This window comes from Flavobacterium gelatinilyticum (genome assembly GCF_027111295.1).
Taxonomy (GTDB): domain Bacteria; phylum Bacteroidota; class Bacteroidia; order Flavobacteriales; family Flavobacteriaceae; genus Flavobacterium; species Flavobacterium gelatinilyticum.
The window spans coordinates 4,439,743-4,497,149 of sequence record NZ_CP114287.1; the positions used below are offsets into that span (position 1 = coordinate 4,439,743).

The 57,407-nt window shown below is 35.5% G+C and carries 55 protein-coding genes, 5 tRNA genes, 1 pseudogene and 1 riboswitch (2 of these 62 only partly in view); of the genes and pseudogenes, 22 read left to right on the top strand and 39 right to left on the bottom strand.

Features of this window, described 5'->3' with window-relative positions:
• The 4 genes from OZP11_RS19085 to OZP11_RS19100 all read left to right on the top strand — a co-directional run.
• Nucleotides 1-2,058, top strand: partial view of a phage tail-like protein gene (locus OZP11_RS19085; RefSeq protein WP_281232098.1) — the 3' portion only. It extends 1,146 nt beyond the left edge of the window; only the last 2,058 of its 3,204 coding nucleotides appear in the window; its start codon lies beyond the left edge, outside the window; it ends in the stop codon at nt 2,056-2,058.
• 150 nt (nt 2,059-2,208) lie between these two features.
• Nucleotides 2,209-3,504: a peroxiredoxin family protein gene (locus OZP11_RS19090; protein ID WP_281232099.1), complete on the top strand. Its 1,296-nt coding sequence runs from the start codon at nt 2,209-2,211 to the stop codon at nt 3,502-3,504.
• Nucleotides 3,505-4,381: 877 nt separating this feature from the next.
• Nucleotides 4,382-5,293 carry a hypothetical protein gene (locus tag OZP11_RS19095; RefSeq protein WP_281232100.1) on the top strand — a complete coding sequence of 304 codons (912 nt, stop codon included), beginning with the start codon at nt 4,382-4,384 and terminating at the stop codon, nt 5,291-5,293.
• 474 nt (nt 5,294-5,767) lie between these two features.
• The gene (locus tag OZP11_RS19100) at nt 5,768-6,676 is read left to right on the top strand and encodes a hypothetical protein (protein ID WP_281232101.1); all 909 of its coding nucleotides are present in this window, start codon (nt 5,768-5,770) and stop codon (nt 6,674-6,676) included.
• 477 nt (nt 6,677-7,153) lie between these two features.
• Here OZP11_RS19100 and OZP11_RS19105 read toward each other — a convergent pair whose 3' ends face one another.
• Nucleotides 7,154-7,669 carry a DUF2892 domain-containing protein gene (locus tag OZP11_RS19105; RefSeq protein WP_281232102.1) on the bottom strand — a complete coding sequence of 172 codons (516 nt, stop codon included), beginning with the start codon at nt 7,667-7,669 and terminating at the stop codon, nt 7,154-7,156.
• 168 nt (nt 7,670-7,837) lie between these two features.
• Between OZP11_RS19105 and rpmH the strand changes: the two genes are divergently transcribed.
• Nucleotides 7,838-7,999, top strand: a complete 162-nt coding sequence (gene rpmH, locus OZP11_RS19110) for a 50S ribosomal protein L34 (protein ID WP_008464848.1) — start codon at nt 7,838-7,840, stop codon at nt 7,997-7,999.
• A 146-nt stretch (nt 8,000-8,145) separates the two neighbouring features.
• Nucleotides 8,146-11,001 carry a carbamoyl-phosphate synthase large subunit gene (gene carB, locus OZP11_RS19115; RefSeq protein ID WP_281232103.1) on the top strand — a complete coding sequence of 952 codons (2,856 nt, stop codon included), beginning with the start codon at nt 8,146-8,148 and terminating at the stop codon, nt 10,999-11,001.
• A gap of 65 nt (nt 11,002-11,066) precedes the next feature.
• Here the strand turns inward: carB and OZP11_RS19120 are convergent, their stop codons facing one another.
• The gene (locus OZP11_RS19120; protein WP_281232104.1) at nt 11,067-11,612 is read right to left on the bottom strand and encodes a Riean_0653 family protein; all 546 of its coding nucleotides are present in this window, start codon (nt 11,610-11,612) and stop codon (nt 11,067-11,069) included.
• A gap of 171 nt (nt 11,613-11,783) precedes the next feature.
• Nucleotides 11,784-12,395 (bottom strand): hypothetical protein, encoded by a 612-nt coding sequence (locus OZP11_RS19125; protein ID WP_281232105.1) that lies wholly within the window; start codon nt 12,393-12,395, stop codon nt 11,784-11,786.
• A 267-nt stretch (nt 12,396-12,662) separates the two neighbouring features.
• Here OZP11_RS19125 and OZP11_RS19130 point away from each other — a divergent pair, with 267 nt between their 5' ends.
• The gene (locus OZP11_RS19130) at nt 12,663-13,049 is read left to right on the top strand and encodes a helix-turn-helix domain-containing protein (RefSeq protein WP_281232106.1); all 387 of its coding nucleotides are present in this window, start codon (nt 12,663-12,665) and stop codon (nt 13,047-13,049) included.
• A 93-nt stretch (nt 13,050-13,142) separates the two neighbouring features.
• Here OZP11_RS19130 and yiaA read toward each other — a convergent pair whose 3' ends face one another.
• The 5 genes from yiaA to OZP11_RS19155 form a co-directional block, all read right to left on the bottom strand.
• Nucleotides 13,143-13,541 (bottom strand): inner membrane protein YiaA, encoded by a 399-nt coding sequence (gene yiaA, locus OZP11_RS19135; RefSeq protein WP_281232107.1) that lies wholly within the window; start codon nt 13,539-13,541, stop codon nt 13,143-13,145.
• Nucleotides 13,542-13,699: 158 nt separating this feature from the next.
• On the bottom strand, nt 13,700-14,239 hold the full coding sequence (locus tag OZP11_RS19140; protein ID WP_281232108.1) for a GFO_1091 family lipoprotein: 540 nt from the start codon (nt 14,237-14,239) through the stop codon (nt 13,700-13,702).
• Nucleotide 14,240: 1 nt separating this feature from the next.
• Nucleotides 14,241-14,768 carry a DUF4252 domain-containing protein gene (locus tag OZP11_RS19145; protein WP_281232109.1) on the bottom strand — a complete coding sequence of 176 codons (528 nt, stop codon included), beginning with the start codon at nt 14,766-14,768 and terminating at the stop codon, nt 14,241-14,243.
• 16 nt (nt 14,769-14,784) lie between these two features.
• On the bottom strand, nt 14,785-15,243 hold the full coding sequence (locus OZP11_RS19150; RefSeq protein WP_281232110.1) for a PG0215 family putative anti-sigma factor: 459 nt from the start codon (nt 15,241-15,243) through the stop codon (nt 14,785-14,787).
• A complete protein-coding gene (locus OZP11_RS19155; RefSeq protein ID WP_281232111.1) occupies nt 15,230-15,739 on the bottom strand; it encodes an RNA polymerase sigma factor in 510 nt (169 codons plus the stop codon). The genes OZP11_RS19150 and OZP11_RS19155 overlap by 14 nt, the downstream gene beginning before the upstream one ends.
• A 169-nt stretch (nt 15,740-15,908) precedes the next feature.
• Between OZP11_RS19155 and OZP11_RS19160 the strand changes: the two genes are divergently transcribed.
• Entirely contained in the window at nt 15,909-17,369 is a 1,461-nt protein-coding gene (locus OZP11_RS19160; RefSeq protein WP_281232112.1) for a GFO_1087 family putative carboxy terminal peptidase, read from the top strand.
• Between the two features lie 72 nt (nt 17,370-17,441).
• Here OZP11_RS19160 and OZP11_RS19165 read toward each other — a convergent pair whose 3' ends face one another.
• From OZP11_RS19165 to OZP11_RS19200, 8 genes and pseudogenes are all read right to left on the bottom strand, one after another.
• Nucleotides 17,442-18,527 (bottom strand): YncE family protein, encoded by a 1,086-nt coding sequence (locus tag OZP11_RS19165; RefSeq protein ID WP_281232113.1) that lies wholly within the window; start codon nt 18,525-18,527, stop codon nt 17,442-17,444.
• 5 nt (nt 18,528-18,532) lie between these two features.
• Complete coding sequence (locus OZP11_RS19170) at nt 18,533-20,386, bottom strand: TonB-dependent receptor plug domain-containing protein (protein ID WP_281232114.1); 1,854 nt, start codon at nt 20,384-20,386, stop codon at nt 18,533-18,535.
• A 28-nt stretch (nt 20,387-20,414) separates the two neighbouring features.
• A riboswitch (cobalamin riboswitch) is annotated at nt 20,415-20,616 on the bottom strand.
• A gap of 70 nt (nt 20,617-20,686) precedes the next feature.
• Entirely contained in the window at nt 20,687-21,220 is a 534-nt protein-coding gene (locus tag OZP11_RS19175) for a histidine phosphatase family protein (protein ID WP_281232115.1), read from the bottom strand.
• Nucleotides 21,205-21,993, bottom strand: coding sequence for an adenosylcobinamide-GDP ribazoletransferase (locus OZP11_RS19180; RefSeq protein WP_281232116.1), 789 nt, complete (start codon nt 21,991-21,993; stop codon nt 21,205-21,207). The genes OZP11_RS19175 and OZP11_RS19180 overlap by 16 nt, the downstream gene beginning before the upstream one ends.
• A 49-nt stretch (nt 21,994-22,042) precedes the next feature.
• On the bottom strand, nt 22,043-23,722 hold the full coding sequence (gene cobT / locus OZP11_RS19185) for a nicotinate-nucleotide--dimethylbenzimidazole phosphoribosyltransferase (protein ID WP_281232117.1): 1,680 nt from the start codon (nt 23,720-23,722) through the stop codon (nt 22,043-22,045).
• Between the two features lie 130 nt (nt 23,723-23,852).
• The gene (gene cobU / locus OZP11_RS19190; RefSeq protein ID WP_281232118.1) at nt 23,853-24,377 is read right to left on the bottom strand and encodes a bifunctional adenosylcobinamide kinase/adenosylcobinamide-phosphate guanylyltransferase; all 525 of its coding nucleotides are present in this window, start codon (nt 24,375-24,377) and stop codon (nt 23,853-23,855) included.
• A gap of 28 nt (nt 24,378-24,405) precedes the next feature.
• Nucleotides 24,406-24,592, bottom strand: a pseudogene (locus OZP11_RS24890) (four helix bundle protein).
• A gap of 65 nt (nt 24,593-24,657) precedes the next feature.
• Complete coding sequence (locus tag OZP11_RS19200; RefSeq protein WP_281232119.1) at nt 24,658-25,020, bottom strand: C1orf53 family protein; 363 nt, start codon at nt 25,018-25,020, stop codon at nt 24,658-24,660.
• Nucleotides 25,021-25,116: 96 nt separating this feature from the next.
• Between OZP11_RS19200 and OZP11_RS19205 the strand changes: the two genes are divergently transcribed.
• From OZP11_RS19205 to OZP11_RS19220, 4 genes are all read left to right on the top strand, one after another.
• On the top strand, nt 25,117-26,259 hold the full coding sequence (locus tag OZP11_RS19205) for an ABC transporter substrate-binding protein (protein ID WP_281232120.1): 1,143 nt from the start codon (nt 25,117-25,119) through the stop codon (nt 26,257-26,259).
• A gap of 1 nt (nt 26,260) precedes the next feature.
• Nucleotides 26,261-27,289: an iron ABC transporter permease gene (locus OZP11_RS19210; protein WP_281232121.1), complete on the top strand. Its 1,029-nt coding sequence runs from the start codon at nt 26,261-26,263 to the stop codon at nt 27,287-27,289.
• A 136-nt stretch (nt 27,290-27,425) separates the two neighbouring features.
• Nucleotides 27,426-27,839 (top strand): GxxExxY protein, encoded by a 414-nt coding sequence (locus OZP11_RS19215; protein WP_281232122.1) that lies wholly within the window; start codon nt 27,426-27,428, stop codon nt 27,837-27,839.
• 139 nt (nt 27,840-27,978) lie between these two features.
• Entirely contained in the window at nt 27,979-28,755 is a 777-nt protein-coding gene (locus OZP11_RS19220) for an ABC transporter ATP-binding protein (protein WP_281232123.1), read from the top strand.
• Nucleotides 28,756-28,861: 106 nt separating this feature from the next.
• On the opposite strand, the gene OZP11_RS19225 is transcribed toward OZP11_RS19220, so the two are convergent.
• Together OZP11_RS19225 and OZP11_RS19230 are read right to left on the bottom strand one after the other, a co-directional pair.
• The gene (locus OZP11_RS19225) at nt 28,862-29,317 is read right to left on the bottom strand and encodes a tRNA (cytidine(34)-2'-O)-methyltransferase (protein WP_281232124.1); all 456 of its coding nucleotides are present in this window, start codon (nt 29,315-29,317) and stop codon (nt 28,862-28,864) included.
• Between the two features lie 83 nt (nt 29,318-29,400).
• The gene (locus OZP11_RS19230) at nt 29,401-29,973 is read right to left on the bottom strand and encodes a pseudouridine synthase (RefSeq protein ID WP_281232125.1); all 573 of its coding nucleotides are present in this window, start codon (nt 29,971-29,973) and stop codon (nt 29,401-29,403) included.
• A 371-nt stretch (nt 29,974-30,344) separates the two neighbouring features.
• On the opposite strand from OZP11_RS19230, the gene OZP11_RS19235 reads away from it, so the two are divergent.
• The 3 genes from OZP11_RS19235 (at nt 30,345) to OZP11_RS19245 (ending at nt 35,275) form a co-directional block, all read left to right on the top strand.
• Entirely contained in the window at nt 30,345-30,719 is a 375-nt protein-coding gene (locus OZP11_RS19235; protein WP_281232126.1) for a hypothetical protein, read from the top strand.
• Between the two features lie 154 nt (nt 30,720-30,873).
• Nucleotides 30,874-31,626: an SDR family NAD(P)-dependent oxidoreductase gene (locus OZP11_RS19240; RefSeq protein ID WP_281232127.1), complete on the top strand. Its 753-nt coding sequence runs from the start codon at nt 30,874-30,876 to the stop codon at nt 31,624-31,626.
• 223 nt (nt 31,627-31,849) lie between these two features.
• Nucleotides 31,850-35,275: a T9SS-dependent choice-of-anchor J family protein gene (locus OZP11_RS19245; RefSeq protein WP_281232128.1), complete on the top strand. Its 3,426-nt coding sequence runs from the start codon at nt 31,850-31,852 to the stop codon at nt 35,273-35,275.
• A 57-nt stretch (nt 35,276-35,332) separates the two neighbouring features.
• Here OZP11_RS19245 and OZP11_RS19250 read toward each other — a convergent pair whose 3' ends face one another.
• The 4 genes from OZP11_RS19250 to OZP11_RS19265 all read right to left on the bottom strand — a co-directional run bounded on the left by OZP11_RS19250 (nt 35,333) and on the right by OZP11_RS19265 (nt 39,199).
• Nucleotides 35,333-35,866 (bottom strand): MepB family protein, encoded by a 534-nt coding sequence (locus OZP11_RS19250; RefSeq protein ID WP_281232129.1) that lies wholly within the window; start codon nt 35,864-35,866, stop codon nt 35,333-35,335.
• Between the two features lie 39 nt (nt 35,867-35,905).
• On the bottom strand, nt 35,906-37,627 hold the full coding sequence (locus OZP11_RS19255) for a hypothetical protein (protein ID WP_281232130.1): 1,722 nt from the start codon (nt 37,625-37,627) through the stop codon (nt 35,906-35,908).
• Nucleotides 37,624-38,175 carry an RNA polymerase sigma factor gene (locus OZP11_RS19260; protein ID WP_281232131.1) on the bottom strand — a complete coding sequence of 184 codons (552 nt, stop codon included), beginning with the start codon at nt 38,173-38,175 and terminating at the stop codon, nt 37,624-37,626. The genes OZP11_RS19255 and OZP11_RS19260 overlap by 4 nt, the downstream gene beginning before the upstream one ends.
• Nucleotides 38,176-38,338: 163 nt before the next feature.
• The gene (locus OZP11_RS19265; RefSeq protein WP_281232132.1) at nt 38,339-39,199 is read right to left on the bottom strand and encodes a protease complex subunit PrcB family protein; all 861 of its coding nucleotides are present in this window, start codon (nt 39,197-39,199) and stop codon (nt 38,339-38,341) included.
• Nucleotides 39,200-39,378: 179 nt separating this feature from the next.
• On the opposite strand from OZP11_RS19265, the gene OZP11_RS19270 reads away from it, so the two are divergent.
• From OZP11_RS19270 to OZP11_RS19285, 4 genes are all read left to right on the top strand, one after another.
• Nucleotides 39,379-40,770: a DNA recombination protein RmuC gene (locus OZP11_RS19270; protein ID WP_281232133.1), complete on the top strand. Its 1,392-nt coding sequence runs from the start codon at nt 39,379-39,381 to the stop codon at nt 40,768-40,770.
• A gap of 32 nt (nt 40,771-40,802) precedes the next feature.
• Entirely contained in the window at nt 40,803-41,351 is a 549-nt protein-coding gene (locus OZP11_RS19275) for an acyl-CoA thioesterase (RefSeq protein WP_281232134.1), read from the top strand.
• Nucleotides 41,352-41,392: 41 nt separating this feature from the next.
• A complete protein-coding gene (locus OZP11_RS19280; protein WP_281232135.1) occupies nt 41,393-41,788 on the top strand; it encodes a VOC family protein in 396 nt (131 codons plus the stop codon).
• A 532-nt stretch (nt 41,789-42,320) separates the two neighbouring features.
• Entirely contained in the window at nt 42,321-42,860 is a 540-nt protein-coding gene (locus OZP11_RS19285; RefSeq protein ID WP_281232136.1) for a YceI family protein, read from the top strand.
• Between the two features lie 2 nt (nt 42,861-42,862).
• Here the strand turns inward: OZP11_RS19285 and OZP11_RS19290 are convergent, their stop codons facing one another.
• Nucleotides 42,863-43,771 carry a TIGR01777 family oxidoreductase gene (locus OZP11_RS19290; protein WP_281232137.1) on the bottom strand — a complete coding sequence of 303 codons (909 nt, stop codon included), beginning with the start codon at nt 43,769-43,771 and terminating at the stop codon, nt 42,863-42,865.
• Between the two features lie 98 nt (nt 43,772-43,869).
• On the opposite strand from OZP11_RS19290, the gene OZP11_RS19295 reads away from it, so the two are divergent.
• Nucleotides 43,870-44,532 carry a TetR family transcriptional regulator C-terminal domain-containing protein gene (locus OZP11_RS19295; RefSeq protein ID WP_281232138.1) on the top strand — a complete coding sequence of 221 codons (663 nt, stop codon included), beginning with the start codon at nt 43,870-43,872 and terminating at the stop codon, nt 44,530-44,532.
• Nucleotides 44,529-45,833 (top strand): ABC1 kinase family protein, encoded by a 1,305-nt coding sequence (locus OZP11_RS19300; RefSeq protein WP_281232139.1) that lies wholly within the window; start codon nt 44,529-44,531, stop codon nt 45,831-45,833. The genes OZP11_RS19295 and OZP11_RS19300 overlap by 4 nt, the downstream gene beginning before the upstream one ends.
• Nucleotides 45,834-46,092: 259 nt before the next feature.
• Here the strand turns inward: OZP11_RS19300 and OZP11_RS19305 are convergent, their stop codons facing one another.
• The 14 genes from OZP11_RS19305 to OZP11_RS19370 all read right to left on the bottom strand — a co-directional run bounded on the left by OZP11_RS19305 (nt 46,093) and on the right by OZP11_RS19370 (nt 55,835).
• A complete protein-coding gene (locus OZP11_RS19305) occupies nt 46,093-47,388 on the bottom strand; it encodes a cryptochrome/photolyase family protein (protein ID WP_281232140.1) in 1,296 nt (431 codons plus the stop codon).
• Nucleotides 47,389-47,519: 131 nt separating this feature from the next.
• On the bottom strand, nt 47,520-47,987 hold the full coding sequence (locus OZP11_RS19310; RefSeq protein ID WP_281232141.1) for an SRPBCC family protein: 468 nt from the start codon (nt 47,985-47,987) through the stop codon (nt 47,520-47,522).
• 135 nt (nt 47,988-48,122) lie between these two features.
• Nucleotides 48,123-48,563 carry a sterol desaturase family protein gene (locus OZP11_RS19315; RefSeq protein ID WP_281232142.1) on the bottom strand — a complete coding sequence of 147 codons (441 nt, stop codon included), beginning with the start codon at nt 48,561-48,563 and terminating at the stop codon, nt 48,123-48,125.
• A 174-nt stretch (nt 48,564-48,737) separates the two neighbouring features.
• The gene (locus tag OZP11_RS19320) at nt 48,738-49,577 is read right to left on the bottom strand and encodes a phytoene/squalene synthase family protein (RefSeq protein ID WP_281232143.1); all 840 of its coding nucleotides are present in this window, start codon (nt 49,575-49,577) and stop codon (nt 48,738-48,740) included.
• A 3-nt stretch (nt 49,578-49,580) separates the two neighbouring features.
• The gene (locus OZP11_RS19325) at nt 49,581-51,047 is read right to left on the bottom strand and encodes a phytoene desaturase family protein (RefSeq protein WP_281232144.1); all 1,467 of its coding nucleotides are present in this window, start codon (nt 51,045-51,047) and stop codon (nt 49,581-49,583) included.
• A gap of 38 nt (nt 51,048-51,085) precedes the next feature.
• Nucleotides 51,086-51,985 (bottom strand): MerR family transcriptional regulator, encoded by a 900-nt coding sequence (locus OZP11_RS19330; RefSeq protein ID WP_281232145.1) that lies wholly within the window; start codon nt 51,983-51,985, stop codon nt 51,086-51,088.
• A gap of 148 nt (nt 51,986-52,133) precedes the next feature.
• Nucleotides 52,134-52,634, bottom strand: coding sequence for a tetratricopeptide repeat protein (locus tag OZP11_RS19335; protein ID WP_281232146.1), 501 nt, complete (start codon nt 52,632-52,634; stop codon nt 52,134-52,136).
• 338 nt (nt 52,635-52,972) lie between these two features.
• The gene (locus OZP11_RS19340; RefSeq protein ID WP_281232147.1) at nt 52,973-53,374 is read right to left on the bottom strand and encodes an XRE family transcriptional regulator; all 402 of its coding nucleotides are present in this window, start codon (nt 53,372-53,374) and stop codon (nt 52,973-52,975) included.
• A 347-nt stretch (nt 53,375-53,721) separates the two neighbouring features.
• Nucleotides 53,722-54,972, bottom strand: coding sequence for an outer membrane beta-barrel protein (locus OZP11_RS19345; RefSeq protein ID WP_281232148.1), 1,251 nt, complete (start codon nt 54,970-54,972; stop codon nt 53,722-53,724).
• Between the two features lie 215 nt (nt 54,973-55,187).
• A tRNA-Leu gene (locus OZP11_RS19350) sits at nt 55,188-55,270 on the bottom strand.
• 41 nt (nt 55,271-55,311) lie between these two features.
• A tRNA-Lys gene (locus tag OZP11_RS19355) sits at nt 55,312-55,384 on the bottom strand.
• 140 nt (nt 55,385-55,524) lie between these two features.
• Nucleotides 55,525-55,607, bottom strand: a tRNA-Leu gene (locus OZP11_RS19360).
• A gap of 42 nt (nt 55,608-55,649) precedes the next feature.
• Nucleotides 55,650-55,722, bottom strand: a tRNA-Lys gene (locus tag OZP11_RS19365).
• Between the two features lie 40 nt (nt 55,723-55,762).
• Nucleotides 55,763-55,835 (bottom strand) — tRNA-Lys (locus OZP11_RS19370).
• A 125-nt stretch (nt 55,836-55,960) separates the two neighbouring features.
• Here OZP11_RS19370 and OZP11_RS19375 point away from each other — a divergent pair.
• Nucleotides 55,961-56,479 (top strand): shikimate kinase, encoded by a 519-nt coding sequence (locus OZP11_RS19375; RefSeq protein ID WP_281232149.1) that lies wholly within the window; start codon nt 55,961-55,963, stop codon nt 56,477-56,479.
• Here the strand turns inward: OZP11_RS19375 and OZP11_RS19380 are convergent.
• Both OZP11_RS19380 and OZP11_RS19385 read right to left on the bottom strand, forming a co-directional pair.
• Complete coding sequence (locus OZP11_RS19380) at nt 56,471-56,971, bottom strand: phosphoribosyltransferase family protein (protein WP_281232150.1); 501 nt, start codon at nt 56,969-56,971, stop codon at nt 56,471-56,473. The two genes, OZP11_RS19375 and OZP11_RS19380, sit on opposite strands and share 9 nt — an antisense overlap.
• A gap of 148 nt (nt 56,972-57,119) precedes the next feature.
• Nucleotides 57,120-57,407 carry the 3' portion of an RNA-binding S4 domain-containing protein gene (locus tag OZP11_RS19385; protein WP_281232151.1) on the bottom strand. 108 nt of this gene lie beyond the right edge of the window, so only the last 288 of its 396 coding nucleotides appear in the window; its start codon lies off the right edge, out of view; the stop codon is at nt 57,120-57,122.

Consider the following 57,407-nt stretch of genomic DNA (forward strand, 5'->3'; position numbering starts at 1 on the left):
AACAGTTTTACAGCATTCTGTGCGGGCGGTACTTTAGATTTAAGTGTAGCCAACCCAAAGGAAAATGTGAAATATACGTGGTACAATGGCAATGAGGCAATTACGTCTAACCCGTTTACGGTGCCGGCTAACCAGGAAAAAATGACGCTTCGTCTGGTAGCAACAGACAATACAGGAGCTAGCTGTCCTGCTGAGGCAAGCGCAGTTGAAAAAGAAATTACAAGCGGCAGCACTCCGGGGCAGCCTAATATTACAGGAAACGCAACACTTTGTGACGGAACAACAGATTTAACACTGGTTCCTGCAGCAGCGGGAACTTATACCTATACGTGGTATAAAGACAATGTTAAAATGACCGAAACCACAGCAACGATAACTGTTACAACACCGGGTGTAGTATACAGCGGAACGGTTACCAATGCAACAGGATGTACCAGTACACTGGCTAAAAAAACAATCTCGGCAGATGTTTCAAGTCTTCCGGTACTTAAATGGACAGTTAATCCTGCTGAGGCTAATTTTGGAGCAAAAGTAACCTTACAGACCGAGATGACATTTGGTCCGGCAAGTTCGTATACCTGGACCGCTGACGGCGGTGCGACCGTAACAGGATCAGGGGCTTCTGTCAGCATACAGCTTCCGGCATCCGGTACAGATGGTGATGTGTCAAAAATTACAGTATTTGCAGAGAACAGCTGTGGTAAATCAGAAAAAATTGAGCACAGTATTGTAATGAAGAGCGACTGTCCTACGCCGGTAGTTTCTGCCCAGTCAGAAACAGATGTAAATGTAACGGCAGGATCAGGCACCGTATTAAAAGTAGCCCTGGCAACAGGTACAGGAGTAGGTACAAGTTACCAATGGTACACCAATACAACAAGTGCAACAACAGGAGGAACCGCAGTAAGCGGGGCAACAACAGCTTCATACACGTATAAGCCTTTATCTGCAGGAACTTATTACTTGTATTGTATTGCAACAAACTCATGCAGCGGGAAACCAACGGGGACATCGCCTTCATTTAAGGTTACGGCTGCAGCAAACCCTGATTCAATGCCAACAGGAGTCGGTACATTTAGCGGTAAAACCTGTTTTGATATTGCAGAAAGTAATTTTAATACAACCTGCGGACTTGAGCCTGCACGTACAGCAACAAAAGCCGATTTTAATTTAGCAGCTACCAATACGCAGACTTATACCTTTACACCTTCAGGTACAGTAAGTAAAGTCCGTTTTGTGTATGTAGAATCTTTAAGCGGTGCCCTTGTTAAAAGTATTACCAATAATGGAAACCCAACGGCATTAAATATAACTAAAGCAGTTACAGCGACGGTGGTGTATCAGACTACATTAAGTACAAGCGGCGGTGTACAAGGAACGGCTTACGGAAAAACAACTGCTGAGGCATTAACTGTAGATATCTATGCGATATTCAGCCCGTCGGCAAACGGAAGTGCTGCAGATGTAAAAGTAAAATTAACAGCGCAGATAAAAGACTGTGTTTGCTGCGGAGCATATGTGTCACCGGGAGTTTGGAAAACTTTCTTGTGTCATGATCTTGGAGCAGACACGTCTTTAGACCCTTTTACTCCTGCAATGGGATTGATAGGTGATTATTACCAATATGGAGAGAATAAACCACATACCTATGGCATGGTTTCTCCGCCTCCAGCTAATGCGTGGTATAATAACGGAAAAACAGCAAAAGACCCTTGTCCTGCAGGTTACCGCGTTCCTAGTGAAGATGAGTGGAATGGTGTAAGAGCTAATAATCAAATGAAAGCGGTTGGTGAGGTTGTGGATATTACGTCACGCGGAAAAGGAGGCTGGAGTTTTGGTCCAAATTTAATGCTGCCGGTAAATGGAAGGAGGGCAATTGATAGTGAAACGATTGAAGTAGGGTCAACTCAGTTAACCATGGCTTATAGGACCTCATTTTGTGACGGTGAAAGAACGTCCTGCTTTTTTTCTATAGGTGCTAATGAGCCTAGGCTTGTTTATCGATCTATTTCGGATCAGTCATATGGATATGCTATTCGTTGTATTTCAGAGAATTAATATAAAAATCTACAGGGCTTTAATACAGGCTTGTAGTAATCATATATAAAGGAATGCGCTTTTCATTTTCTGTACCGCAGAAATGAAGAGCGTATCCTTGTTTTAGAAATGAGAATTTTTTAAAAGAAAAAACATATAAAAATTTTGACAATGAAAAAAACAATAACTGCGATCTGTATTTTGGGGTCCTTCACCATTACACAAGCGCAGACCATACGTATAGATTTGGCAAAATATGGAGGGAAAGAATTTATGTACCTGTTTGATAAAGGCTCCGGAAAGGATACTATTGCCACAGGAACGCTGGATGCAAACGGTAAAACAGCACTTGACCTGCCTAATAGTAAAAAAGGCTATGCAGGCATGTCTCATTTTTTGCTCAAAGGGGGCATCTCGGTAGATTTTATTGTAAACAAAGAAAACGTAACCGTTTCCAGTACAGAAGAACAGCTTGTTCGGGACAACATAAAATTTACAGGTTCGGCAGAAAATGATTTTTTGTTCAGCAGGTTTAAAGAGCAAAGTAAACTGGATCAAAAAGCAAAAATGATAGAATACAGCTTTACCATTTACAATAAAGAAGATGCATTTTATCCTGCTCTCGATAAGGAAAAAGAAAATTTAAACAAGCAGCTGGCTGTTCAAAGAACCGGTACGGCACAAAGCAGATTGTATGCAGCGAGATTTTTGGAAATCTCAGATTTTTTAATGGGAATTGGCAGCAGTATCAATCAGCCGATAGATGAAAAAGTAAAAGAAGCCAATTTGTTTGTAAAGGAAAAACTTGATGTGGGAGTGCTTTACACCAGCGGCTACTGGAATGAAGTGTTGGAAAGCTGGATGCTGCTGCAGCAGAATGTTGTAAAAGACGATGCCGTCCTGCTGGCAGATACCAAACAAATTGCGTCCGGAATTAAGGATAATGCCGTATATGCAGCTTTTGCAGAAAAAATGGCGCTTTTGTATACCAAAAACGGCAAGGATAATCTGGTAAGCGAACTGAAAGATTTTGTTTCCAGGTCCGGAAGGGTAGAAAAACCGATAAAAAAACTGGCAGTGGTAATGAACGGTCCTGCGGTTGGAGCATCGGCACCTGCACTGCAGGATAAATCAGGTAAAAAGTGGCTTAAAAATACCTTATTATTCTTTTACGAATCCGGATGTAACAATTGCGAAAATGAAATTCACCAGTTAATGGGCAATTATCAATTGGTAAAAGATAAAGGTTATGAAATTGTAAGCGTTGCAGCAGATATGACACCCGATGCCGCAAACGGACACGATCACACTTTTCCATGGAAAGAGCAGCTCTGCGATTTCAAAGGATTTGCCGGACCTAATTTTGTAAATTATGGAATACTAGGCACACCAACCATTTTTGTCATAGATGCCAAAGGTAAAATTACAGGCCGCTACAGCAGTATGCTTGAAACGGGAATATTGTGAGTTGTATTATGTGAGATGTGAAATGTGAGATGTGAAATGTGAGTTGTGAATTGTGAGTTGTGAAATGTGAGATGTTAGTTGAGGAATGTGAGTTGAGAATTAAGAATTATGAGTATTAAAATTTCGTATAATATATTTTACATTTCACAACTAATATTTCACGTATTGCATTCCACATAATACATTTCACATAATACATTTCACATAATACATTTCACATAATACATTTCACGTATCACATAACACATAACACATAACACATAATACATAATACATTTCACATATCACATAACACATAACGCATTTCACGTATCACATTTCACATTTCACATAAGACATAACACATCTCACATTTCACATCTCACATCTCACAACTCACAATTCACAATTCACAATTCACAATTCACATCTCACAACTCACAAACTCACATTTATATAATTTTTTTCCTCTCTAAGGGAAGGCAGGGCCGTAAGGATTAATTTCTTTACGGCCTTGTTCTTTTTAGATATCTATAAAAAGATAAAATAAATCCTTATGATTTTTCTTCTATATCCAAAACCTGTATTTTTTTAGATAATATACTTGTGGAAGTTTTTAATATGTTGATATTTAGTATATTAGTTGTTTGTTTTGTGGGGTTTTGTACAAAAAATGAAGTTTTTTCGCAGTTAAAATCCGGTTTTTGCCTTGTATTTCTTCAATTCATGTTTGCTAAAAGATGTCTTATTCTATAATAATTAAAACTGGTAGTGGTAAACTGTTTTGTTGTTTGGGAATAATTTTGTCCCGTTTTTAGAAATTATTTCAAATTTTGGAATAAACTAAAATAGAATTACTTAGAGAGATAATTTTAAATTTTAACGAAAATTTTGAAAAATGAAAAAGATTGCATGTTTATTACTGCTGTTTCAAGGCGGTATTATGATGGCGCAGACGGAAACCGTGCCAACTATTAACGGAAAAAAAATTCAGGTAACCCCAAACGGGCTGGGTACTGCTGATAACGGTCTGACAGCAGCCGGAGGCAATGTACAGCTGGGGGGGACTTTGATACAAAAAACAACTCTTGTAACCAGTTCATCAGCTACTTTAGCTCTTAAGGGACTGCAGGCAGGTGCGGCTGCAGATAATGTTTTGGTGCTGGATGCCAATGGAGTGATAAAATCGATTCCAAGAAGTTCTTATGGGGATAATTTAGGAAATCATATTGCTGGTAAAGATTTGAATATGAATGGATACAACATAACTGCTGCAAAAGATATCACGGCAACAGGTAAAGTGTCTGCCGGTACAGCAGCAATTGCAAAAGGTACCAATGGTTCAACTCCAAGAGCGGGTTCTGTACTGGCTTCTTTTGATGGTACCGGCAGTGTTGTTTGGAAAGATCCTGAGGTAAATGTAGTCCCAAAATTAGTTGGTTTTGTAACATCAAGTACATCGCGTTCTGGTACTAATATATATTTTGACACAAAAGAAATTGATGTAGATAATGCATTTTCCGGAGGCCCAACAGGTGTTGGTTCGGTTTATACAGTACCAAAAAAAGGTATGTATCAGTTTTTTCTTAATATAAGTGTTACGTCCCCAGGGTCTTGGTATGTTAGAATTCTAAAAAATGATAAAGCAGTTGCGGCTGTTGATGCTACAGGTTCTTCATCAGGACCTTCGGCATCTATATTTGGTATTGATGAATGTGTAGTGGGAGATAGGATAACTGTAGATATGGGGGGTGGTGCCTCGGGATATAAAGGGGGGTTGACTCAGCTTACAGTGTTTAGATTTGAATAATGTAATAGAAATTTCTTTTAATGGGTACAGGCGGCGGCGCTGCCCGGGCCAATTGAAAGAAAAGCTTATAAGTCTCTAAAAAATAAGGATATAAACTTTTAGATTTTACAATCTGCCCTTTGTGTTGTCTTTTTTCTTCTTTAAGAAAAGACATGACTGTAAGGTGTAATTTATTTACGGTATTTGTTTTAAAAGAATAGAAAATTTTTAATTGTAACAAAATTTTGAGCAGCAAATAAATTTTCGGATTTGCAATTCACCCATTGCATTATCTTTTTCTTTTCTAAGGATGTTTTTGAAATATAAAGTTTCTAAGTATTATATCAGGCAGTGTATTACCGGATCTGTGCAGAGAATTATAACAGATGCTGTTAAGAAGGATTGCTCCAAAATGGAGAAAGCAGGTAGAGATTATTTTGAATCTTATAAAAAAAAACTTTAGAATAAAATTTAGGTTATTAAAATAAATTAAAAATGAAAAAAATTGCATGTTTTTTACTGCTTTTTCTGGGCGGTATTATGATGGCGCAGACGGAAACCGTGCCCACAGTTAACGGTAAAAAAATTCGGGTAACTCCAAATGGACTGGGTACTGTTGATAACGGGTTAACAGCAATAGGCGGCAAGCTGCAGCTGGGAGGTTCTTTAATAAAAGAAACAACCCTTGAAACCACTTCAACCGCTGCTTTGGCCCTGCAGGGGCTGCAGGCAGGTGCGGCTACAGATAATGTTATGGTGGTGGATGCCGGTGGAGTGATAAAATCGATTGAAAGAGATTCTATTGGGGATAATTTAGGAAATCATATCGCTGGTAAAGATTTGAATATGAATGCAAACAGTATAAATGCTGCAAAAGACATTACGGCCACAGGTAAAACAGCTGCCGGTACAGCGGTAATTGCACTAGGTGCCGATGGGTCAATACCCATGGAAGGTTCTATAGCAGTTTCTATGGATGATGAAGGTAATATCGTTTGGAAAGATCCTGAAGTAAGTATAGCTCCAAGATTAGTTGCTTTTGCGATAGCAACAGCAGCGCGTAATAATAGTAAAGTATATTATGACACAAAAAAAATTGATTTAGAGAATGCATTATCCGGAGACGCGACAAATGGTACGACTTATACAGTAGCAAAAGACGGTATGTATCAGATTTTTGCTAATCTAACTGTTTACGCCGGCTCAACCTGGACTATTAGAATTTACAAAAATGGTGTGCAAATTGGAGGTATGGATGCTTCTAATGTTAATGGAGGGGCTTCGGCGTGTGCATTTGGTATTGGCGAATGTTCAGAAGGAGATAAGATAACTGTAAGGATGGAAGGTTCTGCCACAGGATATAGACCAAATTACACTAGAATTGCAGTGTATAGATTTGAATAATGTAATAGAAATTTCTTCTGGTTGGTGCTGCAGTACCGCTGCTTGTGCCAATTGAAAGAAAAGCTTATAAGTCTAAAAAAAAAGATATAAACTTTTAGGTTTTGCAAGCCATCTTTTGCATGATCTTTTTCTCTCTAAGAGAAACAAGGCCGTAAAGATTAATTTCTTTGCGGTTTTGGTGTTGTGAGTTGTGAATTGTGAGATGTGAGATGTGAGATGTGAGTTGTGAGTTGTGAGTTGTGAGTTGTGAATTGTGATATGTGATATGTGATTTGTAATTTGTAATCTACAATCTACAATCTAAAATCTGCAATCTAAAATCTACAATCTACAATCTAAAATCTGCAATCTAAAATCTACAATCTAAAATCTACAATCTAAAATCTAAAATCTACAATCTAAAATCTGCAATCTAAAATTAAAAAATCCCAAATTCATAATCGAATTTGGGATTTTTATATTAAGATATAAAGAAGTTTAGATTTTCTTCATTTGTTCTTTCATCATAGAAATCTGGTCTTTCAGCATTCCCTGCTTGTCTAATTTTTTAGCTTCATTTAATAAATTAGTTGCTTCCAGTTTTCTTCTGCGGGACATGGCTACTCCGGCAAGGTTTAGTTTGGCTACAGCCAAATCCATATCCATTGATAGTCCAAGTTCGATTGCTTTTTTGAAATGTTTCTCAGCCTGAATTAAGTTAGTCTGCGAAAGCATGATTCCGTGAAGGTAATTAAAATACCCTTGTTGTTTTCTTACTAAAGCCGTTTCGGGATTTTTGATGTATGCCAGCCATTTTTTTGCGCCTTCAAAGTCTTGTTTTCTTAATTTAAGGAAGGCTAAAAGGATAAATTCGTTTTTAAAATAAAGAAAAATAGGAATAGCAGATAATAATATAAGGAAGATTCCATTTCCAACATAGTCATCGACAATCTCGTAAACACCAGCAATTACTAGAATTCCGGCTAAAATAAGTTTGATAATTTTGTTAAACATAATAGATGTATATTTGTAATTGCAAAGATAGTAAAAGGAATTAAAAATATTTTTATAAAACTGCTTGCCAGAAAAAAAAGTCTTTGTATATTTGCACTCGGTTTTTGAATAACGATATCCAAAACCAAGTAAGAGTTAATTAGATACCATTTTTAAAGATACAAAGCAATGAGCAAAAGAACATTTCAACCATCGAAAAGAAAAAGAAGAAATAAGCACGGATTTATGGACAGAATGGCTTCTGCGAATGGAAGAAAAGTTCTAGCGCGTAGAAGAGCAAAAGGAAGACATAAATTAACTGTTTCTAGCGAGCCTAGACACAAAAAATAATGTTTTTATAAACATACATAAGGCGATTACTTTTTTAGTATCGCCTTTTTTTATACCTTGTCGGTAAAAAAACTCTCAACTTTCTAGTTTATAGCACACTAGAAACGTTTTTTAAAGCACTTAAATAACTACACAATACATAAAAAATGCCTAAAGACACATCAATTAAATCCGTTTTAATAATAGGTTCGGGACCTATTGTTATTGGTCAAGCTTGCGAATTCGATTATGCAGGATCTCAATCTGCACGTTCGATTCGTGAAGAAGGAATTGAAGTTATCTTGATTAACTCAAATCCAGCGACAATTATGACCGACCCATCCATGGCCGATCATATTTATTTGAAACCATTAACTACAAAATCGATTATTGAAATTCTGAAGGAACATCCGCAAATTGATGCTGTTTTGCCAACAATGGGAGGACAGACAGCATTGAACCTGTGTCTGGAAGCTGAAGAAAAAGGAATCTGGCAGGATTTTGGAGTAAGATTGATTGGTGTTGATGTAAACGCAATTAATATTACTGAGGACAGAGAGCAGTTTAAACAGCTTTTAGAAAAAATAAACGTTCCTACTGCACCGGCAAAAACAGCTACTTCTTACTTAGAAGGAAAAGAAATTGCTCAGGAATTTGGTTTTCCGCTTGTAATTCGTCCTTCGTTTACACTTGGAGGAACCGGAGCGGCTGTGGTTTACAAAAAAGAAGATTTTGATGAGCTTTTAACCCGCGGACTTGAAGCTTCTCCAATTCACGAAGTTTTAATAGACAAAGCTTTGATGGGATGGAAAGAGTACGAATTAGAGCTTTTAAGAGATAAAAATGACAACGTTGTCATTATCTGTTCTATCGAAAACATGGACCCAATGGGAATCCATACAGGAGATTCGATTACAGTGGCACCGGCAATGACATTATCTGATACCACTTTCCAGAAATTACGTGACTATGCGATCTTAATGATGAGAAGCATTGGAAACTTTGCGGGAGGATGTAACGTACAATTTGCAGTTTCGCCGGACGAAAAAGAAGACATTGTAGCTATCGAGATCAACCCTCGTGTATCCCGTTCTTCGGCTTTAGCATCAAAAGCAACCGGATATCCAATTGCGAAAATCGCTTCTAAACTGGCTTTAGGATACAACTTAGATGAATTGCAAAACCAAATTACAAAATCTACTTCGGCTCTTTTTGAACCAACTTTAGATTATGTAATCGTAAAAATACCACGTTGGAACTTTGATAAATTTGAAGGTTCAGACAGAACTTTAGGTCTTCAGATGAAATCTGTAGGTGAGGTTATGGGAATTGGACGTTCTTTCCAGGAGGCACTTCACAAAGCAACCCAGTCTCTTGAAATTAAGAGAAATGGTTTAGGAGCTGACGGAAAAGGCTATAAAGACTACGAGCAGATTATCGATAAACTGACTTATGCAAGCTGGGACCGTGTTTTTGTAATTTATGATGCCATTGCAATGGGAATTCCGTTGAGCACTATTCATGAAATTACAAGAATCGATATGTGGTTCTTAAAACAATACGAAGAGCTTTATACTTTAGAAAAAGAAATTTCAAACTACAAAATTTCTGATCTTCCTAAAGAATTGCTGCTTGAAGCAAAACAAAAAGGTTTTGCCGACAGACAAATTGCTCACATGATGAACTGCCTTGAAAGTGAAGTGCATACTTTGCGTATGGAGCAAAAAATCAACCGAGTGTTTAAATTAGTTGATACCTGTGCGGCTGAGTTTAAAGCACAGACTCCATATTATTATTCGACTTTTGAAGCAGAAATCGAAAAAGCAGACGGACAACGTTTTGTAGATAACGAAAGTATTGTAACAGATAAAAAGAAAGTAATTGTTTTAGGTTCAGGACCAAACAGAATCGGGCAGGGAATCGAGTTTGATTACTCTTGTGTACACGGCGTTTTGGCAGCAAAAGAATGCGGTTACGAAACGATCATGATTAACTGTAATCCTGAAACAGTTTCTACAGATTTTGATACGGCTGATAAATTATACTTTGAACCGGTTTTCTGGGAGCATATTTATGATATTATCCAGCACGAAAAACCGGAAGGTGTAATTGTTCAGTTAGGCGGGCAAACGGCTCTTAAATTGGCTGATAAACTTTCTAAATACGGTGTAAAAATCATCGGAACGAGCTTCGATGCTCTTGACTTAGCTGAGGACAGAGGACGTTTCTCTGACTTGCTGACGGAGTTAAATATTCCTTTCCCAAGATTCGGAATCGCTGAAACGGCAGACGAAGCTTCGAAATTAGCAGATAGTTTAGATTTCCCTCTTTTAATTCGTCCTTCTTATGTATTAGGAGGTCAGGGAATGAAAATTGTAATCAACAAAAAAGAGCTTGAAGAGCACGTTATCGATTTGTTGAAAGCAATTCCTGGAAACAAATTACTTTTAGATCACTATTTGGCCGGAGCAATCGAAGCCGAAGCAGATGCTATTTGTGATGCTGACGGAAATGTTTACATCATCGGGATTATGGAGCACATCGAACCTTGCGGTGTTCACTCCGGAGATAGTAACGCGACACTGCCTCCTTTTAACTTAGGAGAGTTTGTAATGCAGCAAATAAAAGATCATACACATAAAATCGCCAGAGCTTTAAAAACAGTTGGTTTAATCAATATCCAATTCGCGATTAAAGACGATACGGTTTACATTATCGAGGCAAACCCAAGAGCTTCAAGAACGGTTCCGTTTATTGCAAAAGCTTACGGAGAACCATATGTGAACTACGCTACAAAAGTAATGTTAGGTCATAATAAAGTAACTGACTTTGATTTTAATCCGCAGTTAAACGGATATGCTATCAAACAGCCGGTTTTCTCTTTCAGCAAATTCCCGAATGTAAACAAAGCATTAGGGCCGGAGATGAAATCAACAGGAGAAAGCATCTTGTTTATTGATGACTTAAAAGACGACCAATTCTACGAATTGTACTCTAGAAGAAAAATGTATTTGAGTAAATAATCTCAGATTTTTATAAAAAAAGCTCCAATGAAAATTGGAGCTTTTTTGGTTTTATATGTTTTGTATTAATACGCTACATCGTATTTGTAATTAAAAGTACCCTCTGTTACTGTTGTGGTAACAGGATTTTCAGCACTGATAGGTTTTGAATAATCCTCAACACATTTAAAAGAAAAAGTTCCCTTAACTGTTTTGGCTGTTAAGTCAACTGCTGTTACAGATAAAGTCCCTTCTGCTACATATTGAATGTTTGCTTTGCTGTTGATTGTCGATTTAATTTCTGTTTTAGAAGCATCGTAAGTATCAGGAGAAATAGAATAAGTTCCCACTTTAAGATCGCTTCTTTTGATGAAAAGAACTATTTCGTCGAACCCTTTTCTTCCCTGAAGCTGGATATATTCCGCTGCAGGATAATACGTGAACAACGGTTTTGTAGCAAAGTTTGAATTGAACGGATTATTCACTTCCCATAAAGTTCCGTCGACTTTTGCAGTCATGGCAAATTCTGATACCGGAGTGCTGTCGTCCGGTGTTTCAGTGTTGTTGTCATCGCTAGAACAGCTGTTTAAAATTACGACTAAAAATAGTAATAAGGCTTTTGGTATTTTCATTTTGGATAAAATTTGTTAAGCCGTAAATGTAAATAAATATGGGTTATTATTTTGCTGCGGTTAAAGAAATATTGATGTATTAATAATATAAAAAGCTCCGGCATTGGCTGGAGCTTTTTGAGTTGTTCAGTTTTGTTAAATGTCGATCTTTAAAGCCTTTGAGCTTTTCCTTTAATTGTAATAATAATTAAAAGTACCATCGGTTATTTTAATCGAATACGGATTAGAAGAGCTTAACGGCTCAGGTTTTTGAACGCAGTAAAAAGAAAATGTACCGGCGGCTCTTTTGACTTTTTTGTTAAGTGCAGTTATTGATATGCTGCCTTTTAATATATGCTGAGGCCTGTTGTTGATCTTAAAGTTAGCTTCAATTTGAGTATCGAATGGATTATAAGTTTCTAATTTAAAAGAATAAGTGCCAATGGCGAGATTTTTTCGATTAATGTACAGTGTAATTTGAGATGTTCCGTTTTTTCCATCTAATTGAATAAAATCTTTGGCCGGATATTCCGGTAATGAAGGCTTTGTTGCAGTATTTGTGCCAAATGGATTATTTACTTCCCACAAAACCCTGTGAGCATCCTTCTTAATAAGAGTGTCAGGGATTGTAACATACACATTAGCAGTCATTGCAAATTTTGAAATAGGAAAATCTTTTTCTGCCGTATCATTTTCCTTTTCAATATCATTTTTAGCAGTATCTGTCATGCTGTTTTCACTCTCGCTTGAACAACTGTTTAGCACAAGTAATAATAAAATTAATAAGGTTTTTGTTGTTTTCATTTTGTAATATTTAATGGGTGTGAATTAAAGTAAACCTGGCTGTAAGAAATGTTCTAAATGTCTTACAGTTCAAACTCATTTTTTAAAAGAGATGAATAAACTTCGTTATCATGCAGCATCATTATAAATCAATGCAAATTTGATTATAATACAATTGTATTGCGTAATATAAATCGCATAAAATTTGTTGTTTCCGCTTTTTATGTCGCTTATTTTGTAGCGTAATTCTGTTTGTTTTTATTATTTTAGCTTAAAACTTTATATTTTATGCAAACAGAGATTGTAAATAAAATAAAGAAAATACGCTTAGAAAAAGGATTATCAGTACAAGAGATGGCAGACAAACTCAATATAGATCTTTCTGCATATTCACGCTTAGAGTCTGGTAATACTTTTACCTGGGGGAAATATTTAGAAGATATTCTGATTATTTTTGAAGTGTCTCCGGAATCGTTTTTTAAAGGTATAATGGGGAAAAAAAGTAATCACAAAAATAAAAACGCTTTGACTGAAGAGAATATTTTTTTTGAAAAAATATATTTTGAATATAAAGAGATGGTTGAAAAAATGGAATATTTATACGGTCAAAGACTTAAGGATAAAGATGAAATTATAGCATATCTAAAAAGAATGAATAAAGACTGCGGTGATTAATTTATTTTTTACTTAATAAAAAGTCTCTCTTTGTTAAGATGAAGATCAAAAAAAAGCTCCGGCATTGGCTGGAGCTTTTTTATATATTTTGAATTATTCAGTTTTGTTAAATGCCATATTGTCTCTGGTATTTTTTTGGACAGAAATTGCACCAAATAAAGCTAGTAAAAAGGCAAAGGCATAGAAACCTTTTTCACTTGGTAAAATAGTTGCATTTATTAATCCGATGACTAATAGAGCAACAGATAATAGTGTTCCAAACCAGCAGATTCCATAATAAATATTGGTTACAGGAAGGTTTTCAAGCCTGTCTCTAACACTTTTCTGCAATGAAACTACACCAAAAAGACCGAACATTAGTACAGTAAAATAGTATCCCTTTTCATTTAGCTGCATTTCTGCTCTTGCCAGTCCTACTATAAATCCCACTGTCCCTGCGGCTAATGCTACCCAGGATGCCGCTATAAAAGCGATTGAAGTTTTTTGTATCATGTTAAATTAATTTATTGATCTGCAAATATAATTAATCTGATTACAAAAAGTAAGTTTAATCTTTCATTTATGTAATTTGATATCGTTTGATGTTTTGTGATTGTATAAAATAAAAAAGCTCCATAAAGGAGCTTTCTGATTGTAAAAAGTAAGATGTATTATTTGTTAAGTAACTGCTGTAAAGGTTTTAGCTGTTCCATATCGATTTTAGATTCTTTTAAAACCGATAGTAATGACATGATATTATTAGGATTCATGTCGTTTCCTAAAACGCGGACTACTGCAAAACCATTTTCTTTTTTATTGGCAAACACAACAAATTCGGTAATGTTTTCGTCTGTGCCCACATAACTGATTGAAGCGCCTTCTTTTCCGGACCCCACTTTCATTAATTCCTGATATTTTGGATTTTTAAGGATTTCAGTGACTTTTTTGCGTTCGGCTTCAAATTCAGCCTGATTTTTATCGGTTGCCTTAAAAGCCAGAATGTTCATTTTGTCAAAAGAGTTTAATGCTTCATTTTGTGCTGCAGATAATTTTGTTTTTTCTAAATTCAAAACATCAGACGAAAGATCAACTGCAATAAAATCTTTTTTCTCGGTATTTTCTACAAAATATTTTTGAAGAGTAGGCTCAGAATTACAGCTTATTAAAACTGTTAATGCCAAAAGGACTGAGGTAAAAACGCCGGCTTTCATATTATTTTTTGTTTTTAGAAGCTTTCTTTAAATCTGATCCTCCCGGAAGATGCATTTTATCTGTCAGGAGAGAAATTTCGTTTAAATCGAAATTACCGGTTAGCGATAATAAAACCGTTTCGTCGGTTTTTGCACCGTCAACAAACATCAGTAATTCTTTAATTTGTGAGTCGCTGGCACCTGATTTAACCATTATTTTGACATTTTTGCCACTGTCATTTACACGCATTAATTCCTCTAAACCGGCTGTTTTTATGTATTTGTCGGCAGAAGCTTTCATGTCGGCTTCGATTTTAGGGTTTTTGGTTGTAAACACTTTTAAGTAATCCAGTTTCTTAATGAGACTAATGTACTGCTGTGTTTCTTTATCAGAAGCATCAACTTTTACCTTGCTCATTAAATCGAACATTTTTTTGTTTACAATTACAGAGGTTACGTCGTCCTGACCATCAAATTTGTCAAAAGCGCCCTGTGCATAAAATGCCTGTGTTACGAATGCGAATACTAAAGTTATGATGAAATTTTTCATGTCTGATTGGATTTAATTACTGTTTAAAAATTTTGTTTTTTGATTCTTCATATTCGTTAATGTACTGCACACTTTCAATGCCTGTATTAACATGGTTTGACAATAGGGCCAAAGCTTTCTGCGTCGCTTTTAAAGCTTCTTCGGGATTGTCATAGGTTCCTAATTCTGAATGCGCTGCAACCGGAGCTGCATTTTTTTCGCGGACAAAGAAATAAGTCCCAATTCCCAGTAAAACAACAACTGATGCTGCAATCGAAAGCCACGCCGCGTTTCGTTTTTTAGATCGAAGTAGAATCTCATGCGTTGATTTTTGTTGTTTTACCTGAGAGAAATAACCAAACATAGGTTTGTACTGCTCCAGATGCTGCGCAACATCCGATGAAGAAAAGTATTCTTTTAACTGGTTTTCTTCGGCAATAGTAGTTTCTCCCTGAAAGTATTTTTCTAATATATTTTCTATTTTATCTAATTCCATAACTGTGTGCATTTACCATTGATTCTCTGATTTTTTTTCTGGCTCTGGAAAGCGCTGTCCGTATTGCGGTCTCATTCATATTTACAATTTTCGCAATTTCTTCAAATTCATATTGCTCAACATCCCGAAGCTGAATTAACAGCTGCAGCTGCTCCGGAAATTCGTTTATAATTTTTTCTACCCATTCAAGGCTGTCGGCATCTTCAAGCTTTTTATCCAGCTGCGGTTCCCGGTCTGTAAAATTAGTATGCACGATCTGGAGATTTCCTGCTCTTTTAGATTTTAACTGATCGAGACAATAGTTTTTTGTCATCGTCATGGCAAGTGCTTCGACATTATTGTAGGTATCGAGATTCTCCTTTTTATTCCATAATTTAACCATTACTTCCTGAGTAGCGTCTTCGGCTTCTTCCGTACTGGTGAGCAATCGTTTGGCCAGACGAAAAACTTTGTCTTTGAACGGATTAACTAATTCTATAAACACATTTTGGTTCATCACTGCGTGGTTAGTGGTTAGCTTATATAGTCAAGACGAGTTACGATATTATTTGTTACAGACAATATTGTTTATTTATAAAAAAAAAGTGAATAAAGATAATATTGTTAAAACTAAAGATAGTATTTTTACGTTAATACTATACCACCAAAAACCAAAATCGGCGTATATGAAAACAATTATAAAGGGTTTATTACTTTTATTTCTGCTGTCATTTTCTTTGCAGTCATGTGAAGATCAGGACGATGTTGCTGCTCCGGCCAATCTGCAGGTAAATAATTTTATCTGGAGAGGATTAAATCAATATTACCTATGGCAGGCAGATGTGCCTAATTTGAGTGATGAGAGAGAAGTAAATCTTTATTCTTTTTTAGAAAACTACCCTAATCCTGATGATTTGTTTCAGGATTTATTATACAAACCAGCCAGCAAATTTCCAAAAGGACAAGCCGTTGACCGTTTTAGCTGGATAGTTGAAGATTACAGCGTTCTGGAACAGCAGCTTCAGGGAACCAGCAAAAATAACGGGGTAGATTTCAGACTGAGTTATAAGCCGGGAAGCACAACGGAGTTAGTAGGTTTTGTTCGTTATATTCTTCCAAATTCGAATGCATCGGGAAAAAATATCAAACGAGGTGATTTGTTTACCGGAGTCGATGGAGTGCAGCTTACGGTTTCAAATTATCAGTCACTGTTAAATGCTGACAATTATACATTAAACATGGCGTCGTATGACGGAAGTAATTATAACGCTAATGGAGCATCAGTTTCATTACAGAAAACCAATTTAGATGAAAATCCTGTATTTCTTAACAAAGTAATTATTTCAGGAAGTCATAAAATTGGGTATTTAATGTACAACGGTTTTTATTCTAATTATGATGAACATCTAAATAATGTTTTCGCTTCGTTAAAAGGAGAGGGGATAACAGATCTTATTCTCGATTTGAGATATAACGGGGGAGGATCTGTAAATACTGCAGCGCGTTTGGCCAGTATGATTACAGGGCAGTTTGATGATAAGATTTTTGCCAAAGAAAAATGGAATCCAAAAATGACTCAGGCTTTTGAAAATGAAGATCCGGAGTTTTTAAATGTAAGATTTGTAAACAATGTAAAAGGAAGCGCAATTAACAGTCTGAAGCTGTCAAAGATCTATATCATTACCACAAGCGGTACGGCTTCGGCCAGTGAATTGGTAATTAACGGACTTGCTCCTTATATTTCGGTTGTACAGGTTGGAGAAACTACAATAGGTAAAAATGTGGGATCGGTAACTTTGTATGATTCGCAGAGTTTTCAAAAATCAAAGGTCAACCTGAATCATAAATATGCGATGCAGCCTTTAGTTTTTAAAACTGCCAATGCTGTAGATTTTGGCGAATATACAGACGGATTAAAACCAACTTACGAACAAGCCGAACAGATTACGAATTTAGGCGTTTTAGGAGAAAGATCTGAACCGCTGCTAAATCTGACTATTTCAAAAATTACGGGTGAAGCCGCTAAAAAAATAAAGAAAGATCCAAAAGCCGCTTTAGGAAATTTTACCGATTCTAAAGCGATGTTCGGAATTAAAAATCAAATGTATCTGGAGGAAGCTCCGGAAGGATTTTTAAAATCACTGTAATAAAAAAACGGCTTTCAGAGATGAAAGCCGTTTTCTTTTCCAAAAACTAATAAACTTAATTCTAAAAAGGAATTAATCGTTAAAATAAAAACCGTTTGGACCTACACCAACCGCTAACTCTTTTTGAATAGCTCCGGCTAAATTGTAGATATAGGCTTTACTGTCTTGTTTGAAATCACCGCCATCTGATATAAAAATACGATCGTTGTGAACAGCGAATCCGTATAAATAACCTGCCGGAGAAGTTAGAATTGCATCTGTTGAAGGCACATCTGCAGTTGTGTTCATTACATAAACTGAACTTTTTGCGGTATAGTAAATTTTACTTTGATAAATATCTAAAAGTCCTGCTCCGTCTAAACTTTCAGGGAATGTGATTTTAGAAACAGATTTGTCTGATAATTTTACTTTAACAAGCTCGCCTCTGCCTGTATAAGGTGCTCTTAAAATATACAAAGTTCCATTTTCTTCTTCCATAGAATCTGCAGAATACCCTACAGTTACAGGAGTTTCTAATGTTTTAGACGTAATATTTACTATCGACAATTTATCACTGCTGTTTGGCTCTGTTATGTATAATTTATCATCTTTTAATACGATTCTGTTTCCTGTCGTATTTAAATCAATTTTAGATTCTACAGTATTAGTCGCCAGATTGATGATGGCAACATAATCATCTGTATTTGCATTTGGGTTTGCTGTTGGATCGTCATAAACAGGATAAGTATTGGCATTAGTTACATAAGCTTTACCATCTTTTACTACTCCATATCTGGGATTAACCAGTCCGCTGTCAACCTTTGCGATTAGTTTAAAAGTATATCTGTTAACCACATTGATAACATTAGAACCGCCTGCAATAATATAAGCTTTATCTCCATCAAAGAATATGTTTTGAGCAAATTTTCCTAATGCATCACTTCCGTTTACTTTAGAATAAACGTCTTTTGTGAATGAGCTGAAATCATCATTCGAAAATGAAACAGTTCCTTGCCCCGTACTTCCTTCATTTAAAATAAAGAACCCTTCTTCGTAATCTCCTTTTGAAGGCGTTACGACTACATCATCATCATTGTTTTCTGTAGTATCATCATCACTTGAACAAGAGGCAAATAATGAAATACAAAGTGCTAGTAAGAGTAATTTACTAAGTTTCATAATTATTAAAATTTTAGAGTTAAATACATATTGAAATTACTTCCCGGCATAGGTCTGTCCTCATAACCTTCATAATCCTTATTAAAAAGATTGAGAACCTTAAAACCGAGTTTGAAAGAATCCAGAAATTTGAAATCGTAATCAATTCCCACATTCGAAACCGTGTAATCATTTATAATTTCATCAGGATTATTGTCTGCCCTTGTATATACAAAGCCATTGTGCAGGAACTGATAATAAGCCGTGATTTTGTTTCTGGAATACGATGCCGAAGCGGTGACTTTATTAAACGGAACAAAAAACAACTGCTTTTTAGTTTCGTAATCTTCAGATACAGTGTAAGCATAAGAGCCATTAAAAACCAAATGATTTTTTCCGAAAGAGGTATGCCAGTTTAGCAGAGTTTCGGCTCCGTAACTGTTTACTCTGTCCGTATTCTGAGGCGACCAAATACCGTTTCTTCCAGGTACCCACTGCAGCATATCTTTGAGTTTGATATAGTAAAAAGTTTGTGTAAGCGAAATATTTCTGAATGTAAAAACATTTCCTATTTCAGCCTGATATGAACTTTCAGGTTTTAAATCCGGATTGCCTCCCGGATTCCAGTATAAATCATTATAAGTTGGTATTCTGAAATTTCGCGAAACGTTTACTTTTAAATTGTATAATCTGCCAAACTGATATGCAGACCCAAGCGAGAATAAAACCGGTGAGTCATAATTGTCTGTAAACTCTTTTCTGATCCCGAATTCATTTTTCCAGTTGTTTCCAATGTCCTGTTTTACAAGTAAAGAAGCAGATGTGATTTCGCGGACGTGATCGCCAAAACTTGTTCCGTAACCTTTTGTTCTGTTGTAATCTACGATACCGTTTATTTGTGTTGATTTAAATAGTGTATATCCTAAATCTAATTTTGTAATTAAGTTTTCGGTTTTACCATAGCTGAAATAATCTTTTGTATTATCGGCAAAATACTGGTAGTTTTCGAAGATGTAAGCCGTTTTAAAATTGGTTTTGAATTTCCCGAAGTCACCGTCATATTCCAGTAAATTTCGGTTGAAACCGTTTACATATTTACTTTTTGTTTCACTTTCAGTAACAAGAGAAGTGTTACGGTCAGTATTTGAAATCTGACTATAAAGTTTAAGCGTATTTTTTGTATCAATTTTATAGCCTGCACTGGCGCTCATGGTCATAATTTCATATTCGCCATTTTGATTCCAGCGCTGTTCGCCTCTCCACGTATAACGGTTTAGATATTTATAATCATTTGTAGAACTGTTTCGGGAGAATCCAATTTGGGCACTCCATTTTTCATTAGCAATATTGGCTTTATAATTTATTCCAATAGTGTTAAAACTTCCGTATTCTAGTTTTAAATTATTCTCAAAACGATTAAAAAATGCCAAATCAGAATTTAAATGTACAGTTCCTCCAACAGCACCACTTCCGTAAATTACACTTCCTCCTCCGGCTTTTACACTTACAGAATTATAGTCAGCACCTGAAATGGTATTAAAGTCAGTACTTCCGTTCATCTGAGAATTAATATTGATACCGTTCCAGATTACAGCAGTCTGAGAAGAAGTTGTTCCTCTAAAAGAAACATTAGAAAGCATTCCTCTGCCATATTCTTTAAAATAAATGGAAGAATTATAATTTAATAAATTAGTAAGTAAAGGTTCATTTTTATTGATAACTGAATCATTCAATTGCAATACCGACTGTGAATTAGAATATTTTTTAAGATTAGTGTCAGAAACCAAAACTTCTTTCAGTTTGGTAATAGAATCGTTCTGCGCACAAATTACCTGGCACAACAATAGAAACAATAAAACAAAACGCATTCTTAAAGTCATAATTTCTACACTCTTTTTCCCGAGAGCTCGATATTTTGTTACAAAGGCAGGTCTCCTGGCTTGCGTTTTGTTGTTGACCTTCCCATTCGCTTGGGGGCGAGCAGTGGTGTTGCAGTTACAACAAACATTCTTTTAGAACTAAGCTTACAGTTGCGGGTACAGCTCAAGATTTTACTTGATTCCCTTTTAATGTGTTTAATAAAAACACAACCTTAATTTGCTGCAAAGATAAAGTTAAAAATATTGAATATTCAAAATTTGTTTCACTTTTCGCAACAATCTTTAAAACAACGAAAAAAATTAGAAGTTTATTTTAATAACTTGTCCGAAATTTACTTTATTTTCAAATGCATTTTTTAGCGGTAATGAAGTCTGATGACACAAAATACTTCTGATAATTCCGGCATGTGCAACAATAACAACAGGATATTTTGTTTTAAAAATTTTATCTTTTAAAAAGTCTCCGGTTCTTTCATGCAGCTGTAAAAAAGATTCACCGTTTGAAACGGGAATATTCACAAAATCTTCCATCCACGGATTAAGTTCTTCAGGCGGAATTTCGTTCCAGTTTTTCAATTCCCAGTCGCCAAAATTCATTTCCTTCAAACGTTCATCTTCTTCATATGAAATAGTGCTGATGTTTTCCCGGATATGCTTTGCCAGAATGACACAACGTTTTAGCGGACTGGTGAAAATATGGGCTTCAGATGGCAGTTCGGAAATAATTTTAGTAAATATTTCCTCAAATGGTTCTGCAATATTTACATCCGATTGTCCGTAGCAGATTCCTTGTTCGCAGATTGTTTCGGTGTGTCGGACTAGATAAATTTCCATATAAAAAGAATACTTAGGTAATACATAACTTCGCAAACCTGTTGTGTTGCTCCAAGACAGTCTCCGGTATAACCGTCAATCCATTTTTGGAAATACCCTGCCAGAAAGTATCGTGTCATAAAAACCGGAATTAAAGCTAAAAGGATTTTTAAGTCGAAATAAGAGAAAACGGTTAAAGGAATTAAACCAAACAGAAATGCCCCGAGAATTTCTTTCCAGGTATGTTTTTTTGCAATAGGTTTGCTTTTACTCGAAGCATCATCTCTTGAATATTCGTGCGTAAAAATTATGCTTATTGCTGCCAAACGGCTTAAAGAATGTCCAGAAACAAATAGAAGGTAAATTAGTATATAATCGTGATTTGCAAAAAGCGCAATACTTTCTGAAAGTAATTTAAATTTAAGAAGAAAAAGCAAGACCAATCCAATGGCTCCGTAAGCGCCAATTGCACTGTCTTTCATGATTTTCAGAATCTTTTCTTTTGTCCATCCGCCTCCAAATCCGTCGCATACATCAGCAAAACCGTCTTCATGAAAAGCTCCTGTGGTTAAAACAGAACTCACAATAGCAAAAATAACAGCAGTTTCTGTTGAAAGAAAAAATGAAAAAAGATAAAAAGCAAGAAATGAAATAGTCCCGACAATCCATCCAATAAAAGGAAAATATCTCGTTGCTTTGTTTAGATAATCAGGATCATGAGTAATGTTCTTTGGACATGGAATTCTGGTGTAGAACATCAAACAGGTAAAAAATATATGGAGTTGTTTTTTCATCAAAAAAATAAGGGTTTTTAAATTGTACACTGAAAACTGGAACTGAACGCTATTTCTTACTAACTCCTGCGCTTTCAAAACTGGCCATTTCATTCAAAAAAGCTTCAGCCGATTTTAAAATCGGAAAAGCAACCGCGCAGCCCGTGCCTTCGCCCAGGCGCAGATTAAGATTTAAAACAGGTTTTGCTTCAAGATAATTCAATAAATTTAAATGCGCTTTTTCGGCAGAACAATGACAGAAAACAGCATTTTTCATGATGTTCGGATTTATTTTATAAGCAATTAAAAAAGCCGCAGTACAGATAAAACCATCAATTAAAATGAGCATTTTATTTTCGAAAGCGGCGAGTATGCCGCCAGCCATCTGTATAATTTCAAAACCGCCAAAATAGGCAAGCTGCTGTTTTAATTCGGCCTGACCGGAATAATTATCGAGCGCTTTTTTCAGGATATTTTGTTTGTCGAGAAGTTTTTGATCGTTGATTCCGGTTCCTCTTCCAACACATTCTTCGATTGGCAGATTGGTTAAAAGGCTCATTAAAACAGATGCTGTTGAGGTATTTCCAATTCCCATTTCACCAAAGCCAATGCAGTTAGAACCAGTTTTGGCAATGTTTTCGACGATTGATTTTCCTTTGTCAAAACAAAATTGCAGTTCCGTTTCGCTCATTGCCGATGTGTGCAGGAAAGATTGTGTGCCTTTAGCAATTTTGGCATTAATTAATTTAGCATTCGTTGGAAAATCGTAATTAACACCCGAATCTACAATTGACAGATTAATATTGTTTTGATTGCAGAACACATTTATAGCAGCACCGCCTTCGAGAAAATTATTCACCATTTGACGTGTAACATCCTGCGGATAATCGCTTACACCATGATTGGCAATTCCGTGATCTGCTGCAAAAACGACAATATTAGGGTTTGTGATTTTTGGGTTTAAAGTTTCAAAAACAACTGCCATCTGGTAAGCCAGTGTTTCCAAAGTTCCCAAAGAGCCTACGGGTTTTGTTTTCGAATCTATTTTTTCCTGTAAAAGCTGCCTGAAATTTGTGGAATTTTCGATTTTTGATTTTGGTTCTAAATCAATTTCAGGAATATTTATTTTATGGATTTCGGTGATTTCAGTTGAAGCTGGAGCTTCCGATTTCTGTTTCCAGCGCAATTGCTGCAACATGGGCTGACTGCCATAATTCGTAGCCGGTTTTCCAATGCAGAAATAACCCAGTGGTTCTATATTTTCAGGTAAATCGAGGATTTTTTTAAACTGATGATAATTCAGGATCGAAACCCAGCCCATTCCATAACCTTGTTCGGTAAGCGAAAGCCAGATATTCTGGGCCGCACAAACTGAACTGAATTTAACCGCCTCATTACTGCCGATAGTACCAATCGTAAACTGATTCAAAACCGAACGATCATACGCAATAATAAGCCCGATTGGCGCCTCTTCGATAGCTTCTAGTTTCAGCGATTTGTAAAGTTCCTTCTGTTCAGGATTATCGGTAAGTTCTTCGGCTTTTTTATTGTAATCTAAAAACAGGTTTTTAATCGCACTTTTTACCTCATCTGATTTTATAATATAATATCGCGTTGCATCGGTCAGTCCAACCGAAGGAGCCCAATGTCCGGCCTGTAAAGCTTTCTCGATTACTTCGTCAGGAACCTCATCGGTTGTAAAATGACGCGTGTCGCGTCGTGATTTTAATATGTCGTCCAGATTGCTCATGTTGTAAATTCCATTTTTTAAAATTCCAAAGCAGTGACAAAATTCAATATCAATGATAATTAGAATATCAAATTCGATCTTTTGATTAAGGTGTTTACGTAAAGATAATTTACCTTATTGGATTTTGAATTTAAAACTTAGAATTTTCTCCCTTTATTTTGACCGGAATCCCTGATACCATCAAAACCACCTCATCGGCGTTTGAAGCCAGAAACTGGTTCATCCAGCCTTGTAGTTCTGTAAATTTTCTTCCAATTTCGGTTGCGGCATGAACGCCCATTCCAATTTCGTTGGTTACAATAATAAGTGTAGTGTTTTCCTGATTGGCGATAGAGAGGAATTCTTTTTTAGCTTCCTCAAGACTTAGCGAAACATTATTTTTATGATCGACAAAAAAATTGGTTAACCAGAGTGTGACGCAGTCAATTAAAGCGGTTTTTCCAGAAAAGTCAATTTCGCTTAGATATTTTTCTTTTTCGATATTCGTCCAGCGATCGTCGCGTTCCTGCTGGTGGCGGTCGATTCGGTTTTGAAAATCAGAATCCCATTTTCTGGCCGTTGCTACATATATTGGAGAATCAGAAAGCTGTAAAGCTAAATTTTGTGCATAGGTGCTTTTTCCTGATCGTTCGCCTCCGGTGATGAGATAAATCATTTATAATGGTTAATTGTTGTCTATTAATTTATTGCATCAGAAAGATTTTTGGAATTTTTAAAAATTCTAACCAATAAACAGTTTCATTAGCTTCCTTCTGAGCTATGGCAAATTTATGAATAAAATCGCTTTTGCTTTCAGCATGTTCAGCTTCTCTAATAATACCGGTTCAGGATTTTAAAAGTTATTTAGGAGAATAAATTCTTTTTTGTTATTCTCACTGCAAAATCAAAACTCTTGTTTTTAACAATGTTGTTCTTCGTAGATTAACGACTAACAATTAATAAGGACAATGCCTGCACTTATTATCGCAGCAAGTTCCTCTTTTAAGATGAAACCAGGTTTTGAAGACATAATTGCCGTCTTCGATATAATAGTCGATTCCTTCAATTAATTTTTCGGTTTTGGGTAAGAACCTTGCCTTGTTTTTAAGGGCATTTTTAGGAGTAATAGTTTCTAGATAGGCATCGATTTTATCGCCGCAAGCTTCTTTGAAACAGTCAGGACAAAGGCAGTCGCCTCCTTCAGAAAGATTGAAAATAGGTGGGTAATCGTTGCACCAGCATTTGTTTTCAACAGAAATATCGCCGCAGCCAAATTTGGATTCACAGCTGGAGCAGACTTTTATTTTTGTGGTATTCATAAAGGTAAAGATACAGTTTCTTTGTTTTTGTAAGAATAAAGGTAAATAAAAAATTTAGAAAATGCTTTACCTTTGTTCCTATTGAAAACGCAAAATATGAAACATTTATTCCCCAAATTGATTTTTATTGCTTCTTTTTTTATTTTGACCGGATGCAAGAAGAATGAAACAACCGAAGCTGTTAAAACAGAAAATGCAAAAAACAGCATTGAATACGCTTCAGGGCTTTCTATAGTGAAATATGACGATTATTCGGTGGTAACGGTTTCAAATCCGTGGCCAAATTCAAATAAAAATTTCAAATACATATTAAAAGAAAAAGACGCCGTAGTTCCGGACAGTCTTCAGGCTTATACCTTAATTCAGGTGCCGCTGGAATCTGTAGTGGTGACCTCTACGACCAATATTCCGTTTTTGGAAATGCTCGAAGTCGAAAATAAATTAGTTGGTTTTCCGCACACCGATTATATTTCTTCTGAAAAAACAAGAGCACTTATTGATAATGGTTCAGTAAAAAATGTGGGACAAAATGAAAAGCTGAACATCGAACAGTTAATCGAATTGTCGCCGGATCTAATCGTAACTTTTGGAGTCGACAACAATAATCCGATGCTGGATAACCTGAAAAAAAGCGGGTTACAGGTTTTAATTCAGGGCGACTGGATGGAACAATCGCCGCTTGGAAAAGCAGAATGGATCAAACTGTACGGGGCATTATTTGGAAAAGAAGAGAGAGCAAAAGAATTGTTTGATAAAATTGTAGACAGTTACAATCAGGCTTTAAAATTAGTAAACGATAAACCGGCAAGTTCAAAAGTACTGTACGGTTCAATGTATGAAGATGTCTGGTATGTGGCGAAAGGGAACAGCTGGGTGGCGCAGTTTATGAAAGATGCCAAAGCGAATTATTTATGGGCCGATTTAAAAGGAACAGGAAGCGAAGGTCTCTCTTTTGAAAAAGTACTGGATAAAGCCAAAACAGCAAATGTATGGATTGCTTCGGGTTCTTTTAAATCTCTGGACGAATTGCAGAAAGCCAATACGCATTATGGTGAATTTGATGCTTTTAAAAATAAATATGTATATAGTTTTGAAGGGAAATTAGGAGCAACGGGAGGAACCGTTTATTATGAACTGGCGCCAAGCCGTCCTGACTTGGTTTTAAAGGATTATATAAAGATTTTTCACCCGGATTTATTAGCGGGTTACGAATTTACTTTTGCTTCAAAACTGAATTAAATTGGCGAGTAAAAAGCGAAATACCATTTTATTTGGCGTTTTGGCCATTGGACTTCTGCTGATGTTTTTTGCAAGCATTAGTTTAGGATCTGTTACCATTCCGCTGAAAGAAGTTTTTACGAGTCTGACAGGCGGGCATGCCTCAAAATCGACGTGGGAATATATCATTATTAATTATCGTCTGCCAAAAGCCATTACTGCGGTTTTGGTAGGAACCGGACTTTCGATCAGCGGACTTTTAATGCAGACTTTATTCAGGAATCCGCTTGCAGGACCTTATGTTTTGGGGCTGAGTTCCGGAGCAAGTCTGGGGGTCGCTTTTGTAATTTTAGGAGCAGGATTTCTTCCTTCTTTTTTAAGCGTAATTGCTTTATCGCCTTACGGTATCGTGATCGCTTCAACTTTAGGAAGTACTTTGGTTTTGCTTTTGGTTCTGGTAGTTTCACAAAGATTACGGGATACAATGGCAATCCTTATTGTTGGGTTAATGTTCGGAAGTTTTACAACAGCTATTGTAAGTGTATTAACGTATTTTAGTACAGCTGAACAATTACAGAAATTTACTTTCTGGTCAATGGGAAGTCTGGGAAATCTTTCCTGGTCAACTATAGGAATTTTGACATTTAGTGTTTTAATTGGAATGCTTTTAAGTGCCGGAAGCATCAAACCCTTAAATGCTTTGCTCTTAGGAGAAAACTATGCAAAAAGTATGGGATTGAATTTTAATAAAGCAAGATTGATTATCATATTTGCCACGAGTATATTATCGGGGGCAATTACAGCATTTGCAGGGCCAATTGCTTTTATAGGATTAGCAGTGCCTCATATTGCCAAACTGACTTTTCAAACCAGTAATCATACCATTTTGTTTTGGAGTACTTTGTTTTTTGGCGCGATTATAATGTTATTTTGTGATATTGTTTCACAAATGCCGGGATTCGATGTTACGCTTCCAATTAATGCAATTACATCTATAATTGGTGCTCCGGTTGTAATCTGGTTATTGATCAGAAAAAGTAATTTTAAGTAAAAACTTACTTTTTAATATTTAACTTAGTGCTTTTTTAACACATAGGAACATAGTTTTGAAAGCGAAGTAAAAGACGTTTCACTTTTTTAAACAATCATAGCTAAGCGTATTAACTAGGTTTCTCTAAAAGTTTGTAATGATCACACAGAAATATTTAAATGATTTAAGTTACCAAATAATTGGTGCTTCTATTGAAGTTCACAAAGCAATTGGAAAAGGATTACTTGAAAATGTTTATCATGAATGTCTAAAAGAAGAACTCAGACATCGAAAAATTAATTTTTTAACAGAAATGAAAGTTCCTTTGGTGTATAAGAATAGAGAATTAAATGCCGATCTGAGATGTGATTTATTTATTGAGGATTGTTTAGTCGTTGAATTAAAAGCAACATCAGAAATAACTGCAATACATGAAGCCCAACTTATGACCTATATGAAATTATTAAAAGCACCAAAAGGACTTATTGTTAATTTTAACTGCTTCAATATTTTTAGAGAAGGACAAAAAACATTTGTAAACGAATATTTTAGATTACTTCCAATTTTATAATTAGAAGCATGCGATTTTCAAAATAGAAATAGCGGCAAAGTATAAACTCAAAGCTTATGTGTAATTTATAAGTAAATTTTTCTAAGCTCCGGTAAAAATAAAACCTATGTCTCTATGTGTTAAAATAACAAATTCAAAAATGAACTCTATTCTCTCTACTTCAGATCTAAATATCGGATACAAATCCAAGAAAGGAATCACGACCATTGCTGAGAATCTAAACCTGAATCTCGCTTCGGGGAAACTCATTACTTTGATAGGAGCAAACGGAATAGGGAAGTCGACCTTACTGCGAACTCTTACCGGAATACAAAAGCCATTATCCGGAAATGTGTATTTAAATGATAAAAACATTTCAGAGTATCGGCCTTTAGAATTGGCGCAGAATCTCAGTTTGGTTTTAACCGAAAAACTGCCGCCCAGTAATCTTTCTGTTTTTGAATTAGTTGCTCTAGGGCGCCAGCCTTACACCAATTGGGTAGATAAATTGTCTGATGAAGATATTGCAAAAGTTCACGAAGCGATGAGTCTGACTCAAATCGAACATTTAACTTCAAAAAAACATTTCCAGATTAGTGATGGTCAATTGCAGAAAGTATTAATTGCAAGAGCTTTGGCTCAGGACACACCATTAATTATTTTGGACGAACCCACAACTCATCTTGATTTGCTTCATAAAGTTTCCTTATTCAAACTATTAAAGAAACTAACTCAGGAAACGCAGAAATGCATTTTGTTTTCAACTCACGATATCGATTTGGCGATTCAGTTAAGCGACGAAATGATTATGATGACGCCGGAAAATATCACACAAGATGAACCTTGCAATTTAATTTCAAACGGAAGTTTCAGCAATTTATTCAAAGACGAAAATATTGTTTTTGATGCTGAAAAAGGAAAGTTTTTGATTAGTTAAATAATTGGCATCCTGCAAGGTTTTTCAAACCTTGTAGGTTTAAATACAGAATGCTAATGAAAAACATCCCTGCAAGGTTTGGAAAACCTTGCAGGGATTAAGAAAGTTATTTTTTCAATCCAATTTGTCTTTTCGCTTCTCCAACTACAAAGGCAACCGAATTGGCAATATTAAAACTGCGAATGAGCGGTGACATCGGAATAGTTAAATGATTTTCGAACCTCGCCATAAATTCTTTGCTTAAACCCACGCTTTCCTTTCCGAAAACCAGCCAGTCGCCATCCTGAAATTCATTTTCCAGATACGATTTATCAGAATGCGAACTCATTAAAAACACACGCGAATGATCCGGAATCTGCTGTATCCATTCTTCAACATTTTGATATTCGGTTACATCGAGATGAACCCAGTAATCCAGTCCGGAGCGTTTTAGATTTTTATCATTAATAACAAATCCAAAAGGATGAATTAAATGGAGACGGCTTTCTGTGCCAACACACAATCTGCCGATATTTCCGGTGTTATTTGGTATTTCCGGTTCTACAAGAACAACGTTTAGCATTTTTTTGTTGAGTTATGAGTTATCGGTTAAAAGTTATCGTTTGCAAATTTTCTAATTATCACATTATCAAATTGCCGCATTTTCTAATTCTCTACATTAAAATTGGCAACTTCCAGAACTTCTCCGGCCTTTAGATTTTGCAAATATACATTTCCAATTCGAACACGTACCAAACGCAAAGTGGGAAAACCAACTGCAGCAGTCATTTTTCGAACCTGACGAAACTTTCCTTCGTTAATCGTAATAGATGCCCAGGAAGTGGGACCGTGGCGCTCGTCCCTGATTTTTTTTGCCCGCATACCAAAGTCGGGAATCTCTGTTACTATAAAAGCAGAGCACGGTTTGGTTTTGTATTTACCGCCTTCAAAACCTATTTCGACACCTTTTTGCAGTTGTTCAATAGCTTCGGGAGTAATAAGGCCGTCAACCTGAACATAATATTCTTTTTCTACTTTTCGGCTTCTTATCTGTTCGCTTACTTTTCCGTCGGTTGTGAGTAAAAGCAGACCTTCAGAATCTTCGTCAAGTCTTCCAATTGCCATTGTTCCTTCGGGAAAATCATGCAATTCACCCAGGAGCTTTTTCTTTCTTTTTAATTCATAAATAAATTGACTCAGATAGCCGTAAGGTTTAAAAAGAAGGAAGTGTCGGTGCATTTTTAATTTTTTGCAAAGATAGCTTCTTTACTAAAATTAAAAGTTAGTTTCTTTTCTGATTTCTTCTTTTTAAGCATTGGTAAACAAACCGGACGGCAGTAACAGCAAAAATGATTACTAAAACCGGATAATAAGCGGCAAAAAATCATGAGAATAACTTCCTGATACAATGTAAACAGAAGCGATAAATTAGGCATTCGACCAGCTGGTTTTGATTTTAAAGAATCTCATTATTGATTGTTTAAAGTGTTTGTAATAAAGACAATAAAGGTTTAGAGGACGAAAATTATAAACTAAAAGCAATGTTAAACCATTTAGTTTTAAAATTTAGAATTCGTAATATTATAATAGAAACACAAAATAATAAGGATATGGAAACGAATAATTTAGGCTCTAAAAAGATAAACGGAGTCCAGAAAGATATAGACGAAACAAAAGGAAAAAACATTTCACACGATGGCAAATCAGATGATGCCAATTTGAAAAAAGAAGTCGTAACGGATGAACAGGGAAACAAAACAGCAGTTGATCGTGCCCGTAACGAAAATGAAGATATCAAAAAGAAAGCAAGCGAAATTGATCCGCATAATCCAAATGCAAATCGGGGTGTGACAACAGAAGAAGAAGCCAGTAAAACGGTTGAAAATAAAGACAGAAACTCAGATATTGAAGCCAACCGGTATCCAAACTCCCATCCTGATAATCATAAGGACAGAGGGAACATGAAACTGGATGAAGAAAAGTAAAACACTACGAATTTTTTGGGAAATAAAAGTAATATTAAAATCAAATAACATTTGATTAGCATATCGAGTTAATGTTATGATAAACTCAGTTTTTTAATGAAATCGATGAATTTTATCTTCGTAAATTTAAAGAACAATTTAAAAACATAAAAAAATGGCACTTTTAGAAAACAAAGTAGCTTTTGTGTCTGGCGGTGGTTCCGGTATAGGACGCGCGGTTGCAGAAGCATACGCCCGAGAAGGAGCAAAAGTTGTACTTTCAGATATTAATGTTGAACATGGCGAGGAAACTGTAAAAATTATAAAGGATAATGGAGGTGAGGCTTTTTTTGTAAAAGGAGATTCATCAAGTGCAAGTGATAATAAACACATGGTTGAGGTAACGGTTTCTAAATACGGCCGACTTGATATTGCCTGCAATAATGCGGGTATGGGCGGACCTGCAAAACCAACCGGAGAATATGAACCGGAAGCATGGGACAAAGTAATTGCACTTAATTTAAACGGTGTTTTTTATGCCTGCCGTTATCAGTTAGAACAAATGGAAAAAAACGGCGGAGGAAGCATTGTTAATATTGCCTCGATTCATGGTCAGGTTGCGGCACCGCTTAGTCCGGCTTACACGGCTTCAAAACATGGAGTAGTAGGTTTGACTAAAAATATTGCAGCAGAATATGCTCAGAAAAAAATTCGCTGCAACGCTGTTGGTCCCGGATATATCGAAACCGCTTTGTTAAAAGACAATCTGAATAACGATGCCATGAATGCTGTTGCAGCAAAAGCGCCAATGAACCGTTTAGGAACAGCAGAAGAAATTGCAGAACTGGTACTATTCCTGAGTTCTGAAAAATCTTCATTTACTACCGGAAGTTATATAATTGCAGATGGAGGTTATACTGCAGTTTAACTTTTTAAATATATATTGAATTAGAGCAAAGCTGTCTGATAATTTCAGGCAGCTTTTTGTTTTTTTATAGAAAAAACTGTTTGATACGAGTGAAAAATCGTTCTTATTTTATTCTTGGAAATATTTTTTAGAAAATAACTTACAATAAGTTTAAGTTTTTGCAATATTCCCTTAACTTTAAACAAAGTAAATTTGAATTCAAAAACTTTATTCTTAAAAACGTATGAAAAACAAGTACTCTTTACGTCATTTAATGACTTTTTTAGTTTTTTTCTATTGCTCTTTTATAAGTTTGACAGCACAGACAATGCCGGCACCTCAGGCCTTGCCTTACAGTCAGAACTTTGACGGTTTAGCTGCTTCATCTACAACATATCCTTTAGGATTTCAGGGATGGACAGCCAGCACCTCTCCAAACTCTTCTTTTAATGTAAGCGGTACTTTAGTCGCAAATAGAGATTTAACAGCCGGCAGCACTGCCGCAACAACCAGTGGTAATTTTCACAATTACAACGGGAAAATAGGTTTTTTAAATACAGGATCTTTAGACTTAACTATTGGTTTTGCTTTTGATGCCACTAATCAAACCGCAATTCAGGTTCAGTATGATGCCATGACAATTCGTAATCCGTACGGTTTAGTGTCCGGAAGCACAACATCAGAACGTGTAAACGAATTGGTTTTACAATATCGTATAGGAACAACGGCAGCTTTTACTTCATTGCCGGAAACAGCTTACGTAAACAACAATGTACAGCAGACAGGAGCGGTTACACTACCGCAGAATGTACAAAACATAAAAATTACATTACCGGCAGAATGTAATAACCAGCCGGTTGTGCAGATTAGATGGATTTCGAGACAAGTTTCAGGAGGGGGATCACGTCCTTCATTTGCAATTGATAATATTATCGTGGGCAGTGATGTTACTGCTCCGGTTACAGTTACAGGTTATCCAAAGGCAGATAATATCTTATCTGAAAGCTTTGATTTTGTAAATAAATTAAATGAAGCAGGAAAAACATATTTTGTATTAGTACCAGGTGGAAGTGCAGAACCGACAATTACGCAAATAAAATCAGGTCAGGCTGCAGACGGAACTACAGCTTTACAATCCGGAGTTTTAGATATTGCCAATGCTTCTCAGGAATTTACGAAAACTTTTGCCGGATTAACGCTAAATACGGCTTATTATGTTTTTTCAGTTTCGGAAGATTTATATGGAAATGTGCAGACAACCGTAAGTAAAGTAGATGCTTCAACCTCAAGTGTTGCAATTCCTTCTTTATCGACAAGCGCAGCTTCATTAGATTTAGGTTTTTCAGAATCAAATTACGATTCAGACATTTTAAGCTATCAAATTCAGGGATCTAATCTTAGCAGTGATGTAGTAGTAACTTCTTCTGCAAACTTTACGGTTTCAAAAGATAATATCACATTTGCTTCCTCTTTGGTATTTGTGGCGGCAGATTTTGCTTCAAATGCATCGCAGACTGTATATGTAAAATTTACACCGGATAATGTTGCATCTTTTTCAGGAGCAATATCTCACGAATCAACCGGAGCGGCTGCAAAAACAGTTGAACTTAGCGGTATTGGAATCAATCCGTATGTGCAGGGGTTCAATGATGTGAATGTATTATCTAACAGCGGATGGACACAATACAATGTTTCGGGACCTATTAATAAATGGACTTCGACTACCGTTGCAAGAAATGTAAATTCAGGAACCGGAGCCGTTTTAATGAACGGTTATTCAGATAACGGACCTAGTAAAGACTGGCTTATTTCGCCAAAATTACGATTGAATAATTTTGATGCATTGGCTTTACTGTCTTTTTACTCCCGTAAATTTTATGCCGGACCTTCTTTAAAATTAGTGGTTTCAACAGATTATGACGGAAAAAGCAATCCTGAAACAGCAGTCTGGGTAGAATTAAACGGTAAATTTCCAACTTTGACAGGATCGTACGTTCAGTCTCAATATATTGATTTAAGTGGTTTTAAAACAGATCATACGTATGTTGCTTTTGTTTACGAAACAACAGCAGGCGGTACAAACAACGCATCAGAATGGTCTTTTGATGATTTTGCGATTACAAATGAAACAGGTTACGTAGATGCAAATCCGGTTTTAAATTTTGGTGATGTAAGTCCAAATGCATTTTCAGAAAGTCAGTCATTTATTCTGAAAGCAGAAGGTTACGGAGATATCACCCTTACAGCTCCGGCAAGTTATCAGCTGTCATTAGACAATATCTCATTTCAGTCAAGCGTAGTGGTAGAAGCCACAGAAGTGGCAAATAACAAAACCGTTTTTGTACGTTTTGCACCAACAACCAAGCAATTAACAATTTCGGGATCTATACATGTTACAGGAACTTCTTTGAGTAAAGAAATAGGGGCACTTACAGGTTCTTCGTTACCAAAAGCCGATACTTTTGATGTAGTAACATACAATCTTTCTTTTTTTGGAACTGATGTAATAGGAAGTGACGGAAAAGAATTTGGTCCTGTTGATGATGCTTTGCAGATCGAAAACGTGGCTAAAGTAATGAACAAATTAGATGCTGACGTTTATGCGCTTCAGGAAGTATCAGACGATCCGTCTATCGATATCTTAATCCAGAAAATAAGCATTAACGGAAAAACATTCGACAAGAAAATCTCAACTTCATGGTCGTATTCTTTTAATGCTCCTCAGGCAGATTTCCCTCCTCAAAAATTAGTTGTGCTTTACAATACACAGACTACTTCGGTAAAAAAGACCAGAGTAATGTTTAAAGAATTTTATGATGAAGTACGTAACGGAACTAAAACTCTGGAAAATTATCCGGGCGGCACCGGCAGCAGTTTCTTCTCTTCAGGACGTCTTCCGTATCTGGTAACCCTTGAAACTAATATTGCAGGTGTAAAAAAAGAAATACAACTGATCGATATTCACGCACGTGCGAACAGCGGTTCAGACATGGGACGTTATAATATGCGTAAATACGATACACAGGTTTTAAAAGATAGTTTAGATGCACATTATGCTAATGCAAACTTAATTATTTTAGGAGATTATAATGATGACGTAAAAGCATCTGTTATTGCTGGCCAGCCTTCATCATACGAAAATTTTGTAACCGATACAGATAATTATAATGCCCTTACTTTAGGCATCAGCCAGGCGGGAGCTTACAGCTTTTTAAGTTCAGGCGGATTTCTGGATCATATTATGATTTCGAATGAATTAGAAGATGAATACATTCAAAATTCAACAGCTGTGTACGATCCTAGAAATGATATTGCAAGTTATACAACCACGACTTCAGATCACGGTCCGGTAATTGCCCGTTTTGAATTAACAGCAGATGTATTGTCAACACCGGATTTTGGAACTAAAAACGGATTCTTTGTAAAAGCTTATCCAAACCCGGCACTGGATGTTTTAAATTTTGATGTAAAAACAAACGATACTAAAAAGCTTAAATTAAGACTTTACGACATAAGCGGACGTGTATTAGGAAACCCTCTTGAAATTACAAGCAGTCAGGAAGTTTCTAATACCGTAATAGGAGTTCGTGATTTAGCACCGGGACTTTACATTTATACTTTATCAGAAAACAATAAAGTAGTTTATAAAGATAAAATCCTGAAAAAATAATCAAAGAGAGAATCTAATTCATAAAAAAAGCAGTTCAATTTGAACTGCTTTTTTGTTTTATTGTGGTCTGCCAAATAATTCGGCAGCACGTTTTATATCTAAATTATCAGAAACAGCTAAGAAATACGCTGACTGCCATTTTTGAGTTTTCTGTGCCTGTCTGCTCGTTGTTTCGTCCCACGGAGGATAAACTCTCGTGGCTCTGATTCCTTCCTTGGTTTCAGTCGAAAAAATTTCTTTTTGTAATAAAACAGCTTTCGGAAAAATAAACTGACCCAATAAATCGTCTTTTTTAACGCTGACGATAACAAAATCTACAGCATCAGAATAATCAAAAGGTTCAATAATTCCGGTTTGATTTCGTTTCCATAAAGTTACAAACTGACCGGTTTTTGCGGGTGTAATTTTGGCTGATCTGAATTTAATCCGGCTTTCGCCGATTTGAAAATTATAAGCATCGTATTCCTTACTTTCTTTTTCAGGCTGAGGTTCAGAACAATCAAAACCACAGACATCGTAGACGAATTCTTTGGCAGTGCGTAAATTTTCAGGAAGAAGCTCAGAATTTTTCCAGTTTGTTATAATTGACATTTAAAAGTACTTTTTTTCAAAAATACAAAAAACATCAATTTAGAAATTTACGTTTAACCCAAAATTAAAACCCCATTGAAACTGGTTGAAAGACTGGTTCGTTAACGGATTAGCATAATAATTAACGGCAGGTTCTACGAAAACATTGGTTTTTTTGTAAACGCGGTATTGCAGTGTACTGCTCAGTGTAGAACCGTAAACATATTCGTTTGCATTCATGTTTTCGCCAATCGGATTGCCGTCTATTATGGCATTATTCGAAATCAGTTTGCCTACAAAAGCACCTGTATTTAAATTAATACTGGCTTTATTTCTGTTAAAAATAGAGTACGAAACCTCCAAAGGCATTTCGATATAACGTAAATTCTGATCTAAACTTCCGGTCTGGATATTTTCACTTTTCAAAGCCTCTTTTGTACTTTCTGAAATAAGCATAAAATTGCTGCTCGTGGCAACCTGAGGTGTAACAGGATTTTGCATATACTGATCCGTCGCTGAAAAAAGAACCTGATTTCGTGCGCTTACATACGAAACATTTGCCACTGTCTGTCCCAGTTCATTAATTTTAAGTCCGGAACCTACAGCCCATTTTTTGTTGATTTTATATTGTGTTTTTACTCCGTACGAATTGCTTTGTCTGGAATCGTTTACATTTCCAAGTGTTTTGTTATTCTTGTAATTTTCAGAATTGGCCACTCCGGCAAAAACCTGCAGCGCCCATTTATCTTTTTGCGATGCTTTCTCTTCTTTGTCTTTTTTATCTTCAGTACCAGCGATGCCTTTTTCCAGATTTTGAAGTTCCAGAAGCTGTAAAGAATCTTTTTTGCTTAAAACATTTTCAGTCGCTGCCAAATTGGCTTTCCCGCCTGATTTTGCGTTTTCGGCTGTATTTTTATTTTGAAACTGATTTTCTTGTTTTTTTGCCGTGTGGTTTAATTCCGCCGAATTCAGATTTTTGTTTGAAACTGAATTTGAAGAATTAAAAGCAACCGAATTATTCTTTGAAGGCGAAAGATTCTCAAAAACAGAATTTGAAACCTGATTTTTTTCGGTTGTATTAAAACCATTTTGTTTTGACGTAAATGTTTTTTCAGCGAGAATTTTATCTGCATTCTTTCTTTCCTTATCTGATACTATATTTTTAGAACCCGGATTAAAAGAAGCAAATGAATTTTGAGCATTGTATTGATTTGAAATTCCTTTTTTATCATGCAAAATTGTACTTTTTGATGCCGAATTTGCTGTATTCTCTCTCGCAGGAACCAATTTAGTATTGCTTACTGCATACTGGCTTGCAGGAGCTTTTTCGTTATCTGTTTTAGATTTGTAAACAGAATTATTTTCTTTGTTTTCAGAATTTTGCTCAACAGCGGTTTTTACCCGAATTGAATTTGATTGTGTATTATGTGATGGATTGATTGTTGTTTCTGATGATGAAATTTGATTTTGATTTTTTTCAGTTTTCGGAACAAGACTTCTTGTTTTTTCAGTTTTTTCCGGATTGTTTTCTTCTGCTACAGAGTTAGCGGCAGGAACGTTTTTGTTTAAGTTTTGAATGTTTGTATCAGAGCTGAAATGTAAAACAGAAGGAATTGTCAAGCCTAATAATAAGCATGCCGCTGCAGACCACCAAAGAATAGCTCTCTTTTTCTTTTTAGGTTTGTCTAATTTTTCTTCAATCTGGCTCCATAATTCCGGAGGGGGAACGCTGGAGTAATTTTCCATTGATGAAAAAATATCTTCTATTTTCTGCCTTTTCATGCTGTCTTAAAATTTTTTATGCTCAATATTCTTTTTTGCAAAATATGCTTCGCCCGATTTAAATTTGATTTTGATGTTCCTTCAGAGATTTTTAATAAATCGGCAATTTCTTTGTGTTTCATTTTCTCGAAAACGTAGAGGTTAAAAACCGTTCGGTACTGATCTGGTAAATCCCGTATGTATTCGAGTAATTTTTCGTGTTCGATGGGTATGATGTCCAGTTCTTCTTCTTCAACAAAATCCGTATCCGGATCAAAAACATCCAAAAAGAAACTTTCTTTTTTCTTCTTGTTTAAGGTTTCAATAAGCTTATTGATAAAGATTCGTTTCATCCAGCCTTCAAAACTGCCTTCGAACTTGTACTGGCTTATTTTTTGAAATACAATCACGAATGCCTCCTGAAACACATCTTTGGCGTCGTCTTCATTCTTCATATATTTTAGGCATATTCCATATAAAACAGGGGAGAACAACTGATAAATTTTCAGTTGTCCTTCTCTGTCATTTTTAATGCATAGCTTAATATATTTTTCTAAATCGTCTTTCAAAAAATCAATTAATTTGGTTTTGCAAAAATAGTTTTAATAAGCTTACAAAATTAGCTTTTGTAAATTGTTTTAACAGCTTTTATTTGTTTTAGGCTCTGGTTATCAGTGTTTTTAAGAAACAATGTTTCTTATGTCACTAAGCCCGAAAACTGTTTTTTGTTGATTATTTTAAAGTGGCGATTTTATCTTTAATAACTTTTTTAAATGCTTTTATTTCTGCACTCTGGTCATCAGTGTCATTATTGTCAATGTAAATTTTAGTAACACTGATTCCCTGACGTAACTCAAAATAAACACCTCCCTGATCCTCATTGTCCGGAGTACCGTATGTTTTCGTTTTACCTTTTAATGCTGTAATTTCTGCAGGAATCGTTTTTAAGAATATAGTATATTCACTTCTTTTAGTTTTAACTGTGTTTTTATATTGAGCAAATTCATATTTATCAGTCTGAACATTCAGGAAAGTCAAAATGTTATAATCATTGATCTGGAAGAAATTGTTCTGAGCACCAAAACTTCCAATTACAATATTATCCGGACTTTCATTTGTTCTGTTAAAAAGAATCGTTTTGTTAGTTTTTGGAATCAGGATAAAATCTGAAGGATACGTAGGAGTCTGAACTAAAGTTTCGCCTGTCTGTGGTCCTTTTTCGAAGAAATTGATAATGATTTCGCAGTTGTTCTGTACAATTGTAGTCATTTTTATAGCATAACCGTTTGTAGGTTTAGCTCCTCCAAACAACGCAACCAAATTGTATTTCGTAAAATCGATAGTTGGATCACTTGCCACTGTACAGGTATTTTCGTGCTTTGTAAAATTACTTTCCAGTTTTTCCTTTGAATCTATCAAAATAAAAGCAGGATTATTAGGAAGGGTTTTAACACTGTAATTACACAAAAGAGGAATTCCCGTAAAAGGTAATTCTGCATTAGAGCCGCAGTCAACATTCGGTAAATCATCATTTCCAAGTGAGCACGCAGCAATTCCGAAAGCTACAAATAAGCTTAGCATTAATTTTTTCATGATTATTTTTTAATAGGTTTATATGATGAAGATGATACAGTTACAAAAAGGTTGCGTAAAACCACTGTTTATTTTTAAAATGTTTGTTTAATTTAGAACCCGCACTAATTCGTGATTTTTAGTTTTAGAATTAAAATCTACGTATTAATTGCGTATTTTTACTTAAAATAAACTTAGATATGACAGATTTTCTTCCGGTTTTACTGGCTTTTGTGGTCGCTTTACTAATAGGTATATATTTAGGGAAACTTTTGTTTTCGGCTAAATTTCAGTCAGAAAAAGTGGGGCTGGAGGAAAGGCTTCACGCCAGTACTAATCAGCTGCAGCAGCAAAAAGAACAGTTCGAAACAGAAAGGATGAATTTTCAGAAGCAGTTTCAGTTATCCAATTCCGAAAAAGAAGCGATTCGCACCGAAAAAGACAGTCTGGCCATTCAGCTGTCTAAAAAAGAAGTCGATTTTGAAAATCTTTGGGAACGTCATAAAGAACAGAAAAGCGAAATCAACGAACTTCAGGCAAAATTTACCAAAGAGTTTGAGAATCTGGCAAACAAAATCCTCGAAGAAAAATCGGCAAAATTTACCGAACAAAATACGGTGAATATGAAAAGTATTCTGTTACCGCTGCAGGATAAAATTCAGGGATTCGAGCAAAAGGTCGAGCAGACTCACAAAGAAAGTATCGATTATCACGCCGCACTCCGCCAGCAGATTATTGGTTTAAGTGAAATGAACGCTCAAATGAGTAAAGAAACCCTGAATCTGACCAAAGCCTTAAAAGGCGACAGCAAAATGCAGGGTAATTGGGGCGAACTTGTTCTGGAACGTGTGCTCGAAAAATCAGGCCTCGAAAAAGGACGTGAATATGAAGTGCAGCAGAGTTTTATAAATGCCGAAGGAAATCGTGTTTTTCCGGATGTTGTAATTAATCTGCCGGACGGTAAGAAAATGATTGTCGATTCTAAAGTTTCACTTGCTGCGTATGAAAAATGGGTAAACGAAGAGTCGGATTTATTAAAACCGGAATTTTTAAAAGAACATATTATTTCCATAAAAAGACATGTTGAGCAATTAGGAAGTAAAAATTACCACGATTTATACCAAATAGAAAGTCCGGATTTTGTATTGCTCTTTATCCCGATAGAGCCGGCTTTTGCCATCGCCTTAAACGAAGATCCGACTTTGTACAATAAAGCCTTTGACCGTAATATTGTAATCGTAACGCCAAGTACTTTACTGGCAACCCTGCGTACGATTGACAGTATGTGGACGAATCAAAAACAGCAGGAAAATGCTTTTGAAATTGCCCGTCAGGCCGGAGCACTTTACGATAAATTTGAAGGTTTTGTGGTCGATCTGGTACGAATTGGCAACAAAATAAAAGACACCAAGTCTGAGTACGAAAGTGCGATGAACAAACTCGTTGACGGAAAAGGAAACCTGATTTCGAGCGTAGAAAGATTAAAAAAAATGGGAGCGAAAGCAAAAAAATCACTTCCGGAAAGCATCATAACCAGAGCTTTAAATGCTGATGAAACCGAAACCGACTTATTGAACGAGAATATTACATAATCCAAAAACTAAATATAAAAACAAACAAAAACATGGCTGCAGATTTTAAACCCGTTTCATCATCAAAGATTAGCATTTCAGAGTTAATGCTTCCGTCGCATACCAACTTCAGTGGTAAAATTCACGGGGGATACATTTTGCAATTATTAGACCAGATTGCTTTTGCCTCGGCATCCAAATTCAGCGGTAATTATTGTGTAACTGCTTCTGTAGATACTGTGAATTTTCTTAAACCAATAGAAGTAGGTGAATTAGTAACCATGAAAGCCTCTGTAAATTATGTGGGAAGAAGTTCTATGATTGTAGGCATTCGTGTTGAAGCCGAAAATATCCAGACCGGAGAAATTAAACATTGTAATTCCTCTTATTTTACAATGGTTGCCAAAGACAAAGACGGAAAAAGCGTTCAGGTTCCGGGATTAATTTTATCGAACCTGGAAGAAGTCCGCCGATTTAGAAAAGCAATCAAACATATTGAAGTTAAGAAAGAAATTGAAGAACATGAAAAGGTAACGACCGTAAACTTCATTGAAGATTTGGCGAATTTTGATAAATATAATGTTCTTTTAGAAATCAGGTAATTTTCCTATCTTTAATCTAAATACATTAAAATTTAGAAAACATGGTAAAGTTTGGATATACGATTTTATACGTAGAAGACGTAGAAAAATCAATAGAGTTTTATGAAAATGCATTTGAATTCAAGAGGAAATTTATAAGTCCGGACAATGATTACGGAGAATTAAATACCGGGGAAACCACTATTTCGTTTGCATCTAAAAAACTGGCTTCGCAAAATTTAGAAGACGGTTTCCTGGAAAGCAGTTTAGAAGACAAACCCTTTGCAATAGAATTAGGGTTTATAACCGAAGATGTTGGACATTTGGTTCAGAAAGCGACTTCATTTGGAGCAGTTTTAGTTTCGGAACCCAAGAAAAAACCATGGGGACAAGTCGTGGCGTATGTCCGCGATCCCGAAGGTTTTTTATTAGAGATTTGCACACCGATTGAGCAATAAGATTTTGATATAATAATCGCAATTTTTAAAAATGTCCCGTAAGATTCCGAACATTGTTCAGTTTTACGGGATATTTTTTTGTAAGCAATTGAAATCCGTGATATTTTTATAATAATATGTATGATTTAATTTGTCCCGCCAGGGACTATACATTTCAAGTTTCAGGTTTCAGGTTTCAAGTTTCAGGTTTCAAGTTTCAAGTTTCAGGTTTCAGGTTTCAAGTTTCAAGTTTCAAGTTTCAGGTTTCAGGTTTCAAGTTTCAAGTTTCAAGTTTCAAGTTTCAAGTTTCAAGTTTCAAGTTTCAAGTTCAAGTTTCAAGTTCACATTTTCACATTTTACATTTTACATTTCACATTTCACCATATAAAAAACATTCACAAATATTTGGCAGAACTTCAAGAACTTTGCATGTATAAATTTCGTAACTTTAATTATAACCATTTAGGTTTCACGGAGTACTGCCATTTTGTTTTATAATCAATTTCTCTTCTACAAAAAACAGAATGACATAATTGTTTAAATGCTGACGATTATGAAAAGAACTACTTTACTTATTTTACTTTTTACCGCGTTTTCATTACTTGCCCAGAATAAATTTAAAACCAATTCGGCAATTGTAAATTTTGAAGCTTCTGTACCTTTTTTTGAAGAAGTAAAAGCGGTAAATAAACTCGGAATTATTATTCTCGAACCAGAATCCAGTACTTTGATCTGTACTGTTGTTATCAAAGATTTTCGTTTTAAAATGGATTTAATGCAGGAACATTTTAACGATAATTACATCGAAAGCCACCGTTATCCGAAAGCCGTTTTTAAAGGAAAAATCGAAAAATTCGATCTGAAACAAATAAACGAAACCGCTCAGGAATATGAAGTAAAAGGAAAACTCAACATTCACGGAAAAACAAAACTGGTTACTGTAAAAGCGATAATCAACAGAACACCCGAAGGAATCCATTTTTCGTCTAATTTTCCAATATCAGTTTCAGACTTTGATATCGAAATACCCTATGTTGTCGCGAATAAAATATCCAAAACAGTGCAGACTGACCTGACCGGAATTATGAAATAAATTTAATGAATACAGCTGCTTAACGCTTTTTCGAGATCAGTAAATTGAAATTCGAATCCGGTATTCTCAATTTTTTCTGATGAAACCCTCTGTCCTGTTAAAACTGCTGCGCTCATTTCGCCCAAAGCCATTTTAAGGACAAAAGCAGGAATATTGGGCAGCCAGATTGTGTAGCCGTACAATGATGCCAGTGTTTTAGAAAGACTCTTATTTGTAGTATTGTCGCTTACAGCTGCATTGTAAGGACCATGCAATTCATCTGTAACCGCTTTGCAGTAAATCTGGCATAAATCTTCAACATGAATCCACGGGATATATTGCTTTCCGTCTCCTAAAACCGCACCAAATCCCGATTTAAAGTTTGGTGCGACTTTTTTCATGAAGCCTTCGTCTTTTCCTAAAACAATTCCCGTTCTGATTTTTACGGTTCTGATTCCTAAATTTTCAAACTTATCAAGAGCCGCTTCCCAGATCTGGCAGGTAGTTCCTAAAAAGTCATTTTCGGGAGGTGTTGTTTCAGTGCAAATCCGGTCACTTGTAAAAGCACCGTAGATCCCAACAGCAGATGCCGAAATAAAAGCATTCAGCTTTTTATTGTTTTTTTCAAGAACCGAAAAAATAAGATCAATGGGTTTTACACGGCTTTCCAGAATTTCTTTTTTACGTTTTTCGGTCCATCTTTTTTCAACAATTCCTTCGCCCGCCAGATGAATGATGAAATCGGCATTTAAAACAGCATTTTTATCAATAAAATCTTTGTCCGGATTCCATTTATAATAAGTGATTTTATCTGTGTTTTCTTTATCCGAACGACTCAAAACAGATACAGAATAACCTCCTGCAATCAGGACCTTAGTCAGATGTTTTCCAATGAAGCCGCTGCCGCCCGTTAATAGAACATTTTGAGACATAATAGTTTATAATATATTTAACAGTATAGAATGTTTCCTTATTAGTAAAGGTAGTTAAACAATGTTTACCTTTATGGCAAATTCTAAATTTTAATAAAATGACGGCTAATAAAAAGGTAATTACCAAAGATGATATCGTTTCAAAATATATGGATGAGGTTTTGGAAAAAGGACAAAAACCAAAGTCGGTTTATCATTTTGCAAAAGAAAATGATTTTACCGAAGCTGAATTTTATGCTTTTTTTGGAACACTTGAAGGTTTAGAAAAAGAAATATTCCGATTGTTTTTTGAAAACACGGTTAATCTGCTTCATGCCAACGAAGATTATCAGGAATATGATATGAAAAACAAAATGCTGAGTTTTTATTTCACTTTCTTCGAAATCCTTACAGCCAACAGAAGTTATGTGCTGCAGTCGCTTAAAATCGACCGGAATCCGCTTAAAAATTTAGTACAGTTAACCACACTTCGTAACAGTTTTAAAGAATATGTTTCGGAAATCCTGACAGATGATTACAGACTGGAAGTAGAAAAATTACAAAAGTTTCAGGAAAAGACCATTCAGGAATCGGCCTGGCTGCAATTAATGCTTACAATTAAATTCTGGATGGAAGATGAATCCGCAGCATTTGAAAAAACCGATATTTTTATCGAAAAATCTGTTAATGCCTCATTTGAGCTGATGAATATCGCGCCCGTGAATCATCTAATAGATTTAGGAAAGTTTCTTTTTAAAGAAAAAATATACAGCAAATCATGAAAACAATCGATTATATTCCAACGTCAAAAATAGAAAGAGCCGGAAAACTGGTTCAGACCGGAGCTAAAATTGGAGTTAACTATGTAAAACATTACGCGGAAAAAATCGTTAATCCGGATTTGACCCGCGACAAACTAAACGAAAACAACGCAGAAGATATTTACGACGGACTAAAAAGCTTAAAAGGAAGTGCCCTGAAAGTAGCTCAAATGCTGAGTATGGACAAGAACTTTCTGCCTCAGGCGTATGTAGAGAAATTTTCATTATCGCAATTTTCTGTACCGCCGCTTTCTGCTCCGCTGGTTTTAAAAACCTTTAAAAATAATTTTGGAAAAACACCAACAGAAATTTTTGATGAATTTAATCCAAATTCGGTGAACGCTGCCAGTATTGGGCAGGTTCATGTGGCGAAGAAGAACGATAAAAAACTGGCCGTTAAAATTCAGTATCCCGGTGTTGCCAACAGTATTTCTTCGGATCTGGCTTTGGTAAAACCTATCGCAATTCGAATGTTTAATCTGCAGGGAAAAGATTCTGATAAATATTTTAAAGAGGTCGAAGATAAACTTATCGAAGAAACCAACTATCTGCTGGAATTAAAACAAAGTCAGGAAGTAGTTGAGGCCTGCAGTAAAATCGAAAATATCATTTTCCCAAATTACTATCCCGAATTTTCATCAGAGAAAATCATTACAATGGACTGGATGATGGGAATTCATCTTTCTGAATTTACAGCGAAAAACACAGATCGCGAAGCTGGAGATAAAATAGGGCAGGCGCTTTGGGATTTTTATATGTACCAGATTCATGTTTTAAGAAAAGTACATGCAGATCCGCATCCGGGAAATTTTCTGGTTGACGATCAGAATCAGTTAATAGCATTGGATTTTGGATGTATGAAACAAATTCCGGACGATTTCTATACTCCGTATTTTGAATTAATCAATAAAGATGTTATTACAGATTCTAAATTGTTTAACGAGAAATTATTCGAGTTAGAGATTTTACGAGCTGATGATACACCGGCAGAAATTGAATATTTCACCGCAATGTTCCATGATTTATTGTCGCTTTTCACCAAGCCGTTTCAGAACGAAGCTTTTGATTTTGCCAATGAAGAATTCTTCAACGCTATAGCCGATTTAGGAAAACGTTTCTCTGAAGATACGAACCTGAAAAAAATGAACGGAAACCGAGGTTCTAAGCATTTTATCTACATGAACCGTACTTTCTTTGGTTTGTACAATTTAATGTTTGATCTGAAAGCGAAGATTGTAGTTGATAATTATTTGAAATATTAGAGGATTATTTTTGTTGTTTCTTTTGTTTCAGGTTTAAAGTTTCAGGTTGTTTGGTTTTTGTGATGTATGGTTTAACCGCAAAGGCGCAAGGGTTTACGCAAGGAACGCTAAGGGATTTTTGTATTTTTACGCAAAGAGAAATCACGCAGGGGATTCTGCACTGGGAATAGCCAATTTTTGTAGAGTTTCTTGCGGAAATCCCTCATTGTGGGTATAACTTTGTCAAAGTTTGGAATTTTGGATTTAAAAAAATGGAATTTTACTTAACGATTCCTCGTTTATAAGTTTCAATTGCACGATCTCTGGCAAAGGCATGATCGACCATAGGTTCGTTGTAGCGCAAATCAAATTCCGGAATCCATTTGCGGATGTATTCGCCTTTTTCGTCAAATTTCTTTTGTTGGATTTCCGGATTAAAAACCCTGAAATATGGTGCAGCATCGCAGCCGGTTCCTGCTGCCCACTGCCAGTTTCCCACATTTGAAGCCAGTTCGAAATCTAATAGTTTTTCAGCAAAATAAGCTTCGCCCCACTGCCAGTTAATTAGTAAATGTTTGCATAAAAAGCTGGCGACAACCATACGAACTCGATTGTGCATATATCCGGTTTCGTTTAACTGACGCATTCCGGCATCGACCATAGGGTAGCCGGTTGTGCCGGAACACCACCGTTTAAAATCTTCTTCGTTATTACGCCATTGAATCCCGTCGTAATTGGATTTGAAATTATGATTGACGCAGTTGGGAAAACTAAACAGAATCTGAATAAAGAACTCTCTCCAGATTAATTCGCTTAAAAAGGTTTGGTTTTTTCGGTCTGCCCAATTTACCAATTTTCGAATACTTACAGTTCCAAATCGCAAATGAGGCGAAAGATACGAAGTGCTGTCGAGAGCCGGAAAATCCCTTGTTTCTTTATAATTGCCAATCTGTGTTAAATTGTGAGGAAGAACTTTTATGGAACTTCTTTCGAAACCAATGGATTCTAAATCCGGAAAAGCAAATGTATTTTTCGCGAAATTGTAATGATAAGGAGTTAAATCACTTTCAGGGGCAGCTCCTAAAAAATGATATTTTTCGAGCCATTTGTTTTTATAAGGTGTGTAAACGGTATAGGGACTTCCGTCGGCTTTTGTGATTTCTTTTTCTTCAAAAATCACGTGGTCTTTGTATGAAAAAGTTTCTATGCCGTTTTCTTTTAATAAAGCGGAAATCGCAGTATCACGCTTAATAGAAAAAGGTTCGTAATCTTTATTGAAGAAAATATTCTGAATTTCAAATTCTTCTATCAGCGATTTCCAGACGTCTTTTGTTTTTCCTTTTTTAATGAGGATTGAGGAGCCGATTTTGTTTAATTCGGAATTTATTTTTTGAAGTGAATCGTATATAAAAGTTACTCTGGCATCGTTTTTTGGAAGATGTTCTAAAATGTCATCATCGAAAATAAAAAGAGGCACAACAGGAAAATCCGATTGTAAAGCGTGGAATAATCCGGTGTTGTCTTCTAAGCGCAAATCGCGTCTGAACCAGAAAAGGGTAACTTTTTGTTTTGTCATTGTTGTTGGTTTTCTGCCATATGTTAAGGAATTATAAAAGATATTGGTTTCTCGCGCATAGCTATGTTTGTTATTGCGGATGAAATGCCTTTTTTCGGTCTGAAATTTCTATGTTCCTGTGTGTTTGAATTTTATTTTTTTGAATTAAATAGTTCTTCTATTTTATTATATCGGTAATCGAAAATGCTTTTCAGTTTGTTTTTTATTATTAGTCGGTTCATGAAACGTCCAAGGATTCCCAATGGCAAAGCATAATGAACAATGTCTGTCATTTTGGTGCCGCCGTCAGGTGTGGGTTCGAAAAAGTGTTTGTGATGCCACAACTTGTAAGGGCCAAAACGCTGAATGTCGATAAAGTACTCATTTTCTTTACAAGCCGTAATTTCGGTAACCCATGACACTTTGATTCCAAAAAGTGGTTTTAAAGTGTACGTAATAATCTGTCCCTGATACATGCGTTTATCATCGTAATCTTTAATTTCGAAATTCATGTTGTCAAGCGTGATCGTCTGGAGGTTTTTCGGACTCGAGAAAAAATCCCAGCAGTCTTCGATACTTGCATTTATAAGTTGTACGGTTGCTACTTTATATATTTTCATAATCAGAAATGGCTCTTAAAATACGTGAGCGTTAGGGATTGCAGTGGAGCTCTTTTTTTGGAAGGCTTTTGCCTGACGAAAAAAAGCGGGAACGAAAAGCCCGGTCCGCCATTGCGGAAAACGCCCAAATAAATGTTACATTCTATAATATTTAAATGGTACAAACAACATCCCGAAACATTCTCCTTTTTCTTTACCAAGGTGTTTATGGTGTATTTTATGCGCTTTTCTGAGCCCGATGAGGTATTTGTTTTTAGTGTTTTTAAACCATTTAAAACGCTGATGAATCAAAACATCGTGAATTAAAAAATAGCAGGCACCATAAAGTGTAACACCGCAGGCTATGAAAAACAAATAATTAAAGCCGCCCCGAACGCCAAAATAGAATAAGATAATACTCGGGATGGCAAAAATAACAAAGAAGATATCGTTGCGCTCAAAAGTATTCTCGTATTTAGGCTGATGGTGGTCGGCGTGGAAATACCACATAAAACCATGCATAACGTACTTATGTGTAAGCCACGTAACACATTCCATAAACAGAAAAACGCCTAAAAAGATTAAAAAGGAAATCATTTTATAAATGTTGAATTATTAAAAGTATCATTTTAATGGCTTTGAGTATAACTTTTTATGGTAAAATGTTGACTCAAATGGTTTTGATTTATTCGAAATTCACTACATAATTATGTTGGGGAATTTCTCGTGCGATTTCTCCTTTCGTCGAAATGATAAAACTTTGTATCAAAATTATACCAACTTCAATTTATACGTTACAAAAGATTGTGCTAAAAGCCCTGCTTTGGTATAATTGGAAACCCGGATTCTGGAATTGCCAATTTCGTAATACGGTGTTTTTTTTAGTTTTTTAAGAAGTTTTTTGTAATAAACATAAGCCGTGTAAACGCCAAATTTAGCTTCGATAGGCAGTTTTACGATTCCCTGATAGGCGATTCTAAAATCTTCTTCGATTTCTTTTATGATTTGCGTTTTCGAATCTTCGTTGAAATTATTGAGATTAACTCCCGGAAAATACGTTCGGTTTAAGATTAGGTTATCATCTTTTAAATCCCTTAAAAAATTTACTTTCTGAAAAGCCGAGCCCAAACGCATGGCCTCATTTTTAAGCTGTTCGTATTTATGTTCTTTTCCGGCAACGAAAACCTTCAGGCACATTAAACCCACAACATCGGCAGAGCCATAAATGTAATCGATGTATTCTGTTTGTGTTTGGTAATTCGATTTTATAAGGTCGAGTTTCATGCTTCGTAAAAAAGCCTGAACCATATCGTCTGTTATATTGTATTGTTTTACAGTGTGCTGGAACGAATTTAAAATAGGATTTAAGCTAATACCCAGTTCCATAGCTTTGTAATATTCTTTCTCGAAATCTTCGATAAGATATTCTTTTTCGTAATCGTGAAATGAATCTACAATTTCATCGGCAAAACGAACGAATCCGTAAATGCTGTAAATAGCATCTCGAATGCTTGGAGACAGCATTTTGACGGCAAGCGAAAAAGAAGAGCTGTAATTTTTAGTTACCAATTTGCTGCATTTGAAAGAAACGGCGTCGAATAGTGATTTCATTTTTTAAGATCTTAAAGATTTTTGAATTAATTCAGCTGCTAGTTTTCCTGAAATTAAGGCAGGCGGAACACCCGGGCCAGGAACGGTTAATTGTCCTGTGAAGTATAAATTCCTGACTTTTTTGCTTTTTAATTTGGGCCTTAAAAATGCGGTTTGCAATAATGTATTGGCCATTCCGTATGCATTTCCTTTGTAAGCGTTGTAATCTGTTACAAAGTCATTTTTGCAGAATGATTCCTTAAATATAATGTTATTTTTAATTTTTTGCTGTGTAAGTTGTTCAAAACGAGTGATTATTTTTTCGAAATAAGTTTCTCGTAATGCTTCGGTATCTTCAATTCCGGGTGCCAGCGGAATAAGGAAAAATCCCGATTCCATTCCGTCAGGCGCTGCGGTATGATCTGTTTTAGACGGGAAATTGGCGTAAAACAAAGGAGCTTCGGGCCATTTTGGATCATCATAAATATCTGCCGCATGCTGATTGAAATCAACATCAAAAAATAGAGCGTGATGCGAGATATTTTCTATTTTTTTATCAAAACCCACAAAAAAGAGGAGAGAGGAAGGCGCGAAAATCCGGCTCTGCCAGTATTTTTCAGAATACATTTGGTGTTCTTTGTCAAGAAGTGTTTCGGTATGCTCGTAATCAGCACCGCTTACTACGATGTCTGCTTTTATGATTTCGCCGTTAATTACAATTCCTGCTGCGGTTTTGTTTTCAACTATGATTTTTTCTGCCGGTGAATTGGTTTTGATTGTCACGCCCAGTTCCAAAGCTAATTTTTCCAGCGCTTTTACAACATCGTACATTCCGGTTTTTGGGTGCCAGGTTCCAAGGCCGAAATCGGCGTAATTCATAAAATTGTAAAAAGAGGGTGTTTTGTTTGGTTTTGCTCCAAGAAACAAAACAGGAAATTCCAAAATTTGGATTAATCTTTCGTTTTTGAATTTTTTACGAATATCTGCTGTCACATTACCAAAAAACTGATTGAGTTTTAAAGCAGTCTGCGGTGTAATGAGTTCAAGAGGCGAAACTCCTGGGCGATAAACCAAATCTTTTATGGCAATATCGTAATTGCTTTTTGCCTGACTTATAAAGTTTTCGAGTTTCTGGCCGCTTCCTTCTTCAATGGCTTCAAAAGCAGATTTGATATCTTCTAAATTATCGAAAATGCTGATAAAATCATTAATCCCGAAATAAACCCGATAGGCAGGATTAAGTTTGATAAGCTCATAATAATCAGAAGTTTTTTTGTTGAAGTCCTGAAAAAATCGTTCAAAAACATCGGGCATCCAATACCAGCTTGGTCCCATGTCAAAAGTAAAACCGTCTTTTTTAAACTGTCGTGCACGTCCGCCAATGGTTGGATTTTTTTCGTAAATAGTGACCTTGTTTCCCTGCTGAGCAAGGTAACATGAAGCAGCTAACGAAGAAAAGCCTGATCCTAATATTGCGATAGTTTTTGTCATTTGTTTAACAAATATAGCAAAAACTTTAAACAAAAAGATTAAATTCTTTCCATTGTTTCTTCCATCGAATCAAAAATGTGGATTCTTTCCGGCAGGACTTTTTTGTCGATATGTTCCACCATTTTACCCATAAGCCAGATTTCGTTGTTCTTATGCAGTAATTTCTGCCCCATAGAACGAACGTACTGGTTTATGACATTTCGGTCGGGCTGAATGGTCATGAAGGATACAAAAGTGATGTTTTCAAAATGTTTGGTCAAATCCTGCAGGTTTTCTATCGGCATGCTTTCGCCAAGATAAATAGTCTTGTAACCGCGGGATAAAATTTCGTATTGCAGATACAGCAATCCAATTTGGTGAATTTCGTTTAGCGGCAGCGAAAGCACAAAGATTCTGTCTGTATTGGTTGGTTTTTGAATCTGAAGACTTTCGGTATAAATCAGGATTTTTTGTTTTATTAAATGGCTCATGAAATGTTCATTGGCCGGCGTAATAGTTTCGGACTGCCATAACAATCCAAGTTCTTTTAATAATGGAAGAAAATGATCTTTGAAAACTTCTTTGAATGTTTTCTCAGAAATCAGCCAGTCAAAAGTGGTAAAAAACAATTCCTGATCAAAATTCATCATCGCCATTTTGAAAGAGGTGATGGCGTAGTTCTGAGAATTTTTCTTTGAGATAATTTCGCGAACCAGCTGCGGAATTTTTTCTTCAGGATAAGTTGCAATTTTAGAAATTTTATAACCGTATTCGTGTAATAATGTGATGTTTAAAAGTTTCTGTAAGTTTTGCAGGTTATAAAGTCTGATGTTGGTATCAGTACGCATAGGTTCCAGGATGTTGTATCTTTTTTCCCAAATACGGATGGTGTGCGCCTTTATTCCGGACAAATTCTCGAGATCTTTTATACTAAAAACAGTCTTAATGTTGTTTATCATTTTATACGATTTGGTGAACAAAAATAGAATAAAATCTGAAATAGAACCTTAAAACAACCTTAAAATGAAAGAATATTAGAGGTTTAGTTGCGAAAATCAGAAAAAAAGACCTGCAGAATTGCAGGTCGAAGGTTTAGTTGAAGTTTTGTTATTTACAAGTCGAAGCTTTATTTACTGCAGCACTCTTGCTTCCTAGTTCGATTGCTTTTGAGAAATCCAGACAGGCATTTTTTTTGTCTCCTATTTTGCTGTAAGCCAGTCCTCTTAAGTTGTAAGCGATGTAATCTCTCGGGTTTAAACCAAGGCATAATGTGCAGTCTTCGATGGTTTCTACGAAGTTTGATAAACTAAAATTGGCGTTGGCACGGCCTGTAAAGGCATCGGCATTCATGTCGTCGAGTTCGATGGTTTTGTTAAAATCGGCCAAAGCGCCTTTTAGGTCTTTTAGTTTGTATTTAGCGACGCCTCTGTTTTGATAGGCTTCGACCATTTTAGAATTTTTGCTGATGGCTTTTGTGTAATCAGCAATTGCGCCTTTGTAATTTCCGGCTGCCGCTTTATTAAAAGCTTTGTTAAAAAAAACTTCCGCGGATTGTGACCACGACGAAAAGCTTATCATAATAAATGATATTACTAGTAGGTTTTTCATAAGAACTAATTTGGGATTAGTGATTAATTGTTGCGCAGCGAATTTAGGAAAGTTTTATTTTTTGAATGAATTTTTGTGTGAAATTTTATTGAATAATTTTGAAGGGGATTCGATTTTTTAATCTTAATATTTTGATTGTAATTGTTTTAGATGTGAAAAAAGAAAATCCATGTTAGATGTTCGAGAACTTTGCGAAAGTTTAAAACTTTGACAAAGTTTGCGGCTTGTGTTGAGATCTAAAAAGCGAAAAAGCGCAAATTTTCAATATGAAAGTTTGCGCTTTTTTTATTTAATGATCTTGATGGAGAAAATTCAAGTCGCTTATATTTTTGAATTATTTATTTGAGTAATTTTTCCAAAACCTTAATTTGTTCATCTTTAGCTTTTAGAAGTTCTAAGTTTAATCGTTTGATTTCTTCTAAGGCTTCTATCCATTTTTCAACTGGATTTATATTAAAAGTTGGATAATAATTATATCCATTGGATTGGTCGTTAAAGGTATTTGATATAAAATTTATTGCCTGCTCTTCATTAAAATTTTGAAAAGCTTCAACTGGAATTTTTAGAACAGTAGAAATTTGTTTAAGCAGGTTTTCTTCAATCACATCTTTCTGTTCAAGCATAGAAATTTTCTTTTGGTTCCAGTCTTCACCCAAATCATAAGCCAATGCTTCCTGCTTTATGTTAAGCATTTCTCTAAAACGTTTTACATTTCTTCCCTGATGTATTTTCTGTTCCATAACGAGTATCAATTTTTCCGAAGGCTCAAAGATAAGGACATTCCGATTAAAAGCCCGGTTTTCAAAGATAGAAAAATATCCAGTAAAACATCCTTTTGTCAGATATTATATCCGTTTTTGAAATTGATTGTTTCTTTTAAGAATGAAGCTTTGGTGAATGAAAATCTGATTTTTGGAGAACTTTGTCAAAGTTTTAAAACTTTGACAAAGTTTAGTTGTTGAAGTTTAGTGGCCTTGGCGGTATAGAATTTTATTCTTGGATTTATGTAAAATCAGGTTATTCTCAGCCATTAAGGCCTCCCAAACGATATTTTTAGATACCTTTTTTATATAATACAATTATCTTTTTAAAAAATAATGTAGGTTAAAATAAAATCTGTTGAGTTATAATCTGCGGAATAACTTGTGTAATCACGCATGAGTTGTTTTTTTGTATTTAATCTAATTTCTGCACTTAATTTGTTTTTAAAACTATAACCAAATCCAAAGGCTAAATTAGAGCCTGTGTCGCTTTTGAATTCTGTAATAATATTTCTAGCTGTTTCTGTGTAAGTAATAGTTGATTTTGAACCTAAGTCAACAATATAGGCTGCATTAATAAAAAGCTTTGACTTATGATTTAAAAACATATAGTGTCTCAGGCCTATAGGTATTTGAACAGCACTGTATTTTACGTCAGCGGTATATATTAGATCCGGGAATGAAACAAATCCAGTTGGGACGCTGTATGTTTTTTCATTATCGTATTTTTGGTAAACTGGATTTATGAAAATACTCCATTTGTTTTTATTATACGGCAGAACATATTCAGCTTCAATTCCAATTTTGAATACTGTTTTGTTTTCAAATTTAACATTGAAATTTCTATTAATATCACTTGCTGATAAGGAGACAAGACTAAATCCGGGAGTTATTTTTATATGAAAAGCGTCTTTTGCGGTTTTTTCTTCGATTCCTTGCGCTGGACTGGTATTGTCTATATTGTTGAATTTATTGAAATATTTTACAAGGTCAGTTTTTTTGTATGCCAGTTTTGCGATATCTTTTTCACTTATGCTTTCTGATTTTACATTTTTAAAGAGTTGTGTTTTGTAATCATTGCTTTCAACTACTTTTTCAGCTCCTTCGTTGTTATCGGCTGTAATATACTTAACGTTTATAAGCTGTTCAATAGGTGTTGTTTTTGTTTCGTAGAAATATCTTTTAATGTTTTCATCGCTGTAGCTATATAGAATTGCGTCGCCTTTTACAAGAACTTTTAGGAATATCGTTTCATTACTCCACACAGGCTCTTTATGAGTCAGCATTTTTCTGAGATCATTGCTTGATCGATCTATGTTTATTTTAAATCTGATAAAAGTTGATTCATTTGTTACTCCAAATTCCTGAATGTTTTTAATATTTTCAGTTTGGAAGTCTTTTTCATTTGGATCAGTTTTGTATTTAAAATCTGTAGGATTGTTTTTCCAACCTAGATTTTTGATAAAACATTCAGTTCGTTTTCCGTCATTGGAAATAAAATAACCCTTTTCAAAAGAAATTTGCGCTTTTGCAAAAGAGAAAGAAAGTAAAAAGATTAATAATAGTTTTTTTTTCATTGTTATATTTTTGATGGTGGCAAAACTAGAGAAAAAAGAGTGTTGATTTTTACGGGTTTCCGAATTTCACGCTTTTTTTAAAAAATATGTTAATTTTTAAGTTGATTGCTTATTCGGATTTTAAAAAAAAAATAAAATTGGATTAATTTTAAGTATGACTTTTACTCTAGCATTTTATGAAACAAAGACGAAAAAATCATCTTTGTCCCGTCAAGTGACCATGGAGGGATTTGAACCCTCACGCCCTTGCGAGCACCACCCCCTCAAGATGGCGAGTCTACCGTTTCTCCACATGACCTAAAAAGAAAAAAGGTCAAGTAAATTTATACCCGACCTTTGTGACCCGACTGGGGCTCGAACCCAGGACCCCATCATTAAAAGTGATGTGCTCTACCGACTGAGCTATCGAGTCATTTGTTTTCTTCAATGAGGGTGCAAATATAAGGACTTATTTTAGCTTAACAACCCTTTTTTAAAATGAATTTTACAATAAATTTAAAGTATAGTTGTAAGTGTCTATTTTGCAGTGAAATACTGTTTTATTTTTTTTAGTGACCATGGAGGGATTTGAACCCTCACGCCCTTGCGAGCACCACCCCCTCAAGATGGCGAGTCTACCGTTTCTCCACATGGCCTAAAAGGAAAAAGGTCGAGTAAATAAATTACCCGACCTTTTGTGACCCGACTGGGGCTCGAACCCAGGACCCCATCATTAAAAGTGATGTGCTCTACCGACTGAGCTATCGAGTCATTGCTTTCAGGAAATTTAATTTGTTTATCACAAAATTTGTGACCCGACTGGGGCTCGAACCCAGGACCCCATCATTAAAAGTGATGTGCTCTACCGACTGAGCTATCGAGTCATTAATTTCTTGAATGCGGGTGCAAATATAAGGAGTTTTTTTTGAAGTTTCCAAGCAATTTTATTATAAATTTGTCTTTTTTTTGGAAAAGATTCCAATTGCTTAGTTTATAAGGTTTTATTAATATGAAAAAAATTGTACTATTGGGTTATATGGGCTGCGGAAAGTCAACAATTGCCCAAAATTTGTCAAAAATTACAAATATTCCGTTCTTAGATTTGGATAAATGCATCGAAGAAAGAGCAAATTTATCGATAAAAGAAATTTTTGAGCAGTTTGGAGAGATTCATTTTAGAAAATTAGAACATCAAATGTTTCTAGAATTACTTCAGTCTTCAGAAAATAGTATAATAGGTTTAGGAGGCGGAACTCCATGTTATGCCAATAATCATTTATTGCTTCAAAGAGATGATATCGCTTCGTTTTACTTAAAAGCCTCTATCGAGACTTTATATAATAGACTAATACATAATAAGAGTAAACGTCCTTTAATTGCCAATATGGGCGAGGAGGAAATGAAGGAGTTTATTGCGAAACATTTGTTCGACAGAAGTTTTTACTACAACCATGCGCAGTACAAGGTTGTAGTTGATGATAGAACTCCGGATGAAACGGTGCAGGATATTTTGAATATCTTAACTTAAAAAGGCGTAATCGCCGCCGTTTTCGTCAAAAACAACCTGAACATGTTCCAGTAATGAAGTAGAAAGTGAAATTCCTTTAAAATCTGCTTTTACGGGATATTTTTTATGATTTCGGTCAACAAGGACTGCGGTTTTGAATTTTTTTAGAGGCACATCTAGAAAATGACGAACCGCATATATTAATGTAGTGCCGGAATTTAGTACATCGTCTACTAACACCAATCCTTTATTAGAGTATTCCTCTTTAATTAAAGAAGTCTGTATAGGAAGATGCGGATTCTGCTTGTCTACTTTTACATCGCAAAGCGAAACCTTAAGTGTTGATATTGTGCTTAATGCCGAGGCAATTTTTTGAGCAAAAATGCAGCCATTAGATGCAATTCCGGCAATAACAATTTCTTCTTCGTCTACAAATGTCTCGTAAATTTGATAGGCAATACGTTTTATTTTATGTTCGATTTCCTGATTGGTCAGGATGATATTTTTGCTCATGATGTGTTTTTTGTGCTAAGATACGAAATTATGAAATCCTAATATCTAAAAGGGAATTCCAATATTTAAATTCCAAATTCCAAGTTTTAAATGGCTCTGCCATTTTGCTGTTGTTTACTGCTGGTATTGGAATTTAGAAAATTGGGATTTAATTCTCATCTTCCTCTTCATCATCAATAAAATCGTTTCCATAATCGTCAATATCTCTTCTGTCTTTTTTGGTTGGTCTTCCGGTACCGCTTTTACGGTAATGTTCTTTTGAAAGTTTCAGCATTTCCAGATGCGCGTAAGCTTCAGGAGGTGTTTCGTTTTTTCTGTAAATATCTACCAGTTTGGCGCCCACACGGTTTTCCGGTATATCGAGCACGGTTATAATTTGTGTAATCTGATCTTTTCTAAAGGTAATTCTATCAGTAGGAAAAACCTCTTTTGATGG

Excerpts from the sequence above, each read along its gene's own strand:
- OZP11_RS19090 (WP_281232099.1), top strand. The coding sequence starts at position 2,209 with ATGAAAAAAACAATAACTGCGATCTGTATTTTGGGGTCCTTCACCATT.
- OZP11_RS19095 (WP_281232100.1), top strand. The coding sequence starts at position 4,382 with ATGAAAAAGATTGCATGTTTATTACTGCTGTTTCAAGGCGGTATTATG.
- OZP11_RS19100 (WP_281232101.1), top strand. The coding sequence starts at position 5,768 with ATGAAAAAAATTGCATGTTTTTTACTGCTTTTTCTGGGCGGTATTATG.
- OZP11_RS19105 (WP_281232102.1), bottom strand. The coding sequence starts at position 7,669 with ATGTTTAACAAAATTATCAAACTTATTTTAGCCGGAATTCTAGTAATT.
- rpmH (WP_008464848.1), top strand. The coding sequence starts at position 7,838 with ATGAGCAAAAGAACATTTCAACCATCGAAAAGAAAAAGAAGAAATAAG.
- carB (WP_281232103.1), top strand. The coding sequence starts at position 8,146 with ATGCCTAAAGACACATCAATTAAATCCGTTTTAATAATAGGTTCGGGA.
- OZP11_RS19120 (WP_281232104.1), bottom strand. The coding sequence starts at position 11,612 with ATGAAAATACCAAAAGCCTTATTACTATTTTTAGTCGTAATTTTAAAC.
- OZP11_RS19125 (WP_281232105.1), bottom strand. The coding sequence starts at position 12,395 with ATGAAAACAACAAAAACCTTATTAATTTTATTATTACTTGTGCTAAAC.
- OZP11_RS19130 (WP_281232106.1), top strand. The coding sequence starts at position 12,663 with ATGCAAACAGAGATTGTAAATAAAATAAAGAAAATACGCTTAGAAAAA.
- yiaA (WP_281232107.1), bottom strand. The coding sequence starts at position 13,541 with ATGATACAAAAAACTTCAATCGCTTTTATAGCGGCATCCTGGGTAGCA.
- OZP11_RS19140 (WP_281232108.1), bottom strand. The coding sequence starts at position 14,239 with ATGAAAGCCGGCGTTTTTACCTCAGTCCTTTTGGCATTAACAGTTTTA.
- OZP11_RS19145 (WP_281232109.1), bottom strand. The coding sequence starts at position 14,768 with ATGAAAAATTTCATCATAACTTTAGTATTCGCATTCGTAACACAGGCA.
- OZP11_RS19150 (WP_281232110.1), bottom strand. The coding sequence starts at position 15,243 with ATGGAATTAGATAAAATAGAAAATATATTAGAAAAATACTTTCAGGGA.
- OZP11_RS19155 (WP_281232111.1), bottom strand. The coding sequence starts at position 15,739 with ATGAACCAAAATGTGTTTATAGAATTAGTTAATCCGTTCAAAGACAAA.
- OZP11_RS19160 (WP_281232112.1), top strand. The coding sequence starts at position 15,909 with ATGAAAACAATTATAAAGGGTTTATTACTTTTATTTCTGCTGTCATTT.
- OZP11_RS19165 (WP_281232113.1), bottom strand. The coding sequence starts at position 18,527 with ATGAAACTTAGTAAATTACTCTTACTAGCACTTTGTATTTCATTATTT.
- OZP11_RS19170 (WP_281232114.1), bottom strand. The coding sequence starts at position 20,386 with ATGACTTTAAGAATGCGTTTTGTTTTATTGTTTCTATTGTTGTGCCAG.
- OZP11_RS19175 (WP_281232115.1), bottom strand. The coding sequence starts at position 21,220 with ATGGAAATTTATCTAGTCCGACACACCGAAACAATCTGCGAACAAGGA.
- OZP11_RS19180 (WP_281232116.1), bottom strand. The coding sequence starts at position 21,993 with ATGAAAAAACAACTCCATATATTTTTTACCTGTTTGATGTTCTACACC.
- cobT (WP_281232117.1), bottom strand. The coding sequence starts at position 23,722 with ATGAGCAATCTGGACGACATATTAAAATCACGACGCGACACGCGTCAT.
- cobU (WP_281232118.1), bottom strand. The coding sequence starts at position 24,377 with ATGATTTATCTCATCACCGGAGGCGAACGATCAGGAAAAAGCACCTAT.
- OZP11_RS19200 (WP_281232119.1), bottom strand. The coding sequence starts at position 25,020 with ATGAATACCACAAAAATAAAAGTCTGCTCCAGCTGTGAATCCAAATTT.
- OZP11_RS19205 (WP_281232120.1), top strand. The coding sequence starts at position 25,117 with ATGAAACATTTATTCCCCAAATTGATTTTTATTGCTTCTTTTTTTATT.
- OZP11_RS19215 (WP_281232122.1), top strand. The coding sequence starts at position 27,426 with ATGATCACACAGAAATATTTAAATGATTTAAGTTACCAAATAATTGGT.
- OZP11_RS19220 (WP_281232123.1), top strand. The coding sequence starts at position 27,979 with ATGAACTCTATTCTCTCTACTTCAGATCTAAATATCGGATACAAATCC.
- OZP11_RS19225 (WP_281232124.1), bottom strand. The coding sequence starts at position 29,317 with ATGCTAAACGTTGTTCTTGTAGAACCGGAAATACCAAATAACACCGGA.
- OZP11_RS19230 (WP_281232125.1), bottom strand. The coding sequence starts at position 29,973 with ATGCACCGACACTTCCTTCTTTTTAAACCTTACGGCTATCTGAGTCAA.
- OZP11_RS19235 (WP_281232126.1), top strand. The coding sequence starts at position 30,345 with ATGGAAACGAATAATTTAGGCTCTAAAAAGATAAACGGAGTCCAGAAA.
- OZP11_RS19240 (WP_281232127.1), top strand. The coding sequence starts at position 30,874 with ATGGCACTTTTAGAAAACAAAGTAGCTTTTGTGTCTGGCGGTGGTTCC.
- OZP11_RS19245 (WP_281232128.1), top strand. The coding sequence starts at position 31,850 with ATGAAAAACAAGTACTCTTTACGTCATTTAATGACTTTTTTAGTTTTT.
- OZP11_RS19250 (WP_281232129.1), bottom strand. The coding sequence starts at position 35,866 with ATGTCAATTATAACAAACTGGAAAAATTCTGAGCTTCTTCCTGAAAAT.
- OZP11_RS19255 (WP_281232130.1), bottom strand. The coding sequence starts at position 37,627 with ATGAAAAGGCAGAAAATAGAAGATATTTTTTCATCAATGGAAAATTAC.
- OZP11_RS19265 (WP_281232132.1), bottom strand. The coding sequence starts at position 39,199 with ATGAAAAAATTAATGCTAAGCTTATTTGTAGCTTTCGGAATTGCTGCG.
- OZP11_RS19270 (WP_281232133.1), top strand. The coding sequence starts at position 39,379 with ATGACAGATTTTCTTCCGGTTTTACTGGCTTTTGTGGTCGCTTTACTA.
- OZP11_RS19275 (WP_281232134.1), top strand. The coding sequence starts at position 40,803 with ATGGCTGCAGATTTTAAACCCGTTTCATCATCAAAGATTAGCATTTCA.
- OZP11_RS19280 (WP_281232135.1), top strand. The coding sequence starts at position 41,393 with ATGGTAAAGTTTGGATATACGATTTTATACGTAGAAGACGTAGAAAAA.
- OZP11_RS19285 (WP_281232136.1), top strand. The coding sequence starts at position 42,321 with ATGAAAAGAACTACTTTACTTATTTTACTTTTTACCGCGTTTTCATTA.
- OZP11_RS19290 (WP_281232137.1), bottom strand. The coding sequence starts at position 43,771 with ATGTCTCAAAATGTTCTATTAACGGGCGGCAGCGGCTTCATTGGAAAA.
- OZP11_RS19295 (WP_281232138.1), top strand. The coding sequence starts at position 43,870 with ATGACGGCTAATAAAAAGGTAATTACCAAAGATGATATCGTTTCAAAA.
- OZP11_RS19300 (WP_281232139.1), top strand. The coding sequence starts at position 44,529 with ATGAAAACAATCGATTATATTCCAACGTCAAAAATAGAAAGAGCCGGA.
- OZP11_RS19305 (WP_281232140.1), bottom strand. The coding sequence starts at position 47,388 with ATGACAAAACAAAAAGTTACCCTTTTCTGGTTCAGACGCGATTTGCGC.
- OZP11_RS19310 (WP_281232141.1), bottom strand. The coding sequence starts at position 47,987 with ATGAAAATATATAAAGTAGCAACCGTACAACTTATAAATGCAAGTATC.
- OZP11_RS19315 (WP_281232142.1), bottom strand. The coding sequence starts at position 48,563 with ATGATTTCCTTTTTAATCTTTTTAGGCGTTTTTCTGTTTATGGAATGT.
- OZP11_RS19320 (WP_281232143.1), bottom strand. The coding sequence starts at position 49,577 with ATGAAATCACTATTCGACGCCGTTTCTTTCAAATGCAGCAAATTGGTA.
- OZP11_RS19325 (WP_281232144.1), bottom strand. The coding sequence starts at position 51,047 with ATGACAAAAACTATCGCAATATTAGGATCAGGCTTTTCTTCGTTAGCT.
- OZP11_RS19330 (WP_281232145.1), bottom strand. The coding sequence starts at position 51,985 with ATGATAAACAACATTAAGACTGTTTTTAGTATAAAAGATCTCGAGAAT.
- OZP11_RS19335 (WP_281232146.1), bottom strand. The coding sequence starts at position 52,634 with ATGAAAAACCTACTAGTAATATCATTTATTATGATAAGCTTTTCGTCG.
- OZP11_RS19340 (WP_281232147.1), bottom strand. The coding sequence starts at position 53,374 with ATGGAACAGAAAATACATCAGGGAAGAAATGTAAAACGTTTTAGAGAA.
- OZP11_RS19345 (WP_281232148.1), bottom strand. The coding sequence starts at position 54,972 with ATGAAAAAAAAACTATTATTAATCTTTTTACTTTCTTTCTCTTTTGCA.
- OZP11_RS19375 (WP_281232149.1), top strand. The coding sequence starts at position 55,961 with ATGAAAAAAATTGTACTATTGGGTTATATGGGCTGCGGAAAGTCAACA.
- OZP11_RS19380 (WP_281232150.1), bottom strand. The coding sequence starts at position 56,971 with ATGAGCAAAAATATCATCCTGACCAATCAGGAAATCGAACATAAAATA.